Source organism: Brevundimonas sp. A19_0, from assembly GCF_017744255.1.
Lineage (GTDB): Bacteria > Pseudomonadota > Alphaproteobacteria > Caulobacterales > Caulobacteraceae > Brevundimonas.
This window is the reverse complement of record NZ_JAGHQP010000001.1, coordinates 110,657-166,426: the sequence shown is the minus strand read 5'-3', so window position 1 is coordinate 166,426 and position 55,770 is coordinate 110,657. Positions and strand designations below refer to the sequence as shown.

The following is a 55,770-nucleotide window of genomic DNA, read 5'->3' as shown; positions in this document are numbered from 1 at the left end:
TCGGCCAGACCCGCATGAAGGAGGCCGAGCGGATCGTCACCGTCGCCGATCCTGAACTGCCCACCTGGATCAGCGCCGCGATCGAATCCTGGGCGCCCGGCGTCGCCGACTACTATGCCCGTCGCCTCGGCTCCGGCCAGACCGACCGCCCGACCATCATGGCCAGCTGGGGCGGCCCGACGCCGGGCATTCAGAGCATGGGCGGCAGCGTCCTGCCCGGCCTGATCGTCATGAGCTTCGAGGGCATCGGCAATGTCGAGGCCTCGCCCCGGTCCCAGGCCCAGATCCGCTGGTTCATCGGCCATGAGAGCGCCCACTTCTGGCTCGGCCAGACCGTCCGCTACGAGCGCTCCCGCGACTCCTGGATCACCGAGGGCGGGGCCGATCTGATGGCCGTGCGTGCCACAAAGGCGCTCGACCCCTCCTACGACGCGCTGGGCATGCTGCAGCAAGAGGTCGACGACTGCGCCGTCCTCGCCGTCCGCCCGATCGAGGGCGCGGCTGCCCTGGGTGATCACCGCGCCTTCTACGCCTGCGGCGCTGTCTTCGCCCTCGTGGCTGAACGCGCCCAGCAGCGCGCCACCGGCGGTGACTGGTTCGACTATCTCCGGCCCCTGATCGACGCCAACCGCGAGGATGGCGTCCTGACGCGCGCCGAATGGCTGGACCACCTCGACGCCGTCTCGGGTGACCCGACGCTGCGTGCCCGTATCGAGACCTTCCTCGACACCGGCACCCCGGACCCCGTCACCGCCCTCGCCGACCTCTTCCACGCCGCCGGCATCCCGCATCGGGTGGAAGAGGGCAGGGTGGTTCTGACGGAGTGAGAGCGTGGAGGGTTGATCTGTCGTCGGGGCAGTGCAGGATCAGGCACGCTTAAGCTGGCAGGCTCGGATGTTACGTTGATTGGGGCCCGGCTATGAGCATTTCACCCAGCCACGAAAATGTAGCCGGGGCTTGGGCCAAGGTGAGGAGGCGGGAATGATGAGGGGGATCCACGCGGTTTTGGCCGCCGCGACCAGCAGGTGCCCTCTGAAGTATCTGATCTGCCTCCCGCTCCTCGCCGTAACGTCCTGTGGCTTGGCGGACGAGAATGCGGCGACGCGTCAAAGCAAGGGGCCAGACGTTTTCAGCGGGCACTTTCTCGAGGATCAGAGCGGGATCGTCGCGGAAGTTTCGTCCAGCAAACAGTACCGCGATGGACAGATATACTCAGAGTTCGCGCGACCCGCAGGTGCCGGGGGCTATGAACGCCATGGCGTCGTCTACGATGTCATTGGGTCGGTCGTCAGGGTCGATTGCCGTGCACAGCGGTGGGAAATCGTCGCCCATCGATATTACCGCTCCGACGACGGGCGCCGGATCGAAGTCCCTGGAATCGGTATCGTGAATTCGAGTGAGGACTTCGGCTGGGACAAGATCCGGTTTCTCTGCGAGCCAGCCACGGAAAAGGAAGATACCTTTTTCTCGGTCGAGGAGTTTGTTCTGGCTGCGGCCTCGCTGGAAAGAGACAGGTCGGCACCCTAGGGAACCGCGCATCAAGCTTTGCCGCGCATGCAAGACACGATCGTCAAAGCCACACCCCCGACCGATTCTGACGCACCCGCGTGCCAGCCTTCCTGCCATGACACAGGCTGCTCCCTCTCCCTCCGCCCCCGACGACGTCTGGAGCGTCGCCCGCGAGGCCTATCTGGCGGGGTCGACCGCCGCCATGGTCTGTCGCGAGCTGGCGCTGCCGCCCTCGACCTTCTGGCAGCGCGCTGCGCGGGAGGGCTGGCTGCGCCGCGATCATCCCCGCCGCGCCGACCCCCTGCCGCCGCCCGCGCCGGTCGATCTGGATCAGCCCGTCGACGATCTGTGGACCGCGCTCGACAAGGTCTGGCACCGTATCTGCGCCGCGCTGGATGCGGGCGATGCGGCGGGCGCCGCGCGCTGGACGCGGGTCCATGCCCAGTTGAAGGCCACGGCCGTCGCCGAGGGCCGGGCGGAGGCTGCCGACCGGAGGCGCGCGGCCCATGAGCAGAGCCTCGACGCCCTGTGCTCCAGTCAGGCGGTCATGCGCGCGGCCGAGGCCCAGCTGGCCGCCGTGCGCGCCGCCCGTGCCGCTCCGGATATGGAGAAAGTGGAGTCTGTTTTGCCGGACTCTGACTCCCGTCCGCTGAACCGCGCCGAACGCCGACGTTTGCGGAAACGGGGAGGCCCCTGACACTTGGCAACCTGACACTCAAACGCTGTCGGATCGCTTTTTGAAACCGGCTGCAGACACCCCCGTCAGCGCCAGCATGGCCAGCACCGGGGCGATCAGGGCATTGGCGCCGAACTGCGCAAAGCCGGCCGCCCCCAGCACCGATCCGGCCAGAAGGCCCAGCCAGAGCAACAGATAGGGCACCCACCCGAGGCGCTCGCCGCCCCACAGCGCCACGGTGATCCGCTTGCCCAGCTTCACCAGTGTCCCGGTCATATAGGTCAGTCCGACGCGCACCTCTCCGTCCTCGGCAAAGACGGTGTTCTGCGCGCCCATGGCCAGCGCCAGCGGGATCGCCGCGAGGATGCCCAGCCCCAGCCAATGCAGGACAAGCGCCAGCGTCAAAAGCGCCGTCACCAGAGCGAGGGTGGCCGGTTCCTTGTGCGCCCGGGCCAGCCGTCCGACGCTGGCGCCCACGATCACGCCCAGGACAAAGGTCAGGATCAGTCCCCCGGCGACCATGGCGGTCCGGCTTCCTTCCTCGAGCCCGACGCCCAGCCGGGTCGAGTTTCCGCTCATGAACGACACGAAGAACCCGCCGGTGATCAGAAAGCCGATCACATCGACGAACCCGGCCACGGCGGAAAAACAGCCGGCCATGATCCGTGTACGCGGGTCGAGCTGGATCATGGGTTCACCCCGCCTCGAACGGATAGGGGCTGACCGACTTGGCCCAGTCATCGACCGCCAGCGCCCGGTCCAGCGGGGGGGCCGCCCGTTCGGCACAGGGGTGGCGCAGGCACAGCCGGCAGGCCGGGCCGATCGGCGTGACCTCGGGCGCGGTCAGGTCCAGTCCCCGGGCATAGGTCAGCCGGTGCGCATGCTTCAGCTCGCACCCCAGACCGATGGCCAGGTCCTGTCCTTCGGTGAAGGCATCATGCCCCTGCCGGTCGACCGTGCGCGCCAGGGTGAACCAGCGCCCGCCCTCCGGCGTCTCGATGATCTGGGTGACGATCCGGCCCGGGGTGCGAAAGGCCGAATGCAGCCGCCAGCGGGGGCAGGCTCCACCGAACCGCGAGAACGGAAAGGCGCCGGAAGCATAGCGTTTCGAGATATTGCCCGCCTGGTCGACCCGCATCAGGAAGAAGGGCACCCCCCGCGCCGTGGGCCGCGACAGGGTGGTCAGCCGGTGCGCCGCCTGTTCGAACGACACGCCGAACCGCGCCGTCAGCCGCCCGAGGTCATAGCCGGTCTCCTCGGCCGTCGTCTGGAACGGGCCGTAGGGCATCAGGGTCGCGGCCGCGAGTGTATTGGTCAGCGACACCTTCAGCAGCCGCCGGGTGGCCTCGTCCGGGGGGCGGGCCGCCTCGGTCATCGCTTCCAGCTCGGCCCCGTGCTCACTCAGCGCCAGCTGATAGGCGACGGCAAAGGCGCGCGACGACGGCCCCAGCGTCTCCGACAGCAGCAGCCGCCGCCGGTGCGGATCGAACCGGCGGGTCCACTCCACCATCACCTCGGTCGGCATGACCCGGACGGTCAGGTGATGCCGGGCCGCCAGCCGGGCGCGCGCCGCCGCCTCAAAGCTGTCGCGCACCCCGCCCGCCGGGTCGAACAGGGCGGCATGAAGCGCCTCGCCCAGCGTATCCAGCTCGGCGAAATGGTTGTTGCGCGACTGCACATGGTCGCGCACCCAGTCGGACGGCGTGCCCGTCTCGATGCCGCCGTGCTCGGCCTCGATCCGCGCGCGACCGCGCTGCTCGGCCAGCGACCGGTAAAGGCGGATCAGCGCCTCGGCCGCCCCCGGCAGGTCCTCGCCCAGCTGCAACATCTCGTGGCGCGGCACACTGATGCCGGCGAACAGGGGGTCGGCGAACACCTCGGCCAGCTCGGCCTCACCCACGCCGCCTTGGTTCAGCGCCCGCAGATCGACGTCATAGGTCTCCGCCAGCCGCAGCAGCAGCTGCGCCGTCACGGGTCTCTGGTTGCGCTCTATGTGATTGAGATAGCTGGGCGAAACGCCCAGATCGGCGGCCATGGCCGTCTGCGTCAGGTCCAGCTCGCGCCGCAACCGCTTGAGGCGCCCCCCCAGAAACAGCTTGCGATCACAGGACTCGGCCATCCCTGTAGTCTGTCACAGTGTGACCGAAGAGCAAGTGTCATGATGTGACAAACTGTCTGGAATGCGACGGGCCAGCGTGTATCAATCGTGACCGTCGCGTGTTTCCTTCCTCGCAACCGGTGGCGACCGCCGCCTGCATCCGAGACGAGGGAATACCCATGACCACTTTCGCTGACCTGGTGCCGTCGCCCAAGGGCCGCTTCGACGGGATCGAGCGTCCCTATACGCCCGAGGATGTCCTGCGCCTGCGCGGCTCGGTGCCGATCACCCACACCCTGGCCGAGCGAGGCGCCAACCGCCTGTGGGAGCTGCTGCACACCGAGGCCTACATCAATGCGCTGGGCGCCGTGACCGGCAACCAGGCCATGCAGATGGTCCGCGCGGGCCTCAAGGCCATCTACCTGTCCGGCTGGCAGGTCGCCGCCGACGCCAACACCGCCGGCGCCATGTACCCGGACCAGTCGCTCTATCCCGCCAATGCTGCGCCGGAACTGTGCCGCCGCATCAATCGCACCCTGCAGCGCGCCGATCAGATCGAGCATGCCGAGGGTGGGGCCAAGCGCGACTGGTTCGCCCCGATCGTCGCCGACGCCGAGGCCGGCTTCGGCGGGCCGCTCAACAGCTTCGAGATCATGAAGGCCTTCATCGAGGCCGGCGCCGCCGGCGTCCACTTCGAGGACCAGCTGGCCAGTGAGAAGAAGTGCGGCCACCTGGGCGGCAAGGTGCTGATCCCGACCCAGGCGCACGAGCGCAATCTGGTCGCCGCCCGCCTGGCCGCCGATGTCATGGGCACGCCCACGATCACGGTCGCCCGCACCGACGCCGAGTCGGCCCAGCTGATCACCTCGGATGTGGACGAACGCGACCACCCCTTCATCAATCGCGAGGATCGCACGCCCGAGGGTTTCTTCCGCCTCAAGCCCGGCACCGGCCTCGACCACTGCATCGCGCGCGGCCTCAACTACGCGAAATACGCCGACCTCCTGTGGTGGGAGACCTCCCACCCCGACCTCGACGATGCGCGCAAGTTCGCCGAGGCCATCCAGAAGGCGCACCCCGGCAAGCTGATGGCCTACAACTGCTCGCCCTCCTTCAACTGGGAGGCCAAGCTGGACAAGGACACCATTGCCAAGTTCCAGCGCGAGCTGGGCGCCATGGGCTACAAGTTCCAGTTCGTCACCCTGGCCGGCTTCCACAGCCTCAACAACGGCATGTTCGAGCTGGCCTCGGGCTACCGCGACCGCGGCATGGCGGCCTATTCCGAGCTGCAGCAGCGCGAATTCGCCAACGAGGCCTCCGGCTACACCGCCACCCGTCACCAGCGCGAGGTCGGCACCGGCTATTTCGACCAGGTCGCCACCGTCATCTCGAACGGCCAGTCCTCGACCACGGCGCTCAAGGACTCGACCGAAACCGCCCAGTTCGTCGCCGCCGAATAAGGAAGGACCCCACCATGGAACCGATCAAATCCACCGACGGCATCATCGACTTCTGCCTCGCCCCGCTCAGCCTCGACACGGGCTCCGAGGCCGAACGCGAGGTCCGCCGCCGCATGACCCACGTCATCCGCACGCTTCAGGCAAAGCTGGCGGCCCCCGTGGCCGTCGACTTCTCCAACATGCCCTCGCAGGTCATCAACGAAGCCGCCCACGGCTACGAGTAAGGAAACCCTCCCCCGCGAAGGACGGGGGAGGATCTTTTTAGCTGAAGGCGAACAGCAGCCGCCCTTCGCCCATGCGCTCGCGCAGGGCCGGCAGGTCGGCGTGCGCCACCGAGAAGCAGCCATACGACCGGCCCAGCTTGCCCTCACGCTCCAGGAAGTCCGGGTCGGCATAGTCGGCGCCGTGCACGATGATCGCCCGCTCGCGCGCCTTGTCGTTCGAATATTCCAGGCCGTCCAGCAGGACATTCGGACCCTGCTGCGGGCCCGAGCTGGCGCCCGCGGTCACATAGGATCCGACCGACGACATATGGCTGTCCGGCGTATTGGAGAACGCGCGCGGCACACCGGTGTGCTCGGGGTCGGAACCACGGCCGTGGCTGGTGCGCATGGCGGTCACCGTGCCGGCCAGCAGATCGACCTCATAGAGGCGCGGCAGCGACGAATGCACCTTGAAGTCGACCAGATACATGCGGTCGCGCTGCGGGATCTTGCGGTGGTGGATGTCCAGCGCCGCCATGGCGCGGTCCATGACTTCCTTGCGCACCATGCCCGACGGGTCCAGCGGTGCGGGGTCCACTTGCACCAGGCTGGCGGTGTCGATCACCGGCGCGGGGGCCGGGGTCGGCATGACCAGCGGGGTGGCCAGGTCGGCGGTCTGGCTGACGGCGGAAGAACATCCGGCCATCAGGGCCGAGCCGCCCAGGATCAGTCCTCGTCTCGATATCCGCATATGACGCCCTGTTTGCGGTTCAACGATGATGTCCGGTTGTTTCAAATCCATACGGCCATAGCAACCTGAGCCTTGGCGAAACCTGACAGGAGCCTATGGTGCAAGTCGCATACCGGGGAGGGGACCATGCGCACATTCCTGATGGCTCTGGGGCTGTATCTGCTGTCGGCCCTGCCGGGCGCTGCCCAGCAAGCGACGACACCGGCTGATCTTTCGCCCGATGGGGGAACGACGTTCGTGCAGGTCGGCCGGGTGCTGGCCGATCCGGGAACCGGCAGAATTCTTACAGATAAAACTTTGGTGATTACGGACGGTCGCGTGGTCGAAATCCGCGACGGCTTCGTCGGTGAGGGCCAGCCGGGCCACATCATCGACCTCCGCGATGCCTTCGTCCTGCCCGGCCTGATCGACAGCCACGTCCACCTGACCAGCCAGCAGAGCCCGACCGGACGACTGGACGCCGTCACCCTGTCGACCTCCGACCGTGCCATGATCGGCGTCCGCCATGCCCGGCTGACGCTGATGGCCGGCTTCACCACGGTGGCGGATCTGGGCGGCCCGAACGAGGCGGTCTTTGCCCTGCGCGACGCCATCCGTCGCGGCGACGTGGCCGGGCCGCGCATTATCGCCGCCGGGTCGTCGGTCTCGGTCCACGGCGGCCACGGCGACGCCAATGGCTACCGCGACGACGTCCTGCACGTCCTGTCCTCGCCCAGCATCTGCTCAGGGCCAGACGATTGCATGCGGGCCGTCCGCGAACAGGTGCGCTCCGGTGCGGACATCATCAAGATCACGGCCACTGGCGGGGTCCTGTCCAACACCGCCGCCGGTCTGGGCCAGCAGTTCACGGATGAGGAGCTGGCCGCCATCGTCGAGGTCGCCCACCGCATGGGTCGTCAGGTCACCGCCCACGCCCACGGCGCCGACGGCATCAATGCCTTTCTCCGTGCCGGGGGCGACTCGATCGAGCACGGCACCTGGCTCGACGACGAGTCGATCCGCTTGATGCGCGACAGCGGCGCCTGGCTGGTGCCGACCCTGATGGCCGGGGACTATGTTGCCCGCATTGCCTCGGGGCCCGACAACTTCTTCACCCCGGCCCAGACGGAAAAGGCCCTGCAGGCCGGTCCGCTCATGCTTGACATGGCGGGTCGCGCCCATCGCGGCGGCGTCCGGATCGCGTTTGGCACCGACTCGGGTGTCTCGGCCCACGGCGACAATGCGCAGGAGTTCGCCCTGCTGGTCCGCGCCGGCCTGACCCCGCTGGAGGCCATCCAGACCGCCACCGTCAACGCCGCCGAACACCTCGGCATTGCCGATCAGGCCGGCCGCATCGCCCCCGGCATGCCCGCCGACCTGATCGCCGTGCGCGGCGACCCGCTGGCCGACGTCACTGTCCTCGAACACGTCACCTTCGTCATGAAGGGCGGGGTGGTGTACCGGTCGGAATAGGCCTCAGCCGCCGCAGGCCCGGGCCAGCAGGGCATCCAGCGCCGTCGCGTCCTCAAAGCGGGCGCGGACGGGCCAGGCGGTGACGCGGGCGCGCCAGTCGGGGGGCAGGCGTACCCAGTCCTTCTCTGTGGTCACCAGACCGGCGTCGAACACCGCCGCCCGCTCGGCCAGGGCCTGAAGCTCGCCTTCGGAATAGGCGGCGTGATCGGCGAAGGGGGCAAAGTCGACCAGGTCGCACCCGGCGGCCTTCAGCGACCGCTCGACCTTCCACGGCTTGGCAATCCCGGCAAAACCCATCTGCGGCCCGGCGGGGGGAGGCGCCGCGGGCTCAAGCCGCGCAAGCAGCACCGGCAGGTCGCCGAAGGTCGCCGCCAGCTCCGGATCGGGGACCTTAAGGTCGGCGGGCATCAGGATGACGACGGCATCGGCCCGCGCCAGCCCCGTCGCCAGCGGCTCGCGCATGGGGCCCGAGGGGAAGACTGCCCCGTCGCCGAAGGGCCATTCGTCGTCGCGGGTCTCGCCGTCGACGATGACCAGGCTGAGGGTCTTGGCCAGCGTCGGGTTCTGGTGGGCGTCGTCCAGCACCAGTGTCTCGGCCCCGCCCGCTACGGCCGCGTCGGCGCCGGCCGCCCGGTCGCGCGCGATCCAGGCGGGCGCGACCTGGGCCAGCATCAGAGGTTCGTCGCCGACATCCCCGGCTGTATGCAGGCCCGGGTCGACCTGAACGGGCCCTTCCAGCTTTCCGCCATAGCCGCGCGACAGGGCATGGGCCGCCACCCCCCGCGCCTTCAACCGCTCCAGAAGGGCCAGCGCCACCGGCGTCTTGCCCGAGCCGCCGACCGTCAGATTGCCGATCGAGATGACCGGCACCCCCGGGTCGTGCGGCACGGTGCGGGCCATCCGCCGCGCGGTCGCCGTGGCCCAGATCCACGAGACCGGCCTCAGCAACAGACGGGGCAGCACGCCGTATTTGCGGTCGCGGCGGTACCACCAGCGGGGCGTCGAGATATTCATCGGCGGCCTCCGGCAGGGGGCAGCAGCGGCGCCATCGCCTGCCACAGAACCTCCAGCCCGCCGTCGGCACTGGCCGCGGCCTGCTCGGCCTGCCGCCCGATCTGACGCGCCTGATCCGGGTCGGACAGCAGCGCCGCCACCCGCGGCGCCAGCTGCGACAGGTCCGTCAGCATCTCCAGTCCGCCGGCGTCGACCATCGAACCGGCGATGCTCCAATTGCTCATGTCCGGCCCGGTCAGGGTCGGTCGCGCCAGCCGCGCGGGCTCCAGCGGATTGTGCCCGCCCACCGGTCCCTGACCGATCAGCGGACCGAAGGCGCCGCCCAGCACCACCACCTCGGCCAGCCTCAGGAACAGCCCCATCTCGTTGAGGGTGTCGGCCAGATAGACCCGGGTGTCGGGGCCGGGCATCTCGCCCCGCGACCGCACCGCGACCGTCAGGGCCAGCGCCGCCATATCAGCCCGGATGGTGCCCGAGCGCTCGGGGTGGCGCGGCACGACGATCAGGAACGGCAGGGGATCGAGGGTCAGCAGCCTCTGCACGAGCGCGGCTTCCTCGCCGTCATGGGTGCTGGCCAGCACCACGACCGGCCGGTCGCCGATGGCCTGGCTGAGCCGGTCAAACGCCTTGCGGTCGAACGGCAGGGGCGCCCCCACCAGCTTCAGATTGACCCGCCCGTCGTCCCGGCCGCCCAGCACACGGATACGGCCGGCCGACGCCTCGTCCTGCGGCAGGATGCGGGCAAAGGCCTGGAACAGGGCGCGGGCCGCGGCGGGGCGCCGGGTCCAACCCTCGGCCGTATGGGCCGTGATCCGCGCGCTGGCCAGCATCAGGGGAACGCCCCGGTCCCGCGCCTCGAGGATCAGGTTCGGCCACAGCTCGCTCTCGACGAACAGGGCCAGCGAGGGCCGCCAGTAGTCCAGAAACCCGCTCACGGCCGCTGGCGTATCGACCGGCGCATACTGGTGGATCACGCCGTCGGGCAGGCGCTGGGCCATCATCCGGGCCGAGGTCAGGGTGCCGGTCGTCACCAGCACGCCCAGATCCGGGCGCCGTTCTCGCAACAGGGCGATGACCGGCAGCAGCGACAGGCTCTCGCCCACGCTGATCGCATGCATCCAGACCAGCGGCCCGTCGGGCCGTGCCACTCCGGCGTGCCCCAGCCGCTCGCCCAGCCGGGCCGGATCCTCCTTGCCCCTGCGCGCCCGCGCCTCCAGCACCCGGGGCGCCAGCGGCTGCAACAGCCGGGTCAGCAGGCGATAGGTGCCGAGCATCAGGCTCACGGTCAGACCCGCTCCAGCCCGGTGATCGCGTCGGCCCGGGCCTCGACGGCGGTCAGGCGCTCGGTCCAGTCGGCGGTGACCGCCTCCATGTCGCCGTCCTCGGGCCAGTGGGCCACGTCCCAGACGATCGCGCCCTTGCCGAAGGGCAAAGGCACCAGCGCCCGGTCCCAGGTTCCCAGCCGGATCGCCGGCTTGCACGACAGGCCGATGAACAGGGCCGGCGCCCCGGACAGCTTTGCCAGCAGCGGCAGGCCCTGCGCCATCTCCCGGGCCGGGCCGCGCGGTCCGTCGGGCGTGATGGCCAGCGCCCCGACCTTCAGCTGCTTCAGCCCGTCGCGCAGGGCCTGGGTCCCACCCTTGGCCTGCTTGGCCTTGTCCTTGTTCGACGACGAGCCGCGAATGGCCGGAAAGCCCAGTCGGGCGACGGCCCGGGCGATGAACTGCCCGTCGGCCGACAGCGAGATCAGCGCCTTGGCCGGCTGGGCCCGATCCAGCGGCCAGCAGGCGGGCGACAGGGCGATCCGCGAATGCCAGAACACCGCCAGCGCGCCGCCGCCCTTTGCCCAGACGGCTTCGGCCTTGTCCTGATCCTCATGGGTCCAGCGGATGGTGGCGAAACAGAAGGCCATCCACCGCGCCAGCAGCCAGGCCAGCAGGCCCTGAATCACCGGATTGCGCAGCGGCCTCACGCCGGGGTCTCCGCCGGCTGTCCGTCCAGCGCCTGACTGCGGGCGAGGCGGGCATAGAGCCCCTTCTGCGCCACCAGGTCGGCGTGACGACCCTGCTCGAGCACCCGGCCCGCCGAGATCACATAGATGCGGTCGGCGTTCTGCACGGTCGACAGCCGGTGGGCGATCATCAGGGTGGCCCGGCCTTCCATCAACCGCTCCAGCGCGGCCTGCACCAGTGCCTCGCTCTCGGTGTCGAGCGCGCTGGTCGCCTCATCCAGCAACAGGATCGGCGCGTCCTTCAGGAAGGCGCGGGCGATCGCCACCCGCTGCCGCTGACCGCCCGACAGGCGCAGGCCCGCTTCCCCGGCCCGCGTCTGATAGCCGTCGGGCAGGGCGGTGATGAACTCATGCGCGGCCGCCGCCCGGGCCGCGGCCTCGATCTCGTCCTGCGAGGCGCCGGGTCGGCCATAGGCGATGTTGGCCGCCAGCGTATCGTCGAACAGGAAGGGCTCCTGCGTGACCAGAGCGATCCGGTCGCGCAGATCGGCCAGCTTCAGCGCGCGGATGTCACACCCGTTCACGGTCACCTGACCCGCCGTCACATCATAGAAGCGCGGCAGCAGGCTCAGGATGGTGCTCTTGCCGCCGCCCGACGGCCCGACCAGCGCCACCGTCTCGCCCGGCCGCACGACCAGATCGACCCCGGACAGGGTCGGGGCGCCGCCCGCTTCCAGCGGCCCATAGGCGAACGACACCCCCTCCAGCGCGACCGTCACCGGCCCGTGGGGCAGGGGGGCCGGATTCGGCGCCTCGCGGATCTCGGGCTCGATATCCAGCGCCTCGAACAGGCGCGATGCCGCCGTCAGCCCCTCGGACATGACGGTCTGCAGATTGGTCACCTGACGCAGCGACTGACCCGCCGCCATCAACAGGCCGATGTAGGCGGCAAAGGCCCCGACGGTCATGCCGCCCTGACGCGCCTGCCAGCCGGCATAGGCCATGACGGTGGCGACGATGATCATGGCCACCAGGTTCGACAGCGGCCCGGCAAAGGCGCGCGAGTCCGCGCTCTTGATCACATGGCGCTGGCGCCGGGCGACCACTTCGCCCACCCGCGCCTGTTCGGCATCCTCACGGTTCTCCAGCTTGATCAGCCGGACCCCGTCCAGGTTCTCCATCAGGGCGGTCGACAGATTGCTGGTCTCGACCATGGCCCCCGTCGTGGCCTTCCGCATGCGCTTGCCGAAGCGCCGGATGACAAAGGCGATCAGCGGCGCGCCCAGCAGCACGATCAGCGTCAGCCGCCAGTCGGTCCACGCCATATAGGCGATCACGGCGATCAGGGTCAGGCCGTGCTGGGTATAGTTGACCATGCCGTTGGTGAAGGCTTCCCGCACCAGATTGGCGTCGAACAGCACGGACGAGACAAAGCCGCCCGAATGCTGCGACCGCAGCCGCGCCAGATCGGCCCGGATCATCGCCCCGAACAGCTTGACCTGGATGTCGCCGACGATGCCGTGGCCCAGCCGGTTGACCAGCGCCGCCTGTCCCAGGGCGGCGATCGTCCAGATCAGCCCGGCCCCGATGATGATGGCCGGAATGCCGAGCAGCGCCCGGTCGGGCGGCACGGTGACCACGCCCCAGATCGTGACGGGCTGGCCCAGGAACAGGCCGTCGATGGCCGGCTCCAGCAACTGCAGCACCGTGGCCGCCATGATCCCGACGATGGCCGCGCAGACCAGCGACAGGCCCAGCGCCCCCTTGTGCCGGGACAGATAGTCCCGCCACACCCGGCCCAGCAGCGGGCGGGCGGGTTTCAGGGTCTCGGAAGGGGCGGGTGCGACAGGCGCGGACATGCCCTCTCGGTCGTCTGATGCCCCGGGCAAGTCAAGCGTCTGGCGAAATTGCATTGGTGCCTTTCCCGGCGAAAGGCTATCTGCCCCGCATGTCGCGCCCTGATCTGTCCACGCGCTGGGGTCGGTTCAAGACCCACCTGTCCTACTGGCTGGAGGACCATGCCTTCCTGCGTGTGGCCTTTTCCAATGCCCACTGGCTGGGCCCCGACCTGGTCCGCACCAACCAGCCCTCACCCGCCCAGCTGGCCCGCTGGAAGGCGAAGGGCATCAAGACCGTCATCAATCTGCGCGGCGCCCGCGACGAGGCCTATTACTGGCTGGAGAAGGACGCCTGCGAGCGGCTTGGCCTGACCCTGATCGACGCCCCGCTGGATTCCCGCGACGTGCCGGGTCCCGATCGCGTCCACCGCGCAAAGGCCCTGTTCCAGACGATCGAATACCCCGTCCTGATCCACTGCAAGTCGGGCGCCGACCGGGCCGGCCTGATGGCGGTCTTCTACCGCCATTTCCATCTGGGCGAGCCGATCTCCGAGGCCATGGGCCAGCTGTCCAAGAAATATCTGCACAGCCGCGAGGGCCTGACCGGCGTGCTGGACTTCTACCTCGAGAAATACGTCCACGAGATCGAGCCGCAGGGCATCGGCTTCCTCGAATGGGTCGACAGCCCCGGCTATGACCCCAAGGCCATCCGCGCCGAGTTCAAGGCCGGCTGGTGGGGCACCCTGCTGACGGACCGCCTGCTCCGGCGCGAATAGTCACCCCGCCGTAAGGCTAGTCCGGAAGCGAGAGGCGCATAGCCCATCCCCACGCCACGCTCACGACGCGCAGCGGGTCGAGGCCGGAAAGCGCGACCGTGAGAGTCCATAGATCGCTGGAATGGATGTCGCCGCCCAGCACCAGGACCCGGCACTCATGGTCATTCGGACAGTCGTCCCGTGTGGCCCTGACGTGGGTGAGGTCGCCGAGCTCAAGCACCGCCAGACCCTCGCCCCGTGTCGGGCACCGGTCGGGGTTCCGGCAGTCCCAGGGCACGCGCTGTCCGGTCCGCGCGTCGACCGCCAGGGCCTCGATGATCTGTCCGGCCAGCCAGGCCGTGTCGGCATCCTCTGCGTCTATGTAAGCGGCGCGTCCTGCGCCCCACTGAGAGCAGGCGATGTCCTGGGCGATGTGCAGGGCCTCGGGGGTCCCGTCGCCGCGTTTCGGCTCGATGGCCATGAGGGCATAGGTCGTCCGGGACACAACTTGCGTGGCGCGCCGGATGCCGTCACCCCGGTCAGGCCCCACGGAAATCGAGAAGCGGTCTTGCTCGCAAACGCCGGGCGCGTTCTGCGACGCCCGCATCCGTGTTTCGCCACGAAGACCGATGCCGTCCCCCGTCAGGTACGAGGGCCCGGACCACATCTCCGTGTTGGCTTGAAAATCGCGCAAAACGTCGTCGATCGACGGCTCGTCCGTATGGTCCTGGGCGCCGGCGGGCGTCGCCAGCAGTGCGACGGAAAACAGTAGCACGCCCAGCTGCAGGGCACGCTCCGTCAGCGAGCGATGGATCAGGCTTGCCGTGTCGCCCATCGCCTCAGCCCCACGGACCGCCTGAGCCGCCGCCCTCGGCGCGTTGCTGGGCCTCACGTCTTGCCTTGCGGTCGGCTTCCCACTGCTTGAACCAGCGGCGATAGTCCCGTGCCCCGCGCAGCACGAACAGCCAGTAGATCAGGGTGGCCAGCAGCAGGGTCAGGCTCGCGACCTCCTGCACACCCAGGGTCTGTCCAAACAGGGTCATCGCACGTCTCCGCCGTGAGCCGTCAAAGGTCTCACGAACCCGGTCGCAACGCCAGTGCGGCTCAGTGCGCGTCGCCGCGCGGATCGATCATCCGGTGCGCATGCAGAATGAAATAGCGCATGTGGGCGTTGTCGACGGTCGCCTGGGCCTTGGCCTTCCACGCCTTCTTGGCTTCCTCATAGTTGGGGAAGGCGCCGACGAAGTCGATCTTCGACAGGTCGCGGAACACGGGGGCGTCCAGGTGACGCAGTTCGCCGCCGATCACCAGATGCAGCAGCTGATCGGGGGACTCGACGGTGGTCTTGTGCGTATCGGTCATGGGCGGCTGGCCTGCAGGCAGGCCTCCTGATGCAGGGGAGGGGTCAACTCGCCCGGGGGATAGCCCCGGTTCGCTCCAGGATCAACGGGTGCAGGCCCGGTGCCGCGCAGACCAGACTGGCCTGACGCGGATCGGGCCGGTTGAAGCGCCAGTCCTCGCCCAGATGGTCGGTCACGATCGCCCCGGCCTCGCGCGCGATCAGGGCGCCTGCCGCGACATCCCAGTCCCACTTGGGCGTCAGCGCCACTGTGGCGTCAAAGGCGCCTGCCGCGACCAGCGCCATCCGATAGGCCAGGGCGCTGCGCTTTTCGAACCGCATGGGTGGCCAGGGCGTCACCCACTGCGGCCCCTGGAGCATCTGGGCGCTGGCCAGCAGGGAGGCGTCCTCCAGGGCATCGGTGTCGCTGGCCCGGATGGTGGCATCGTTCATCCGCGCGCCGCCGCCCGCCGTGGCGACAAAGATCTCGCTGCGCTCCGGCACATGGATGACGGCCGCCACCGGCTGACCGTCCTCGATCACGGCGATCGGAATGCACCACCAGGGCCGGTTGGCGATAAAGGCCTGGGTGCCGTCGATCGGATCGACGACGAAAATGCGCCGGTGCTTCAGCCGCTCGGGGCTGTCCGGCGTCTCCTCCGACAGCCAGCCGTGATCGGGCCGTGCCGCCAGCAGCCGCTCCTTGAGAAAGGCATCGACCTTCAGGTCCGCATTGGTGACCGGCGATCCGCCCGACTTGCGCTCGATCTCCAGCCCCCGCGCGCGCTCGGCCAGCGCCAGGTCCGCACCCTCGCGGGCGGCCTCGACGATCAGGGCAAGGTCGGCCGCCAGATCGGTCATTTGCCGGCGACGGCCACCGCATCGAACAGCAGCGACGGGCTGTTGAACGACGACCGGAACTCCAGATCGCTGCCCGCCACCATCCGCATCCACAGCTGGCGCAGATTGCCGGCCACGGTCACTTCGCTGACCGGGTGGACGATCGCGCCTCCCTCGAACAGGAAGCCCGAGACCCCCGCCGACCAGTCGCCGGTGTTGGGGTTCAGCGACGGCCCGAACATGGAGGTGACCAGCAGGCCGGTGCCCGCCTGACCCATCAGCCCGGCCAGATCGGCCTCGCCCGGGGTCAGGTGCAGATTGTGGGTCGAGACGCCCGACGGCCCGGCCAGCCCGCGTGAGGCATGGCCCGTGCTCTCCAGTCCCAGCTGCGCCGCCGCCGCCGTATTCATCAGCCAGGTGGTGATCACGCCCCGGTCGACCAGCGCCCGCTCGACGACTTCGACGCCCTCATCATCGAACGGGGTCGAGCCCAGACCGCGGGAGCGGAACGGGTCGTCGATCAGCGACAGATGGGCGGGCAGCACGGCCTCGCCCAGGGCGTCCTTCAGGAACGAGGTCCCGCGCGCGATCGACGGGCCGGAAATGGCACCCAGCAGCGGCGACAGCACCTGGGTCGCGACCCGGTTCTCGAAGATGACCGGCAGGGTTTGCGAGGCGATCTTGCGGGCGCCGACCCGGGCCACGGCCCGCCGTCCGGCCTCGCGCCCGAGCGTTTCCGCCGCCGGCATGTCCGACAGGTGCCGCAGGGTGCGATGCTCGCCGCCCCGCTCCATCTGACCGTCCTTCTCGGCGATCACGCCCGCGCCCAGCGAAAAGGCCGTGCCGCGATACTGGCCGTCGAACCCGTGCGAGGTCACCAGCCGCCAGGCGCTGCGCGAGGCCGAGGCATGGCCGCCTTCAGACCGCGCCACGCCGTCGACGTCCAGCGCTGCCGCTTCACAATCGCGCGCTGCCGCCTCAAGCGCCGCCGGCTCGGGGAAGTTGGCGTCATACAGGTCCATGTTGCGGAACGGCGCCCGGGCCAGCCGCTCTTCCGGGGCCAGGGTGGCATAGGGATCTTCGGGGGCCAGCCGCGCCATGGCCACAGCCCGCTCGATCAGCCGGGCCCGCGTCGGGGCTGACAGGTCCGAGGTCGAGACCGTCGCCTGACGCCGGCCGATGAAGACCCGAAGGCCCAGGTCGTGCGCCTCCTCGCGCTCGACGTCCTCCAGCGCCCCGTCGCGCACGCCGACGGACAGCGAGGTCCGCTCCGAGGTCACCGCCTCGGCGGCATCGGCCCCGGCCCGGAGGGCGGCGCCGATCACATCATGGATCAGATCAGGGGAGGGAGCAGGGGAATCGGCCATGCCCCGATATGGCGGCCACGGCCCCCGGGGGCAACCGCCATGGCAACCGTCCTCCCCCGCCGGGTGTCAGCCCAGCGCCCGACCGATCAGCAGGCCGGCCGCGAACAGCAGCACCGCATAAGTCAGCACCATGCCGAGGATGCGGCCCAGCGACGGCCCCTTCTGGAACAGCAGGCCCGCCGCATGGATCATCCGTCCGACCAGCAGGGTCGCGCCCAGCGCATGGATCAGCAGCGGCGTGGCCCCCGTCAGGGCCAGCAGCAGCAGGGCGATCAGCCCGGCCGGGATGTATTCCGAGGCATTGCCGAATGCGCGGCCGGCCGCCGTCAGCGACACATGGCCACCGTCGCCGAAGGCAACCTTCAGGCGGCGCCTCTGGCCGACCACACCCCACGACAGCAGCACCAGCCACAGCACCAGCAGGCCGGCCCACAGCGACAGTGCCTTCAGCGCCTCCGGGTGGGCTGCGGCGCCCATGATGTCCGACAGGGTCATCAACGTGTCTCCCGCGCGATCGGATACAGGTTGAAGCGGTCGTCATAGAAGGGCGTCCGCTCATAGAACCACGCCAGCCGCGCATCCCCATTGGCGGCAAACCCGGGATCAGCGGCCAGCTTGGCCTCGAACTCGGCCTTCAGCGCCGGATCGGCGGCCATCATCGCCTCGGCCAGCGGGGCGATGGCATAGCCCTCAATGTACTCGACCCGGTTCAGCACCTCGAGGAACATGCCCCAGGCAAAGAAGCTCTCGGTCGACTGCGGCTCCAGCAACAGCACCACCACATCGCCCAGCGGCTGGTCGGTCGGCACCCGCACCGATCCGGCGGGGAAGGTCCATTCGCGGGCCTCGGGCGTGACCCCGCCCACGCGCACCGGCACATGGCCCTCATTGGTGCGCGGCGACAGGCGGACGTCCTCCAGCCGCAGCATCACGACCGGCACGGTGCGCGCCTCGGTCAGGGTCTCCATCTCGATGCCGTGCATCTTCAGGCGTTCGACGATGTCGGCCCGGTGCGCGGGCACCCAATAGGCCTCGGGCCGCGCCAGCTCCAGCGTCGGCACCGAGCCGTAGAAGGGCATCTGCCACAGCTCGGGATCGGCCACGCCCAGCCAGCGCACCTCCTCGCGCCCCGACGCCGGGCTGACATAGGTCTCATAGCGGATGCCCTTGAACGCCCGCGTGGTCGAGGGCTCCTTCTCGGGCTCGAAATTGGTCGGGATGGTCGCGGGCCGCAGCGCCCGGTCCGCCTCGACCGCCGCGCGCAGATCGTCCCCGTCCCCGGCCAGCACCTTCAGCGCCGTCTCCAGGAAGACATAGGTGCCCAGCACCCGTTGGTCATAGGGCTTCAGGCTGTGGTTCTCGATCAGGATGGTCGGCACATGGGCGGCGGACCCCCAGCCGTTCGAGAAGCGCTCGCCCAGCCCGCCGTCCGACAGGCCGGCACGGGGGTTCTGGTCGTCGATGCCGAACACCAGCTCGCCCGGGATGTGGCCCTGGGCCTCCAGCGCGTCATTCATGGCCGGCTTGAAGGCGGCGTCCAGCCAGCGGGCGGTCGAGGGGCTGCGCGACCACACCCCGTTCTCGCCGTTGTAGCCATAGGTCACGTCATATTGATAATCGAGACCGTCGGTGACGTGGATGTCGACATACAGGTCCGGCTGATACTTCAGCACCAGACCGCGCACCGCCTGCATCTCGGCCTGGTCCAGCTTCATATAGTCCCGGTTCAGGTTCTGGTTGGTCGCCGTATTGCGCCAGCCCTGCACCCGCGGTCCGCGCTGGTTCGGCCGTGAATAGGCGCTGGCCCGCTCGTGGCCGTCCACCGACAGGATCGGGATCAGGATCAGATTGGCCCCGTCCAGCAGGTCGTCGCGCCCGTAGAAGGCGATGTCGCGCAGCAGCATCATGCCCGCGTCCTTGCCGTCGATCTCGCCGGGGTGGATGCCGGCCTGCGCCAGGATCACGGGCTTGGACGGATCAAGCGTCGCCCCGTCCTTGGACGCGATCACCGCATAGATCGGCCGTCCCTCGGGCGAGGTGCCGAACTCCTCGATGCGGATCCAGTCCGACGCCGCATCGAGCCGGTCGAACCAGGCGCGCGTGTCCGCATAGTTCGGGCTGAAGTCCAGCTCCGGGTCGCGCTCGAAGTCGGTCGCCCACGGATCGGACGCCGGGCGCAGCAAGGACCGGCTCGCCCCATCCCACGCCGGCGCCGGCGGCAGGAACCGCTGCGGATCGTACAGGGCCTGGTTGGACGAAGACGGCATACTCTGGGACATCACGGGACTCGCAAACGGGATCACTGCCAGACTGACGGCAAGGGCATAGGCGATACGGGGCGTTTTCATGCCCCCGTCATGGCCCGGGCCGCCCTTTGATGGCAACCCTCTCATACCCCGGTTCGTCCATCCGCCGCCGGGTCCAGTCGCTCGACCAGTCGTGTCAGCAGGGCGATCTGCTCTGCCTGTCGGGCCAGCATGGCTTCCATCTCGACGGTCCGCATCCGGTCCATCTTTTCGTGCAGGGCCATGATCTCGATCTCGGCCTTCAGATTGACCTCATAGTCATGGGCCGCATCGGCCCGGTCCTTCGCCCCCTGCCGGTTCTGGCTCATCATGATGACCGGGGCCTGGATGGCGGCGACCATCGACAGCATCAGATTGAGGAAGATGAAGGGGTAGGGGTCGAACGCCGCCCGCGCCATCGCCAGGTTCAACCCGACCCAAGCGGCCAGCACCCCACAGAACAGGACGATAAAGGTCCACGACCCGCCGAAAGCCGCCACCCGGTCGGCCAGCCGCTCGCCGAACGTCGCCTCTGCCGCGAAGGCCGTGTTCACATTGTGCGAGATCGGGGCATGCGCCTCGGCCTTCATCAGGACCCGCCGTTCCCGCTCGCCGAGGTCCTCGGGGCTCTTGCCGAACCATTTCTGCGCGGCATGGGTCAGGGTCTGGACGGGGGTGGACATGGGCTCGCCTCGGCTGTGGATGAGACGAGCTTAGGCCGCTCTCCGGCCCCATGTCATCGGGCAGGCTCAGCCCTGCAGCAGCGACCACCCGCCCGCCTGGATCACCACATTCAGGGCCCGGGCCGTGGTGAACAGATGATAGGCGACCAGCACCAGCAGCGCCCCGATCACCAGCTTGTGGTTGCCGGCAAATGCCCCGATCGAGGTGCCGCAGATGAAGATTGCCATGCCGATCCAGAAGATCGGACCCAGCGCAATCTGACCGATCTCTCCACTCAATCCCGTAATGGCAAAGAAGGTCAGGGCGATCAGCAGGTTCGCGGCCAGCACACAGCCAAACACGATCCGCCGCTGGGCCCAGAAATGGTCGTCCAGATCGACGTCCCGCCCCTCCATCGCCACCCTCGGAAAGGTCACGCTGGCCGCCACATAGAAGGTCCCGGCCACCACCAGCCCCAGCACCAGCAGCGCGAAGTTGAACGGCGCCCCGCGAAAGATCACCCAGGCCTGGTTCCAGAAGGTGGCGATGTCGATGGCCACGAACACCGCCAGCAGCGGCGTGAGCCAGCCAAACCGGATCCGCTCGCGCTCATGCAGCACCCGCGAAAACCCGCTGACCAGCTCCGCCACCGACAGCCCCAGCAACAGGCCATAGAAGCTGAAAAAGAACTCGAACGCGCTCATGCGACCCCCCGGCGCCAGTAAGGTCTCAGCCTACTTCCAGATCGGTGTTCCGTCACCGGGCAGGCCCAGCCGGTCCCACATGTCGCTGACCCGCTCGACCACGGCGTCGTCCATGCTGATTTCCTCGCCCCATTCGCGTTTGGTCTCGGGCTCCCACTTGTCGGTGGCGTCGAGGCCGATCTTGGAGCCCAGACCGCTCTCGGGGCTGGCGAAGTCGAGGTAGTCGATCGGCGTGTTCTCGATCAGGGTGATGTCGCGGGCCGGGTCCATCTTGGTCGAGATGGCCCACATGACGTCCTTCCAGTCGCGGGCGTCGATGTCGTGGTCCACCACGATGATCCACTTGGTGTACATGAACTGCCGCAGATAGCTCCAGCAGCCCATCATCACCCGCTTGGCGTGACCGGGATAGGCCTTCTTCATGGCCACCACGGCGATGCGATAGCTGCACCCCTCGGGCGGCAGCCAGAAGTCGGTGATCTCGGGAAACTGCTGTTGCAGCAGGGGGATGAAGACCTCGTTCAGCGCCTCGCCCAGCACGCTCGGCTCGTCCGGCGGCCGCCCGGTGAAGGTGGTCAGATAGATGGGGTCGCGGCGCATGGTGATGGCCGACACCTGGAACACCGGGAAGGTCTCGACCGAGTTGTAATAGCCCGTGTGGTCACCGTACGGCCCCTCGGGCGCGTGCTCGTCAAGCAGGACATGGCCCTCCAGCACGATCTCGGCGGTGGCCGGCACCTGCAGGGGCACGGTCTTGCAGTCGACCAGCTCGGCCTTCTGGCCGCGCAGCAGGCCTGCGAACTGGTATTCCGACAGGGTGTCCGGCACGGGCGTCACGGCTGCCAGAATGGTGCCCGGATCGGCCCCCAGCACGACGGCGCAGGGCAGGGGCTCGCGCTTTCCGGCCTTGCGATGACGGGCATAGTGCTGGGCCCCGCCCCGGTGGGCCAGCCAGCGCATGATGGCCTTTTCTTTGCCAAGCACCTGCATGCGATAGATGCCGAGGTTGAAGTCGTCCTCACGGTCGTCGGACGGCCCTTTGGTCACCACCAGACCCCAGGTGATCAGCGGCGCGGGCTCGCCCGGCCAGCAGCCCTGGACCGGCAGGGCGGTCAGGTCGATCTGGTCGCCCTTCAGCACCACTTCCTGCACCGGGGCCTTTTTCACCACCTTCGGCCGCATGGCCATGACGGTCTTGGCCAGCGGCAGCATCTCCATGGCGTCGGCCAGACCCCGCGGCGGGGTCGGATTCCTCAGAAAGGCCAGCAGCTCGCCGACCTCGCGCAGCTCGGCGGCCGTGGTGCGGCTCTTGCCCTCCAGCGTCACGCCCATGGCCACCCGCTTCACCGTGCCGAACAGATTGGCCAGACAGGGGATGGGGCTGATCGAGCCGTCCGGCATCACCGGCTGTTCGAACAGCACCGCCGGGCCGCCATTGCGCAGCAACCGCGTCTGGATTTCGGTCATCTCGAGGTGCGTGGACACCGGCTCGGTCACCCGCACCAGTTCGCCCTCGGCTTCCAGCAGATCGATGAATTCGCGCAGGGACTTGTAGGCCATGGTTCGCTCCGGAAGACCGGGACGGCTTAAGCGCCCCGGAGCGTCATGTCACGATGAGCACGAGGCAAATCACAAGGCCGAGCCCGATACCGGCCGCGGCGCCGAACCGCACGGCCCCGCCATCGCGCGCGCCGTCACGCCATCCGGTGCCAAGGCCTCGCAGGAACATCTGTTTGCGTCCGCGCATCAGTAGGCTCGCGTATCCGACACCAGCGCCCAGACCGGCAGGTGCAGATGGCGGGTGGCGGCCGCGATCAGCATCGAGTCCATGCGGGCGTGGCCGGCTTCCAGTCTGCGGAGGGCTTCGGGCGTCAGCTTCAGGGCGCCGGCCAGACTGTCGACATCGACCCCGCGCTGGCCGCGCCAGTGCTTCAGGCGTCGGCCGATGGCGGCATCGGCCGGGTCCGTGCCCGGAAACGGCAGCACACTTCCCACGTCGAACCTCCCACGGTTCTTATCGTTGGGCGGTATCCTGATCCCATTCAAAGGCGTCGTCCAGCCAGTCGCCCAGCCGGCCGTCGGGACGCGCCAGCGCGTGGAGGCGCGCCATCTCGTCTTCGGTCAGGGTAAAATCGAAGATGTCGAGGTTCTCGGCCGCCCGGCTTTCCTTCGAGGTCTTGGGGATGGCGATCACACCCTGCTGTACGATCCAGCGCAGCGTCACCTGGCCCGCCGACTTGCCGTGGGCCTCGCCGATGGCGCGGATCGTCGCGTCCTCGACGATCTTGCCCTGGGCCAGCGGCGACCAGGCCGTGATCGACGATCCCAGTGCCTCGGCCGTGTCGATCAGCGTCTTCTGCGACAGATAGGGATGGTACTCGACCTGGTTGGTGATCAGCCGCGCCTCGGAAAGCTCCTGCGCCTTCTTCCATTCCGCCGACGGGAAGTTCGACAGGCCGATGGCCCGCGTCAGGCCGCGCGACTTCGCCTCATTCAGCGCCCCGATCGTCTCGGCCAGCGGCGGCGTCGCCTTGGGCCAGTGCAGCAGCAGCAGGTCGGGCGCGGTGCCAAGGCTCTCGGCCGACTCCTCCGCCTGCTTCAGCAGGGCGTCATGGCTGAAATGATCGACCCAGATCTTGGTCGTCAGCCAGAAGCTGTCGCGCGCCACATTCGCATCGCGAATGCCCTCGCCGACGCCCTTTTCGTTCCGGTAGATCCAGGCGGTGTCGACATGGCGATAGCCGTGGGTCAGGGCATGACCCACCATGTGCCGCGCCTCATCCGGTTCCAGCTGCCAGGTGCCGAGCCCCAGCAGGGGAATCTCGTGTCCGTCGACGGTCAGCGTATCGGCTTTGGGCATGGGGGCGTCCTGACTGGAAGGGGGCCTTAGCTAGGCCTCCGCCCGCCCGGATCAAGGGCAGGCCTCAGTCGGCGACCCCCAGCTCCGGATGCGCCTTCCCCAGCTTCGCCGGGGCCACCTTCCGCCACCGGCGTGCCAGCTCGGCTTTCAACCACTCCGGATCGACCCGCGCGATGCGGATCAGGACATAGCTGTAGGACCGATAGTGGTCGGTCAGGTGAAAGACCTCGGGGTCCACCTCCAGCAACAGGTCGCGCCGCTCCCGGTCCCCGACGTCCAGCGCCAGACTGTCATCCTCGGCCCGCAGGCGCGTCAGGAATTTGCCCGCAATCCGCCAGCAGGGCTCGCCATACGCCGTCCCATGTTCCGCCCCGGGCAGGGCCATGATCAGGGCGTCGATCTCATCGGCGGTCATGCCCGGCTCCGAATCAAAAAGGGCCGCCCCCGGTCAGGAGCGGCCCTTGAGGCATCAGGCGCAGAGCCCCGGTGCTATTCGATGTCTTCGTTGATCAGGCCGACCTTCAGGAAGCCGCTCTGCTGCAGGGTGTTCATGACGGTCATGAAGTCATTGTACATGACCTCGGCATCGGCACGCACGAACACGCGCTCTTCCTGGCAGGCGCCGCCGCCCAGAGCCGCACAGACGTCGACCGGCAGGCTGGCGATGCTGCTCTGGGTCAGCTGGTCGCCCCGGCCGACGAACAGATCGCCGTAGCGCTGGATGTTAATCACCACCGGCTCTTCAAACTCGGCGCCCGGAGGCGGCGGGCTGGCCGGCGGCAGGTCCAGGCGGATCGACACCGTGGCCAGCGGGGCAGCGACCATGAAGATGATCAACAGCACCAGCATGATGTCGACGAACGGGGTAACGTTGATGTCGGCGTTCTGAGCAATCGTCTTGCCGCCGCGCGGCCCGGACAGTTTGGCACCCATGGGGGTCGTCTCCGTATCATGCCGCCACTCGGGGCGCGCGCGTGGATCAGGTTCCCCCGTCTCTTGGCGTCCCTGAAGGCGGTTGTAAAGCGGTCAGAGGCCTCGAAGGGTTCCGTTTGTGCGGATTACCCCCCACAGGCGAACCGGCCCGGGCGTATCAGCCGCGCGCCAGCTTCAGGAATCGCTCCATCTGCGCCGGATCGCTCTTGAACACGCCGGTAAAGCGGGTGGTGATGGTCGACACATGGCGATGGTGCACGCCGCGGGTGGTCATGCACTGGTGCTCGGCGTCGATCAGCACGGCCACACCGGCCGGCTTCAGGTGCGATTCGATGGCCCCGGCGATCTGGTTGGTCAGCACTTCCTGGGTCTGCAGGCGCTTCGAGAAAATCTCGACCACCCGGGCGATCTTGGAGATGCCCACCACCTTCTCGGTCGGCACATAGGCGACATAGGCCTTGCCCAGGAACGGGGCCATGTGGTGCTCGCAGTGGCTCTCGACCTCGATGTCGCGCAGCAGCACCATGTCGTCATAGCCCTGCACGTCCTCGAAGGTGCGCGACAGTTCCTTGGCTGGATCGGCCTCATAGCCTTCGAACCATTCGGCATAGGCATCGACCACACGCTTTGGCGTATCGATCAGTCCCTCGCGGTCGGGATTGTCCCCCGCCCAGGCCAAGAGGGTGCGCACGGCCTTGAGGGCTTCCTCGCGGCTGGGGCGCACCAAGGGCGAATCGGAATCTGCGACCAGGGCCGGCTTTTGCACGATGGCATCCATATCGATGTACTGGCGACGAAGTTGCGCCGGAACGAGGGTCCCGGAAATGACGCGCGCCGCTCTCCCTTTTTTCTGCGGGAGCGAACTGTCTGGTTGGACGCGTCCCGTCCCGGCTATATGGGATGATCCCCTTTCCCCGCAAGCAAGCCGGACCGGCCCGACGCCATGCCCCTCGTGCTCCACGACACCCTGACCCGGTCGAAACGGGTCTTCGAGCCCCGTGATGAGAAGCGCGTGACTCTCTATGTCTGCGGACCGACGGTCTATGACTTTGCCCACATCGGCAACGCCCGTCCGCCGGTGGTTTTCGACGTGCTGGTGCGGCTCCTGCGCCGTCGTTACGGGGCCGGACACGTCGTCTATGCGCGGAACGTCACGGACGTGGACGACAAGATCAATGCCAAGGCCGCGAAGGAAGGCGTGCCCATCGGCGAGATCACCGCGCGCTACGAAGCGGCCTATCTTGAGGACATGACGCGGCTGAATGTCGCCCCGCCGGATATCGCCCCCCACGTTACCGATCACATGGACGCCATCGTGGCCCAGATCGGCGCCATTCTGGACCACGGCTGCGCCTATGCGGCCGAGGGTCATGTGCTGTTCGACGTCTCGGCCTATCAGGCCTACGGCGCCCTGTCGGGCCGCAACCTGGACGATATGATCGCCGGCGCCCGGGTCGAGGTCGCCCCCTACAAGAAGAATCCGCACGACTTTGTCCTGTGGAAGCCGTCAAAGCCGGGCGAGCCGGAATGGCCGTCGCCCTGGGGGCCGGGGCGTCCCGGCTGGCACATCGAATGCTCGGCCATGATCGAACAGGTCCTGGGCCTGCCGATCGACATCCATGGCGGCGGCATCGACCTGGCCTTTCCGCACCACGAGAACGAGATCGCCCAGGGCGTCTGCGCCCACGGCCATGCCCATGGCGAGCGCCCGCAGGACGAATACGCCCGCTACTGGATGCACAACGGCTTCCTGACGCTGGATGCGGAGAAGATGTCCAAGTCGCTGGGCAATGTGCTGCTGCTCCACGATCTGGTGCAGGCCATTCCGGGCGAGGTGGTGCGCTGGGCCCTGCTGTCGGCCCACTATCGTCAGCCGCTGGACTGGACGCAGAGCCTGCTGGAGCAATCCAAGAAGAACTTGGACAAACTTTACGGACTGCTGGATCGGACCCAACATATCCCTTCGCGCCGCCTCCATCCTGACGAGCACGAAGCAACCGATCCGACCCAGCCCTTGCTGGACGATCTGAATACGCCCGGCGCGATAGCTCGGATTTTCGCTTACGCCCGCGAGATCGAAACCCTTTTGGCCAAGCAGCCCCGAGAAGTTGCGGACGCTGCCATAGCCGATGCAAAGGCTCGCCTGCTCGAACTCGCCAATCTGCTGGGCGTCCTGCAGTCAGACCCGGCGGAATGGCTGAAAGGCGACGTGTCCGACGCCTTGGCCGCCGAGGTCGAGGCCCTCATCCAGCAGCGCGCTGCAGCGCGGGCCGAGAAGAATTGGGCCGAGGCCGACCGCATTCGCGACCGGCTGGCGGAGCTGAACGTCGAGGTGATGGACGGAGCCGAAGGCGCGCGCTGGCGCCTCCGGTCCTAGGGATCATCGGGTCCGGCTGGAAGGCAGGCCGTTGATCTGGCAGGCGTAATCAACCTCGGGCGAGGCGCTCTGGGCGCCCGTCGGGGTCAGGATGCCGCCCCGGGCGTCGCAATCGGCCCGCAGCTTGTCGAGCCGGTCGGTATAGGTGCCGTCGCCCGGGCCGGTGCTGGCGCAGGCGGCCAGGGACAGACCCAGGGCGCCGACCGCGAGGGCCGACAGCAGGGCGGGGCGGTGAGTTCGATGAGTCATGGGTGTCTCCCTTTCAGGATGCGGACCCGTCATGGGTCTCCCTGATTATGGCTAACCCGTGGCAGTCGCCGCCGTTCCATTAAGGATTGTGGCGGGGGTGGACCCGATTGCGGCAACGCTGCTACCCCATGACGCATGGAAATCGGAACCTACATCACCCTCGGCCTGTACTTCGCCCTGATGCTCGGCATCGGGCTCTACAGCTATCGCGAATCCACCTCTGACGTGTCGGGCTATATGCTGGGCGGGCGCAAGCTGGGACCGGCGGTGGCCTCCCTGTCGGCCGGCGCCTCGGACATGAGCGGCTGGATGCTGCTGGGCCTGCCCGGGGCCATGTTCCTGAGTGGCCTGTCCTCGGCCTGGATCGCCATCGGCCTCTTCATCGGGGCGTTGGCCAACTATCTGATCGTGGCGCCGCGGCTGCGGACCTATACGGTGATGGCCGACGACGCGATAACCATCCCCGACTATTTCGACAAGCGCTTCAAGGACAAGTCCCGCCTGCTGCGGGTGATCTCCTCGCTGGTCATCGTCATCTTCTTCACCCTCTACACCTCCTCGGGGCTGGTCGCGGGCGGCAAGCTGTTCGAGAGCGCATTCGGCCTCGACTACGCCTGGGGCCTCTGGATCACGGCGGGCGTGGTGCTGGCCTACACCATGGTCGGCGGCTTCATGGCCGTCAGCCTCACGGACTTCGTGCAGGGCTGCATCATGTTCGTGGCCCTGATCCTGGTGCCGATCGTCGCCCTGACCCAGATCGGCGGGGTGGACGGCATGACCGAGACCGTGCGCGGTATCGATCCCGGCCTGCTCAACCTGTTCCAGGGTGCCACCGTCATCAGCGTGATCTCGGCCATGGCCTGGGGCCTCGGCTATTTCGGCCAGCCGCACATCATCGTCCGCTTCATGGCCGTGCGCTCCCTCAAGGATGTGCCGACCATGCGCAATATCGGCATGAGCTGGATGCTGGTCACCCTGATCGGCGCGCTGTCGACCGGTCTCGTGGGCCTCGCCTACGCCACCCGCACGGGTCTGGAGGTCGCGGACGCCGAGACCATCTTCATCCTTCTGTCGGACGTGCTGTTCCATCCGCTGATCACCGGCTTCCTGCTGGCGGCCATCCTGGCGGCGATCATGAGCACCATCTCGTCGCAACTGCTGGTGTCCTCCAGCTCGCTGACCGAGGACTTCTACGGCATCTTCCTGCGCAGGAATGCGCCTCAGAAGGAACTGGTCATGATCGGCCGTCTGGCCGTGCTGGCGGTGTCGCTGGCGGCCATCTTCCTCGCCTGGGATCCGACGAACAATGTGCTGGGGCTGGTGTCCAACGCCTGGGCCGGCTTCGGCGCCGCCTTCGGGCCGCTGGTCATCCTGTCGCTGACGTGGAAGCGCATGACCCGCAACGGCGCGCTCGCCGGCATGATCGTCGGGGCGGCCACGGTGCTGGTCTGGATCTATGCCCCCGTGCTGGCCGACGGCCAGACCCTGTCGCAGGGCAGCGGCATCTACGAGATCGTGCCGGGCTTTGTGCTCAGCTGGCTGGCCATCTGGGCCGTCAGCCTGATGGGCAAGCCGCCGGCCGAGGACGTCCAGTCTACCTTCGAGGCCGTGCGTCAGGCCCTTCACCGCAAGGGTGAGCCTGAAACGACCCGTTAACAGATCGGGCGCACCCTCTGATGATACGCGTTCTCAGGGTGCGCCATGTCGACGATCCAGTCTTCCAGCTACCGCCGGGCCCGGGATCATTTCGAGCCCCAGGACATCGACCCGCACGAGCAGCGCCGCCTGCGCGGCCTGATGGAGCAGATCGACTACACCGCCTATGTCTCGAACCGCGAGGTGGTGGGACAGATGCTGGCTTCGATCGACCCGGCCCATTTCCAGCGCCTCGCCGTCACCGCGGCGACCGCCCGGGCCAAATGGGTGGCCGAGGCCCTGCGCCAGTCCGAGTCCGGCGCGCCGTCCACGCCGGACCAGGTCGCCCGCCTGACCGCCTATCGCACTGCCTATGAGGAATTGGCCGAGGCCTATGAAGGCCTCCGCCGCATGGTCGAGCGGGGCTATATCCCGATGAAGGCCCAGGCCTGAGGCCCGGTACTCAGGCCTTCAGCCGGTAGCCCGTCCGGAATATCCAGCCCACGACCGCCAGGCAGATGAAGAAGAAGGCCAGGGTCGCGGTCAGGCTCAGCCCCACACTCACATCGCCCACTCCGTAGAAGGCCCAGCGGAAGCCCGAGATCAGATAGACGACCGGGTTGAAGAGCGAGATCGTCCGCCAGATGCCCGGCAGCATGTCGATCGAATAGAAGGACCCGCCGAGGAAGGTCAGCGGCGTCACGATCAGCATCGGGATCATCTGCAACTGCTCGAATCCCTGGGCCCAGATGCCGATGATGAAGCCGAACAGCGAAAAGGTCGCGGCGATCAGCAGCAGGAAGGCGATCATGGCCAGCGGGTGCTCGATCCGCAGCGGCACGAACAGCGCCGCCGTCGCCAGGATGACCAGACCCAGCACGATCGACTTGGTCGCGGCCGCCCCGACATAGGCCAGCACGATCTCGAACGGCGAGATCGGCGCCGACAGGATTTCGTAGATGGTGCCGGTGAATTTCGGGAAGTAGATGCCGAAGCTGGCGTTGAACAGCGACTGGGTGAACAGGCTCAGCATGATCAGGCCGGGCACGATGAAGGCGCCATAGGCGACGCCGTCGATCTCGGTCATGCGGCTGCCGATGGCCGAGCCGAACACGACGAAATAGAGGGCGGTGGTGATCACCGGCGTCACGATCGACTGCCAGAAGGTGCGCAGCGCCCGCGCCATCTCGAAGCGATAGATGGCCCACACGCCATAAGCGTTGAACGTCATGCCGCGCCTCCCTTGCCGCTGGTCCCGTCGACCGGCTTGTCCCGGTGCACCAGGCTCACGAAGATGTCCTCCAGCGAGCTCTGGGCCGTGTTCAGATCCTTGAAGCCGATACCAAGGTCGCTGATCGCCCGCAGCAGCGAGGGCACGCCCGTCCGCTCCGCATTGGCATCGAACACATATTCCAGCTCATTGCCGTCGGCCTTCAGCGTCACCTGCCACTCGGCCAGCTCGGCGGGCACCGTGTCCATGGGGTCCTGAAGGTTCAGCGTCAGCGTCTTCTTGCCCAGCTTCTTCATCAGGCTGGTCTTCTCGTCGACCAGGATCAGCTCGCCGCCCAGGATCACGCCGACCCGGTCGGCCATCTCCTCGGCTTCCTCGATGTAGTGGGTGGTCAGGATGATGGTCACGCCCCGCTCGCGCAGGCCGCGCACCAGCGCCCACATGTCCCGTCGCAGCTCGACGTCCACGCCGGCCGTGGGCTCGTCGAGGAACAGGATGTCCGGCTCATGGCTGAGGGCCTTGGCGATCATCACCCGCCGCTTCATGCCGCCCGACAGCGTCATCAGCTTCGCGTCCTTCTTGTCCCACAGGCTCAGGTCGCGAAGGATCTGCTCGATGTAGGCCGGATTGGGCGACTTGCCGAACAGGCCCCGGCTGAAGGTCACCGTGGCCCAAACGGTTTCGAACGCATCGGTCGTCAGTTCCTGGGGTACCAGGCCGATCAGTTCGCGCGCGTGGCGATAGCCCGTCTGGATGTCGTGACCGTCCACCTGCACCGATCCGGTGCTGGGCGTGACGATTCCACAGATGGTGCTGATCAGTGTGGTCTTGCCCGCGCCGTTCGGCCCGAGCAGGGCAAAGATCTCACCCTTGTAGATGTCCAGATCGACCTTCTTCAGCGCCTTGTGGCCGCTGGCATAGGTCTTGGTCAGGCCGTCGATGTGAATGACCGGCTGCATTCCGTCCCCCTCCGTCAGGTCCGGCAGATAGGCGCTGCCTTGTCTTCTCACAAGGCGGAGCCTGTCGCCGTATCAGGAGTTCATGTGCCGATGGATACGAGCTGGGCTGAACACCACACCGACAAATTGATGTCCCGCGCCCGCCACCTGTGGCGGAAGCGCCCCGACACGCCGGTCATCCTCGAGGCGCTGGCCCGCTTCGGCTATGGCGCCCGCGGCTTCGTCTATGTGTCGATCGGCGTGATCCTGATGCTGACCGCCCACGACCTCACGCGTCAGACGGCCGGCTCGACCGGCGTGGTCGAAAGTCTGGCCCGCCAGCCTTTTGGCCGCGTCTGGCTGTTCACGCTCGGCGTGGGTCTCTGGAGCTTCGTGCTGTGGCGCGTGCTGCAGTCGGTCTTCGATGCCGACAATGAAGGCCGCGACCTCAAGGCCATCGCCAAGCGGGTGGGGCAGGGGATCAGCGGCGTGGTCTATGGCCTGCTCGCCTCGACTGTCTTCGAGGTGCTGGACGAGGTCTATGCCAACCCGACCGCCGGTGAGGCGGCCGAGAATCAGGAAAAGGCCCGCGCCCTGATGGAGCTGCCCTTCGGCCAGATCCTTCTGATCGGGGTGGGGCTGGTCATCCTGGGGGTCGGGATCGGCAATGTGGTGCGCGGCATCCGCAATGACTTCGGCAGGGACCTCCGCTGTTCGGAGACAATCTGCAAGCGCGTCGTGCCCCTGGCCCATGTCGGCTATGTCGCGCGCGGCCTGGCCTATTTTCCGCTGGCCGGTCTGGTGATGTGGGCGGGCTTCCGGGACCGGGCCAGCGAGATCACCACCTTCGGCGGCGCGCTGGAGTCGGTCGAGACCCTGCCCGCCGGGCCATGGTTGCTCAGTGCCGCGGCGCTCGGCCTGATGGCGTTCGGGGCCTATGCCTTCGTCGAGGGGCGGTTCCGGCGCATCCGCCCGCCCCGCGATATGGACGTCACCTGATGCGTCTTGCACGCGCGCCCGGTCGTATCTCGGAAACCCGTCGCTGATCGGAGCCTGCCATGTCGCCCGTCCGCCTTCTCGCCCTGTCCGCCCTGCTGCTCTCGACTGCGGCCTGCGTGACCGCTCCGCCGCCGTCGGAATGGCGCGCGCCCGAGCCCCGCAAGCCGGTCGACGCCGAACGCCTCTACTCGGGTCGCTGGCTCGAGATCGCCCGCCTGCCGATGAGCATCACCGACGGCTGTGTGGCGGGCGCGTCCAACTACACCCTCGTCACCGAAACCCGCGTGGATGTGCGCGACACCTGTCAGGTCGGCACGCCCGAGGGTCGTGAAAAGGCCATCGGCGGGCGGGGCGAAATCCTCGACCCCGGCACCAACACCCGTCTGCGGGTCCGCTATGTCGCGGGCTTCGTCACCTGGGACTACTGGATCCTCGACCACGCCGACGACTACAGCTGGTTCATCTCGGCCGACCCCACCTTCGAGAAACTGTTCATCTATACGCGCGAGATCCCGAACGACGCCGAGCGCGAGGCTCTGGTCCGGCGCGCGGCCGACCTCGGCTATGATGTCTCGAAGCTGGAATTCCCCCCGGCGGAGTAGGGCGCACCGCCTGCTTGACCTTGCGTCACCGGGGCAGGGGGGCCACGCCCGGCGCGAAAGTGCGTTAACGCGGGCTCCCGGATTCCCCTCACGGTTGACCTCCTGCCTCCGGCCCGTCATCACCGGAGGAAAGAGACGCTCAAGGGAGATGGCGCGATCATGGGCTTGCTGGCCAACATCCGTCGGGATCTGAAGTTCGCCGCCGGACTGCGTCGCCTGCTTGACCGGATCAAGCCGATCACCCTCGACAGTCCGACGCTGGTCTGTGACGACCTCGAGGAGGCTGTCGACCGCTTCCCCGACCGCATCGCCATCGAGGACGAGCACCGCAGCCTGACCTATCGCGAGTTCGATAGCATGGCGAACCGGTTCGCCCACTGGGCCCGGGGCCGGAACCTGAAGCGCAGCGACACCGTCGCCCTCGTGATGATGAACCGGGCCGAATACCTCGCCGCCTGGTTCGGCCTGTCCAAGGTCGGCGTCGCCACCGCCCTCATCAACACCAATCTGACCGGTCCGGCGCTCGGCCACTGCATCGAGATTTCGGGCGCCTCCCAGATCATCACCGATCAGGACTGCTGGCGCGCGCTCGAGGACGCCCGCCCCCACACCGACCGCAATCTGATGCTGTGGGTGTTGGGTCTCGCCGACGAGGACGAGGTCAGCGACCGCCGTGACCTCGACACCCCGCTGCGCAGCGCCTCCTCGGTGCGCCCGGCCGCCAGCGCGCGCGAAGGCCTGACCAATCGATCGACCGCCCTCTACATCTACACCTCGGGCACCACCGGCCTGCCCAAGGCCGCCCGCGTGCCCCACTCGCGGGCCCGCACCTATATGCGCGCCTTCGCCGGCTGCACGGCGGCGACCGAAAAGGACGTCACCTACAACGTCCTGCCCCTCTATCACTCGACCGGCGGTCTGGTCGGTATAGGCCCCGCCCTGCTGAACGGCGGCAAGCTGGTGCTGCGCAAGCGCTTCTCGGCCACGGCCTTCTGGCCCGATGTGAAGAAGTCCGGCGCCACCATCTTCGTTTATATCGGCGAGCTGTGCCGCTATCTGGTCAATTGTCCCGAGCACGAGGACGAGCGCGCCCACAAGCTGCGCCTCGCCTATGGCAACGGTCTGCGCCCCGATGTCTGGAGCGATTTCAAGTCCCGCTTCGCCATCCCCGAAATCCTCGAATTCTACGGCTCGACCGAGGGCAATGTCTCGGTCTTCAATTTCGACGGTCGCCCCGGTGCCATCGGCCGCGTGCCGTGGTTCGTGAAGGGCAAGGTCAACATCCGCCTCGTCAAGTTCGACTTCGACACCGAAACCCCGGTGCGCGGCTCGGACGGGCGCTGCCGTCTGGCAGAGGTGGGCGAGGTCGGCGAAGCGATCGGCATGATCGGCGACGACACCCGCCACGACTTCTCGGGCTATGCCGACAAGTCCGCCTCCCAGAAGAAGATCCTGACCGACGTCTTCAAGCCGGGCGACCGCTGGTTCCGCACCGGCGACCTGATGCGTCAGGATTCCGAGGGCTATTTCTATTTCATCGACCGGATCGGCGACACCTTCCGCTGGAAGGGCGAGAACGTCTCGACCGCCGAGGTCGAACAGCGGCTGGCCGAGGCGCCGGGCGTCAGGGAAGTCATCGCTTACGGCGTCCCCGTCCCGGGTCAGGAGGGCAAGGCCGGCATGGTTGCCCTTGTGGTCGAGGGCCGGTTCGGCGCGACCGCCTTCGCCGAATATGTCGAGGCCAATCTGCCGTCCTACGCCCAGCCCCAGTTCGTCCGCATCATGAAGGCCGTCGACACCACCGGCACCTTCAAATACCGCAAGGTCGATCTGGTCAGCGACGGCTTTGACCCGGACAAGGTCGACGGCCCGCTGTTCGTGCGCGGCGGCAAGGCCGGCTACACCAGGCTGACCCCCGCCGCCCGCAAGGCCATCCTCGACGGCGAAACGCGGCTCTAGCTGCTCATGGCAACGCAGCCTTAAGCATTAACGGGCAGGGTTGGCGCCTCTCGTTCGCCACAGGTGTGCCTCCCCTCCATGTTCCAGATCATCGGCATCGTCCTGCTGTTCGCCATGGTGTTCGGCAGCTACATCCTGGCCGGCGGCAAGATGGCGGTCATCCTGCACTCGCTGCCCTATGAGCTGATGGCCATTCTGGGCGCGGGCGTCGCGGCCTTCCTGATCGGCAACAGCGTCTCGACGATCAAAGCCACCCTGGGCGGCTTCGGCAAGGTGTTCGCCGGCAACAAGTGGAAGAAGAAGGACTATGTCGACCTTCTCAGCCTGCTGTTCCAGCTGACCAAGACGATGAAGTCCAAGGGCGTCATCGCCCTTGAGAGCCATATCGAGAAGCCCGCCGAGTCCACGATCTTCCAGAAATATCCGAAGATCATGAAGGACCACTTCGCCACCGACTTCATCTGCGACACCCTGCGCATGATGACCATGAACCTCGAGGATCCGCACCAGATCGAGGACGCCATGGAAAAGCAGCTGGAGAAGCACCACCACGAGGGTCTGGCCGGCGCCCACGCCCTGCAGACCATGGCCGACGGCCTGCCGGCGCTCGGCATCGTTGCGGCCGTGCTGGGTGTCATCAAGACCATGGGCTCGATCACCGAGCCGCCGGAAGTGCTCGGCGGCATGATCGGCGGCGCCCTGGTGGGCACCTTCCTTGGTGTGTTCCTCGCCTATGGCCTGGTCGGCCCGATGGCGGCCCGTCTGAAGGAGATCGTCGACGGCGACGGGGCCTTCTACAAGATCATCCAGTCGGTGCTGGTCGCCCACCTGCACGGCAATGCCGCCCAGATTTCGGTCGAGATCGGCCGCGGCGACATCCCTTCGGGGGCCCAGCCCTCGTTCAGCGAGATGGAAGAGAACCTGGCCAACGCGCCCGCTGACGCGGGCTGAGGCTGAAGGGGGCGGCGTTATCCACACGCGCCGCTCACGGATGATCACGAACCCGTGAGAATTCGCTTGCGGTTCGACTCACATTTCCGTTATCACACCTCTGCGGGGATTCATGACCCCGTTGAACCTTCTGAAGGATGAAACACATGCGTATCGTCGCTCTGATCGCCGCCTCGGCTGCCGCTCTGGCCATCACCGCCTGCACCCCGGCCGCTGAAGAAGAAACCGCCGCCACCGAAGCCGAAGCTGCCGCCGAGGTCGCCACCGACGCCGCCGCCACCGCCGACGCCGCTGCTGACGAAGCCGCTGCCGCCGCTGGTGAAGCCACCGAAGCCGCTGGCGACGCCATGGCCACCGAAGCCGCTCCGGCTCCGGCTGCCGAAGAAGCTGCTCACTAAGCACTTCGATCTTCGGTCCCTCGGGACCGGATCGGGAAAGGGTCGCCCTCGCGGGCGGCCCTTTTCTTTTGCGCGACAGGCTCGGGGGGGCCGCATCGAACCCCCCGCCCGCTCAGGTGTTCTGACTCCGCGAAAAGGGAGTCGTTCATGGCCGCGCGCGCCTATTGGCAGGGCAATATCCGCCTCGCCCTGGTATCCATTCCGGTCGAGATCTATGCGGCGGTAAAGTCCGGCGCGTCGATCAGCTTCCGCCAGATCCACGAGCCGTCGGGCAAGCCGATCTCGTACGAAAAGGTCGTGTCCGGCCTCGGCCCCGTCGATCGGGACGAGATCGTGAAGGGCTATGAGGTCTCGAAGGGCAATTACGTCCTGCTCGACGACGACGAGATCGAGGCCGTCCGCATCGAGAGCAAGAAGACGCTCGACCTCGTTCAGTTCGTCGAGGCCCACGAGATCGACCCCCTCTATTTCGAAAAGCCCTATTACGTCGTGCCCGCCGACGACCTGGCCGAAGAGGCCTTCATCGTGCTGCGCGAGGCCCTGCGTTCGGCGAAAAAGATCGCGCTGGGCCAGCTGTCGGTGCGCGGCCACGAAAAGCTCGTGGCGCTCAAGCCCTGCGGCAAGGGCATCCTGCTGGAGACCCTGCGCTATGGCGATGAGGTCCGGCAGGGCCAGTCCTTCTTCAAGGGCATCGGCACGGACAAGCCCGAAAAAGACCTGATCGATCTGGCCAGTTCGCTGATCGAGCAGAAGACGGCGCCCTTCGACGCCTCCGAGTTCCACGACCGCTATGTCGATGCCCTCAAGAAGCTGGTCGAGAAGAAGGCCAAAGCGAAGGGCAAGAAGGTGCTGGAGGACGTCGAGGAGCCCGCGGCCGCGAGCGGCGGTAATGTCATCGACCTGATGGCGGCGCTGAAGAAGTCGGTGGGAGACAGCAAGGCCAAGGCGTCCTCACGCAAGACCTCGACCCGCAAGACGCCGGCGAAGAAGCGGGCCTGATCCATGGCGACCAGGGCACGCTCAAAGGCGAAGACCCGGACCGACGACCTGCTCGCGGAATACAATCGCAAGCGCGACTTCGACCGCACCGCCGAGCCGCGTGGCGAAGTCGGGACCGGCACGGGCGACCACTTTCTGGTCCAGAAGCACGACGCCACCCGCCTGCACTGGGACCTGCGCCTGGAAGTGGATGGCGTGCTGAAAAGCTGGGCGGTGACCAAGGGGCCCTCGACCGACCCGGATATCAAACGCCTCGCAGTGCGCACCGAGGACCACCCCCTGTCCTATGGCCGCTTCGAGGGCATTATCCCCAAGGGCGAATACGGCGGCGGCACCGTCATGCTGTGGGACGAGGGCCGCTGGGAGCCGATCAAGGGCAAATCTGCCGACGACCTCGAGGACGGCCACCTGCATTTCATCGTCCACGGCCAGCGGATGAAGGGCGAATGGCTGCTGATCCGGCTGAAAGCGCGAAAGGGCGAAAAACGCGAGAACTGGCTGCTGCGCAAGATCAGCGACGCCCATGCCGCGCCCGGCGACGGTCTGGTCGAGACCGCCCTGACCAGTGTGCTGACCGGCCGGACCATGGCCGAGATCGCCGCCGACACCGAGGGCAAGCATCCCCTGGCCGGCAAGGGCGACGACGCCTTCGCCCGCGAAATGGCCCGCGCCGCCGACCACACGAAAAAGGCGCGAAAGCCGCAGAAGCGTAGCACGGCGAAAGCGCCCGCCTTCCGATCCCCCCAACTCGCGACCCTTGTCGATGCGGTGCCCACCGGCAACGACTGGATGCACGAGATCAAGTTCGACGGCTATCGCGCCCTGGTCTCAGCCAAGGGCACCGACGTCTCGATCTTCACGCGGAACGGCAAGGACTGGACCGACAAGTTCGGCCCGCTGGTCGCGGTCGTTCAGAACCTCGACCTGCCGCCCTGCCTGATCGACGGCGAGATCGTCGCCTACGACTCCAAGGGCAACCCGGATTTCTCCGCGTTGCAGGCGGTGCTCAAGCGCGGGAAAGGCAGCCAGACCGCCGACGACGCCCTGGCCTTCCACGCCTTCGACCTCCTCTCGCTGGACGGTGAGGACCTGACGCCGCTCCCGAATGTCGAACGCAAGGAACGACTGGAGGCCCTGCTGCGCGCGGCCGAGCCCCCGATCCATGTCGCCGACCACCTGATCGGGGCGGGCGAGACCCTCTACGCCTCGCTGTGCAAGGCAGGGCAGGAGGGCATCATCTCCAAGCGCATCGACGCGCCCTATCGGTCCCGGCGCACCCGCGACTGGGTGAAGGTCAAATGCACCCTCAGGCAGGAGTTCGTCATCATCGGCTGGAAGGCCTCCTCGGCCCGCGGTCGCCCGTTCGCCTCCCTGCTGCTGGCCCAGAAGGAGGGCGACGACTGGATCTACAAGGGCAATGTCGGCAGCGGCTTCACCCAGGAGACCATGGAGGATCTGGCTGGCCGGATGCAGCGGCTGGAACGCAAGACCCCGCCCGCCGAGGTTGATCGGGCCAGCGCGCGGGGCGTCACCTGGCTGACGCCGCGACTGGTGGCCGAGGTGGCCTTTGCCGAGTTCACCGCCGACGGGAATGTCCGCCATGGCAGCTTCCTGGGCCTGCGCGAGGACAAGCCCGCCGCTGACGTGAAGCCCGAGCGCGCCCGCGCCGCGCGGCCTGCCGTCGCCCGTCCGGTCAAGGTCAGCAGCGCCGACCGCGTCATCTTTCCCGGCAGCGGCCAGACGAAGGGGGAACTGGCCGACTACTACGCCGCCATAGCCCCCCTCATGCTGCCGTTCGCTGCCCGTCGTCCGATCAGCCTGGTCCGCTGTCCGCAGGGGCGGGCCCGGAACTGCTTTTTTCAGAAGCACGACAGCGGCAGCTTCGGCCCCCATGTCCATGCCGTGCCGATCCGCGAGAAGGATGGCGGCACCGAGGACTATCTCTACATCGAGGATGCGGCAGGCCTGGTCGCCTGCGTCCAGATGGGCACCATCGAGTTTCACGGCTGGGCCTGCCGGACCGATGACATCGAGGCACCGGACCGGATGATCTTCGACCTCGACCCCGACGAGGGGCTCGACTTCGGCGATGTGGTCAGCGCCGCCCGCGACATCCGCCGCCGCCTGTCCGATCTGGGTCTGGTCAGCTTCGCCCTGCTGTCGGGCGGCAAGGGGGTGCACGTCGTCGTCCCGCTGACCCCCGGCCATGACTGGGAGGCGCACAAGGACTTCGCCCGCCGCTTCGCCGGCGCCCTCGCCCTGGCCGAGCCGGACCGCTTCGTCGCCACCATGAGCAAGGCCAAACGCAAGGGCCGCATCTTCATCGACTGGCTGCGCAACCAGCGGGGCAGCACGGCGGTCCTGCCCTTTTCGGCCCGGGCGCGCCCCGGCGCCCCTGTCGCCGTGCCGGTCAGCTGGGACGAGCTGCGCAACATGACCGACGCCCACCCCTTCTCCATCGCCGATGTCGAGACCCTCATCGAGCGGTCGGAGGACAAGGCCCTCGCCGGCTGGGGCTTTGCCAGCCAGACCCTGCCCGACCTCTGAGCTCAGGACGTCGCGACGATGTCCAGCGGCGGCCCGCTGCGGTGGAGCGGTCGGACGGTGGTGCGCCCGTCGACATGACTGAACACCAGATCCAGTCGGCTGGCCCCGATCTCGAGCCCCGTGACGGTCAGCCGGTCGATTCCGCCGGGCAGGCGCGGACGGTCGACGCGCACCCGGCGCCCGGGCGCGTCGATGTCGATCCCCAGACTGGCCTGCAGCAACAGGAAGACCGAGCCCGCGGCCCAGGCCTGGGGCATGCAGGCAACCGGATAGGGCACCGGAGGCTCGCCCGTCTCACGGCTGAAGCCACAGAACAGCTCGGGCAGCCGCATGTCGAAATTGACCGCCGCCGAATACAGCTCGTCCAGCACCCGCGCGACGGCGTCCCGCTCGCCATAGCGGGCCATGCCCGCCACGCACAGGGCCGTGTCGTGCGGCCAGACCGAGCCGTTGTGATAGGACATCGGATTGTAGCGGGGCTGGCGCGTCGCCAGTGTCCTCAGGCCCCAGCCCGTCCGGAACCGCGCTGACAACAGGGTACGGGTCACATCCGCGGCCCGCTCCGGCTCGGCCAGTCCCGAGAACAGCAGGTGCCCGGCGTTCGAGCCCAGCACCCGACAGGGGGCGCCGTCGCCGTCCAGCGCGATGGCATAGAAGCCCTGATCCTCCATCCAGTAGCGCTGCTCGACCACGGCCTTCAGGCGTCCGGCCCTGTCGGTCCACTCGGCTGCGTCCTGACCCAGCGTCTCGGCCATGGCGGCCATGGCCTGCCACGCCTGATAGGCATAGCCCTGTACTTCCAGCAGGGCGATCGGCCCCTTGGGGAAACGACCGTCCGCGTGGAAGATCGAATCCTCGCTGTCTTTCCAGCCCTGGTTCGACAGACCCGTGTCGCGGGCGCGCTGATAGTCGATCAGACCCAGACCGTTGGCCTCGCCCCGGGCCTCCATCCAGCCGGCCGCCGCCAGCAGGTTCGGCCACAGCGCCTCGATCAGCGCCCGGTCGCCGGTGCGCCGCGCATAGGCTCCCGCCAGCGCCACGAACAGGCAGGTGGTATCGACCCCGCCGTAATAGGTCCCGAACGGCACCTCGCCGAGTGCCGACATCTCGCCGCCCCGCGTCTCATGCATGATCTTGCCCGGCTCGACGTCCTGGAAGGCGTCGGTGGTCGTGCCCTGACGGGCGGCCAGATAGGTCAGCACGCCCCGCGCCAGACTGGGATCCAGCCACAGCATCTGCCAGGCCGTGATGATCGCGTCCCGGCCGAACGGCGTCGAAAACCACGGCACCCCTGCATAGGGATAGGGCCCGGTCGGCAGGTCCGTGGTCAGCAGGGCCACATCCGCCCGCGACTGGTCCAGCCACTGGTTGAAGCGCGGGCTGCGGTGGCCGCGCACGCCGCCACCCCGCCGCCGCCGGGCCCGCATGGCCAGCCGGGCCTGGATGGAGGCCAGCCGCCAGCGCTCCCGGTCAGGCGCCTCACAGGTGTCCGCGCCCGCCTCGATATACAGATCAAAGCGTCGCCCGCGCGGCAGGGTCAGCTGAAAGGCGGCCCGCGTCGCGCTCATGGAGGCCGGCGGCTCGGAGAAGGACAGGCAGGTCCGGCGCGTCACCTCGTCCAGGCCTTTGTAGGTAAAGCGCACGCGGCGCCCGTCGCGGACCGGCGGTTCACTCAGTCCGCGGGCGGGACGGCTTGAGCCCCGCACCTCGAAGATGTCGCGAAAGTCCGCGCCGTATTCGACGGCCAGCGGCAGGATGACCTCGTCCACCCCGTGGTTGGTCAGGCGGATGCGCTCGTACATCCGCTCCTGCCAGAGGAACCGGCGCCGCTCCAGGTGGATGATGCCGGCGGGGGCCGAGCGGCCGCCCATCGGGGGCAGGGGCCGGTTGGTCCCCTGGCAGACGAAGAAGACATTGTCGTCCGACAGCGCCGAGCTCAGCCGCGAGGGCGCCGCATTGCCGATCAGCAGCCGCAGTCGCGACAGGATTCGCGTGTCCCTGAGGAAGAAGCCGTCCGCTCCGCCGCTCATGTCGCCCAGCGGATCGGCCACGAGGAAGGCGTCGCCTTCCTTCAGCGGCATCAACCGGCCCAGCACGGCGACCTCGGGTTCGGGGGTGTCCGTCGACCCGGTCTGGGCGTCAGTCATAGAGCGGGTCTCCTGCGTGAGACCGTCTAACGCACAAGATCGAAATCAGGCTACGGCGGCCGAAGGCATCTTCAACGTCGCGCCCGGTAAGGGCATCTCGATGCCCGGCGGCGCATAGGGCGTGCGGGCCAGAAGCTCGCGATAGATGTCCAGATAGCGCTGCGCCATGGCGGTCGCCGAAAAGCGCAGTTCGAACCGCGCCCGGATGGCGGTGCGGTCCAGGGTGATGGCCCGGCGCACGGCGTCCACCGCCTCGTCGATGCTGCTGACCAGATAGCCGGTGGCACCGTCCTCGATCACCTCGGGCGCCGCGCCATTGGGCCAGGCGATGACGGGCGTGCCGCAGGCCATGGCTTCAATCATCACCAGGCCGAAGGGCTCCGGCCAGTCGATGGGGAACAGCAGGGCGTCGGCCCCGCCCAGGAAATCGGACTTGTCGCCGTCGCCGATCTCGCCGACGAACTCGATCAGCGGATTGTCCAGCAGGGGCCGGATACGGCTCTCGAAATAGACCGAGTCCGCCGCGTCCACCTTGGCCGCGATCTTCAGGCGCATGCCCAGTCGCGTGGCGATCTCGATGGCCCGGTCGGGGCGCTTTTCCGGAGAGATGCGGCCGAGGAAGGCCAGATAGCCCGACGACCGGTCGCTGGGACGGTACAGCTCGGCGTCCATGCCATGCTGGACCGTCCCCGCCCAGTTGGCCCAAGGCAGGGGGCGGCGCTGGTCGTCCGAGATCGACACCAGCGGGAACTGCGGCCAGGCGTCGTAGGCGGCGGGCAGGTCCTTGAGGTCCAGACGACCGTGCAGGGTCGTCACCGTCCGCCCGGCCCGATTTTCGAAGAACGGGAAATGGATGATGTCGGTGTGGAAGTGGATGACGTCGAACTGGTCCGCCATGCTCCGCACCTTGGCCAGCATGGCCATGTGTGCCGCCATGTCGGACTTGAGCGGCGCGGGGTCCAGCCGGATCGCCTGATCGCGGACGGGCACCAGACGCGCGCGGGTCTGCGCCTCGGCGGACGAGAACAGGGTGACCTCATGGCCCAGATCGACCAGCGCGTCCGTCAGGTGCGCGACCACCCGCTCCGTCCCGCCGTAGAGCGTAGGGGGAACCGCTTCATACAGAGGGGAAACCTGGGCGATTTTCATGGGGTGGGTCCGGGTGGTTGTGACCCTTGCTCAAAGCGCGCCGGACGCGAGCGGTTCCAATGTCGGAAAGCGTACACGGGAACGGCCCGGGCTGCCCGGGATTAACCCCCCTCAACCCCCTCACCAGACACGGAGCAGCCCATGTCCGCCCTTTCCGGAAAAACCATCGCCGTCCTCGCCACCGACGGCTTCGAACAGGTCGAGCTGGACAAGCCCGTCGACGCCATGCGCAAGGCCGGCGCCACAGTCCACATCGTGGCGCCCGAGGCCGGCGACATCCAGGGCTTCGAACACCATGACAAGGGCCGCAAGGTCGGCGTCGACAAGACGCTCGGCGACGTCAGCGCGGATGACTACGACGGCCTCGTCCTGCCCGGCGGCGTGATCAACCCCGACGCCCTGCGGCTCGAGGAAAAGGCCATCAGCTTCATCGGTGCCTTCGCCGAGTCCGACAAACCGATCGCCGCCATTTGCCACGGTCCCTGGACGCTGATCGACGCGGGCATCGCCAAGGGTCACAAGCTGACCTCCTGGCCCTCGCTCAAAACCGATCTGACGAACGCCGGCGCCGAGTGGGTAGACGAGACGGTGGTCATCGACGGCAAGCTCGTCACCTCGCGCAACCCCGACGACCTGCCCGCCTTCTGCGACGGCATCATCAAGGTGTTCGGCGCCGCCTGAGCGGCGCCCGGGGGCAGGCGAGATGGAAACCCTTCACGCCGTCATCGGCTATGAGGACGGCACGATCACCTGGTGGCAGATGTCCATCCGGGGCGTGCTCGTCTTCGCCGTCGGCATCCTCGCCGTGCGGCTCGCCTCGTCGCGTGCCTTCGGCAAGTGGACGCCGCTCGACATCATCTTCGCCGTGATCGTCGGCTCCAATCTCGGCCGGGCCATGACCGGCAGCGCGCCCTTCCTGCCGACCGTCATCGCCAGCCTGCTGCTGGTTGCCCTCCATGCCCTCCTGGCCCGCGCGTCGGCCCGCTGGTCATGGCTCAGCTTCCTGCTCAAGGGCGGGCGGATCCAGCTGGTCCGCGACGGCCAGATCGACGAGGCCGCGATGCGCCGCGCCGGCCTCGGCCAGGGCGATCTGGACATGGCGCTCCGCGCCCAGGGTCATTCCGACCTCAGCCGCGTGGACTGTGCCTATCTCGAGCGGAACGGCGACATGTCGGTGCTGGCCCGTCGCGAGGACCCGCCGGAGCCCTGACGCACGACCGCCCGCGACAGCGGCGCCCCGACGCGCTACGGAGCCCGCATGAATTCCGGCTCCGACACCTCCGCCGATCTGGTCTGGGACGACGACGGCACCCCGCGTTCCGGTCGGTTCGGCGACATCTATTTCTCGCCTGAGGACGGTTTGGCCGAGACCCGGGCAGTGTTCCTCGACGGTTGCGGCCTGCCCGGCGCCTTTGCCGGGCGCGAACATTTCTGCGTCGCCGAGCTGGGGTTCGGCACCGGCCTCAACATGGCGGCCCTGCTCATGCTGTGGCGCGACCACTCCCCACTCGGCGCGCGGCTCAGCCTGTTCTCGGTCGAGGGCTTCCCTCTGTCGCGGGACGAGGCCGCCCGGGCGCTCGCCGCCTGGCCGGACCTGGCGCCCGCAGCCGAGGCCCTTCTGTCCGTCTGGCCGGCTGCCACGCCGGGCCTGCACCGGATGGACCTGCCGGCGTTTAGGGCCACCCTTGATCTGGCGATCGGGCCGGTGGAGCAGGGGCTGTCGGCCTGGTCGGGCCAGGCCGACGCCTGGTTCCTCGACGGCTTCTCGCCGGCCACCAATCCCGATATGTGGTCGCCCGGCGTCATGGCCCGGATCGCGGCGCTCAGCCGGCCCGGCGCGCGTCTGGCCACCTTCACCGTCGCCGGCGCCGTCCGGCGGGGACTGGCCGAGGTCGGCTTCACTGTCGAGAAACGCCCCGGCCATGGCCGCAAGCGCGAGCGGCTGGAGGCCACTCTCGCTAGTGAGACGGCAGGCCCAACGCCTCCCGACGACATCGTCATCCTCGGTGCCGGCATCGCCGGCGCCACCCTCGCCCGTGCCTTTGCCGCCCAGGGCCGGACGGTCGAGGTCATCGATGCCGAGGGGCCGGGCGCCGGCGCCTCGGGCTTTGATGCCGCCCTCGTCACCCCCCGCCTAGACGTCGGCGATCCCGACCTCGCCTCGGGCTTCGCCCAGGCGCTGGAGCGCGCCGGTCATCTCTATGGACAGATCGGCGGCGCCGTGGTGGCCGAAGGTGTCCTGCAACTTCCCGGCCGGGATCGCGACGTGGAGCGCCACCGGCGCGTCGCTGAACAGACGATCTGGTCTCCCGGACATATGCAGGTCCTGACCCCGTCCGAAGTCTCCAACCGTCTGGGCGAACCGACAGACTCCCCCGCCCTGCGAATGGCCGACGCCCGGGTCATCCGCCCCGCCCGGGTGCTCGCGGCCTGGCTGCCCCACGGCGTGACCCGCGCCTCCGTCGCTCGCATCGACCGGGACGGGGAGGGATGGGCCCTGTTCGACGCGAACGGCGCTCTTGTACGCCGGGCCGCCTGCGTGATCGTGGCGACCGGCGCCGGCACCCGCAGCCTCCTGTCCCTGCCACTCCAGCCCGTGCGGGGTCAGGTCGAGGTGGCCGAAGGGGTCACGGCCCCCGCGCCCCTGGCCTGGGGTGGCTATGCCATACCGACGGGCGAGGGCCTGCTGTTCGGGGCCACCCATGATCGCGACGACGACGGTGTCGAGGTCCGCCCCGAAGACACCCGGCGCAATCTGGCGACCCTCGCCGGCTGTCTGCCGCAGCGGGCGGAGCAGGCCGGTCAGGCGCCCTTGCGGTCCCGTGCCGCGGTCCGGGCGACCACGCCGGACCGTCTGCCCGTCGCCGGTCGGGTCGAGGAGGGCCTGTATGTCCTCGGGGGGCTTGGCTCGCGCGGATTCTGTCTCGCGCCCCTGCTGGCCGAACATGTCGCGGCACAGGTGCTGGAGCGCCCGTCCCCCCTGTCGGGGGCCATGGCGCACCGCTTTTCGCCCTCGCGTTTACGGGGAACCCAATCGTGATTTGCGAAACCCCGCGGCGAGGCGGACGTTGTCGGGCCATGACCCAGCTGATACGCATGCCGCTCCCGCTCGCCTTTACCGGCGCTGTGCTGGCGCTCGCCGCCTGCGCGCCCACCACCCCGTCCGGTGACTCCCCGGCCTTCAACGACCAGACCTGTTTCTCGCCGTCCCAGGTTCGGGGCTTCACCGATGGCCCCGGCCAGACCGTCTATCTGAACGTCGGTCGCGACGCCTATCCGCTGGAGGTCTATGGCGCCTGCAACGGGCTGAACAGCGCGCTCGGCTTCGCGCTCGAGCCCGGCGCCGTCGGCGTCACCCGCCTGTGTCCGGGCGACGCCACCCGTATCGCGGTGCGTGGCGACGTCCGTCCCGTGGAATATTGCAGCGCCCGCGTCGGCCCGCGCATCAGTGGCGGCCCCCCGCAGGACTGACCCCCAGCCGGACAGAGCCCAAGCCTGGAGAAACCCATGACCCGCGCCTTCGTCGCCGCCCTCTCGATCCCCGCCCTGTTGCTGGCCGCCGCCTGCGCGCCGGGGCCGGACACCGCCATGACCCCGCGGTCTGCGGACACCTGTTTCCTGACGGACCGTGTGATCAACTTCCGGGCGGGCCAATCGCCCTCGCTCTATGTGAAGGCGCGCGACGGCAGTGTGTTCGAGCTCCAGACCACCAGCTTCTGCCCCGGCGCCGAGAGCACCAACACCCTCGTCCTCACGCCGCTCATGGGAGGGGGCTCGCGCAGCTGCGTCTCGGACTCCCTGTCGATTGACGTCGCCGGCATGGGCACGGCGAACCGCTGCACCGCCCGCGTGGTGCGCAAGCTGAGCGAGGAGGAGGTTGCCGCCCTGCCGTCACGCTACCGGCCCTAGGGCCGGGGCTCAGCCCTTCGGCCTCTGGGCATAGCCCAGACGCTGGTTCAGCTTGTCGATCAGATCGATGGCCGTGTCGGCGATCACCGACCCGGGCGGATAGACGGCAGCGACGCCGGCATCCAGCAGGGGCTGCACGTCTGCGGGCGGAATGACTCCGCCGACCACCACCATGATGTCCTCGCGCCCCAGCTTCTTCAGCTCGGCGATCAGCTGCGGTGCCAGCGTCAGGTGCCCGGCGGCCAGCGAGCTGGCGCCCACCGCGTGAACCCCCTTCTCGACGGCTTCTTTCGCGGCTTCGGCGGGCGTCTGGAACAGGGACCCGGCCGTGGCCTCCAGCCCCAGGTCGCCATAGGCCGTGGCCACCACCTTCTGGCCGCGGTCGTGCCCGTCCTGACCCAGCTTGGCGATCAGGATGCGGGGCGGACCGCCGTCGTTCTCGACGAACGCCGCCACCATGTCACGGGCGCGGCTGACCTTGGCGTCCTTGCCGGCTTCCTTGCCATAGACGCCGCTGACGGTCTTCACCGAGGCCACGTGGCGGCCGAAGGCGGCCTCCAGCGCATCTGAAATCTCGCCCACCGTGGCCTTGGCCCGGGCCGCATTGATCGACAGGGCCAGCAGATTGCCGTCGCCCTTCGCCCCGGCCGTCAGGGCCTCCAGCGCCGCTTCGGTCGCCGCCTCGTCCCGCTCGGCGCGCAGCCGCTTCAGCTTCTCGATCTGGGCCGCCAGCACGGCCGCATTGTCGACCTTCAGCACCGGGATGTCGTCGACCTGATCCGACAGATAGCGGTTCACGCCCACGACCGTCTGCTGGCCCGTATCGATCCGCGCCTGGATGCGGGCCGCTGACTCCTCGATGCGCAGCTTGGGAATGCCCGCCTCAATGGCCCTGGCCATGCCGCCCAGGCCCTCGATCTCGGCCATGTGCGCACGGGCCCGTTCGGCCAGTTCGTGGGTCAGCCGCTCGACGTAATAGCTGCCGCCCCACGGGTCGATCACGCGGGTCAGGCCGGTCTCCTGCTGCAACAGGATCTGGGTATTGCGCGCGATCCGGGCCGAGAAGTCGGTCGGCAGGGCCAGCGCCTCGTCCAGCGCATTGGTGTGCAGGCTCTGGGTCTGGCCACCCGCCGCCGCCATGGCCTCGACCATGGTCCGGCTGACGTTGTTGAACACATCCTGGGCCGCCAGCGACCAGCCCGAGGTCTGGCAGTGGGCGCGCAGGCTCAGCGACTTGGGATTCGTCGCGCCGAATTTCGACACAGCCTCGGCCCACAGCAGGCGCCCGGCCCGCATCTTGGCCACTTCCATGAAGTAGTTCATGCCGACGGCCCAGAAGAAGCTGAGCCGCGGGGCGAACCGGTCGACGTCCAGCCCGGAGTCCACGCCCGCCTGCAGATATTCGATCCCGTCCGCGAGCGTATAGGCCAGCTCCAGGTCGGCCGAGGCTCCGGCCTCCTGCATGTGATAGCCGCTGATGCTGATCGAGTTGAACTTCGGCGCATGTTCGGCCGTCCAGGCGAAGATGTCCGAGATGATCCGCATCGAGGGCGCGGGCGGATAGATGTAGGTGTTGCGGACCATGAACTCCTTGAGGATGTCGTTCTGGATGGTCCCGGTCAGCTGGGCGGGGGCGACCCCCTGTTCTTCGGCGGCGACGACATAGAGGGCCAGGATCGGCAGCACCGCCCCGTTCATCGTCATCGACACGCTCATCTTGTCCAGCGGGATGCCGTCGAACAGGGTCCGCATGTCGAGGATGGAGTCGATCGCAACGCCCGCCATGCCGACATCGCCGGCCACGCGCGGATGGTCTGAGTCATAGCCCCGGTGCGTCGCCAGATCGAAGGCGACCGACAGCCCCTTCTGCCCGGCGGCCAGATTGCGCCGGTAGAAGGCGTTCGATTCCTCGGCCGTCGAGAACCCCGCGTACTGCCGGATGGTCCACGGGTTCTGGGCATACATCGTCGGATAGGGGCCGCGATGATAGGGCGCGATCCCGGGCAGGCCGTGGATGAAGTCGAGGCCTTCCAGTCCTCCGGCCTCATGACGCGACGCGATCGAGATCCCTTCCGGCGTCTCCCACGGCGCGCGGTCGGCGGCTGCGCCGGGTGCATGGTCGTCCAGCGCGATGCGGGTGAAGTCAGGGCGGGTCATCGGGCGGCCTCCCCGGTCTCAAGTCGCACGGCCAGCGGCAAGGGCGCCATGGCGGCACACGCATGCTCGGACGTCCCGGTGTCCGGTTCGGGCAGGGGGGACACCTCGACCGGGCGCGGGTCCTCGTCGACGTATCGGGTCACGCCGATCAACTGGGCGTCGCCCCGGGCATAACGTGTCATCAGGGCCTCGGCCGCCTCGGCGACCCGGCTCTGGATGCCGCCGCCCTCGATCGAGGCCACCAGCCCGCCTTCGCGCTCGATCTGCTGGAAGGCCGCCCAGCCGGCCTCGGCCAGATCGCGGGTGCGAGTGTCCAGGAACCACGACCCGGCCGCCGGATCGTCGACCCGCCCCAGATGCGCTTCCTCCATCAGGATCAGCTGGGTATTGCGTGCCTGACGCAGGGCGAAGGCATCGGGCAGGCCCGCCGCCCGGCTGAAGGCGTCCAGCACGATCACATCGGCGCCACCTACCGCTCCGGCAAAGCCCGCCGCCGTCAGTCGCAACAGGTTCGGCCAGGCGTCGCGCGCCGCCAGCATCCGCCGCGAAGACCGCGCCTCGATCACCGCCTCGGCTTCCGTGCCCCAGGCCCGGGTAAAGGTCCGCCACATCAGGCGCAGCGCCCGCACCTTGGCCAGGCCGTCGAAATAGGTCTGGTCCAGCGAAACCCCCAGCACCATGCGCCGGAAGGTCTGCTCGGGCGACAGGCCCGCGCGACCCGCGGCCTCCGTCAGGGCCACGGCACTGGCCAGCAGAAAGCCCAGCTCCTGCGCGGCCGTGCCCCCGGCTTCATGCACCACCCGGCCCGAGGCCAGGAAGGCACGCGCATCGGGATAAGCTTCGGCGTGGCGCGCCGCCGTATTGCCCGCCAGCTCCAGATAGTCGGCCAGTGGCCGCGCCCCGCCGCCATGGGCGACAAAGGCCGAGGCCGGGTCCATGTGGAAGGCCAGTTTCGCGCGCGGCGAGCCCTTGGCCGCCACCGCCAGGGCATCGGCGGCCGTGGCGCCGTCCAGGCCGGCATCCAGCGCCACCTCGGCCAGCTCCAGCTGAACTCCGGCCAGCGCCTGTGCGAGGGTGTCGGAGTCTTCCGTCACCGCGCCCTTGAGGATCAGCGAGGCCGCGCCGCCCTCCAGCTGGGCCAGCGCCCGGGCGTTCAGGGCGACGGCCTCATCGCCTTCCAGCAGCACGCGCAGGTCCCACGCCCGCCCGTCGGCGTCGGTGGCTCTGGCTGCGCGAACCGCCTCGCGCCCATTCGCGGCGGCATACAGCGGGCGGATATCCAGCCCGTCGGCATCCAGATGCACCAGGGTCTCCAGCCCCCGGTCCTTCAGCGCGGCCTCGGCCAGGGTGCGCCAGTCTGCGGGGGTGGGGGTCGTAAAGGACGAATGCGACATGGGGTCTCTATGGCCGAGGCGAGGGCGCGTCGCAATTGTCTCTGCGGTCGGGGTTCCCTATGAGAAGGGTTCCTCCCGCCGGATTCCTTGATGCTTCAGGTTCGACTCAAACCCCCGACGTGCACCAGCCGCCCGCTCGCGCGCGACTGCAGCACCTGTGGTGCGCGGGCCTTCAGCCTCTGCGCCAGTCTGGAGGGGGAGGATCTCGCGCGTTTGTCGGCCCTGGCCGAACAGGTCCAGTTCGCGCCGGGACAGGCCCTGGTCAACCAGGGCGATCGCGCGGAGCATATGTTCAACATCACCGCCGGCTCGGCGCGGGTCCAGACGTTGATGGCCGACGGGCGGCGCCAGATCACGGGTTTCCTGTTTGCGGGCGACTTCGTCGGTCTGGCCGCGGGCGCCACCCACACCGGCTCGGTCGAGGCGATCGAGCCGGTCACCGCCTGCCGCTTCGCCATGGCCGACTATCGCGCCCTCGTGCGCCAGAGCCCGGCGCTGGAGGCTGCCCTGCTGGAGCGCGCCAGCCACGAACTGGCCGAGGCCCGCTCCCAGATCCTGCTGCTGGGACGCAAGACGGCCGAGGAAAAGCTGGCCTCCTTCCTGCTGGCCCTGTCGGACCGCGATCCCATGCGGCCCCACGCCGAGGGGCGTCTGCGCCTGCCCATGAGCCGCACCGAGATCGCCGACTATCTGGGCCTGACCATCGAGACGGTCAGCCGGGTGCTGGGCCGCTTCAAGGCGTCCGGCCTGATCCGGCTGGAGTCAGTGTCCGACCTCAGCATCCTGCGGCCCGACCGGCTGGCCCTGCTCGCCGACGGCGAGGGCTGAGCCCCCCGCTTCCGTCACGCCGTCGACCTCGATCACGGCCTCGCACAGGGCCACCCCTGCGGGCCGGTGGCTGATCATCACCAGCCCCTGCGCCGTGCGGTCCAGCCGCGCCTTCAGCCGGTGCAGGACCTGCTGCTCGGTACGCGCATCCAGCCCCTCGGTAGGTTCATCCAGCACCAGCCAGGGCGACCCCCTCAGATAGGCGCGCGCCAGACTGAGCCGCCGCCGCTCGCCGCCGGACAGGAAGGCGCCGCCCGGCCCGATCGGTGTATCCAGACCCTTCGACGCGCCGGCGATGCGCTCGGCCAGTGCGGCATCCTCCAGCGCCTCCCACAACAGGGCCTCGGGCGCCTTCGGGTCGGCCAGTCGCAGGTTCTGCGCCACCGTCCCGTTCAGCAGGGACACATCCTGCGCCGCATAGGCGAACAGGCGCCGCACATCGACGTCGGGCAGGGCGGGGTCCAGCCCTCCGGCCGACATCTGTCCCGGCTCGACCGGGCGCAGCCCCATCATCTGCTCGATCAGGGTGGTCTTGCCCGCGCCCGAGGGCCCGGCGATCCGCACCCTTGAGCCTCCGACGAACGTCGGCCCGGCAGGCGAGAACTGCAGCGAATCGCCTTCCGGCCTCTGCACCGCCCGATCCGGGTCTGCCCCCATCAGGGGCTCCAGCCGTGCGGCGGCGGCGCGCGCCGCGCCTGCGTCGCGGAGCGCCGTCACCAGCCCCAGCGCCGCTTCCATGCCGGCGGCCGTCGCCAGCGCCGCCAGCGCGATCAGTGGCGCGGGCGGTGTGGCGGGCGCCAGCCACAGCGGCAGGCCCGTGGCGGCGGCCAGGCTCAGCCCGGTGACGGCGCCTGCCCAGCTCATCAGATGACCCGACCGCTCGGCCAGTACCCGCCCGGCGGCGTCCGCCTGATCGGCGACCTTTGCCACCTCCTCCGTCGCCCAGCCTTCGAGGGACCAGGCGCGGACTTCCGGCACGGCGGCTTCCAGATCGGTCAGGCGCGCCTTCAGCTGCCCCTGGGCCTCCTGTCGCAGGGCGGCGGCGGGCCGCACCCACCGCTCCGCGATCCAGCGACTGCCCAGCACCAGTGCCCCGGCCCCGACCAGCAGGGCGACGGCCGACGTCCAGTGGGCCAAGGCCGCCATGCCGGCCGAAACCGCCAGCCCAGCGCCCAGCGCCCAGGGCGCCGCCACGCGGATGAAGCGGGTCTGGATGGCATCGACATCCTCGATCAGCCGCGACGAGGCTTCGCCCACCGCCAGCGCCCGCGTGGCGTGCCCGCCCTCGGCCAGTCGCGCATAAAGGCGGGGCCGCAGCCGCCCCAGGCCCTGCAAGGCCGCCTCATGTCCCGCGACCCGCTCGACGTAGCGCGAGCCCGTCCGCACAATGGCCAGCAGCCGGATGAAGGCACTGGGCAGCATATAGTTGAAGGCATGCGCCACCGCCGGTCCGGCCAGACCCGCCAGCGCCGAGGCCGTGATGAACCAGCCGGACAGCCCCAGCAGCAGGGCTGAACCGCACGTCACCCCGATGGCCGCCACCGTGGCGATCACCAGACGCGGCCGTTGGTGTCGCAGCTCGGCCCGGATCAGGGCTTCCAGAGGGGGCACGGCGGGCCTCACAGCGCCACCACGCGGTCGGCCAGCGCCATGACCGCCCGCGAATGGGTGGCGATCAGGCAGGTCCGCCCGCGCGTCGCCGCGGCCAGCGCCGGGATCAGGGCTTCCTCGGCCGCCGCGTCCAGATGGGCGGTCGGCTCGTCCAGCAGCAACAGCGGCGCCTGCTTCAACATGGCCCGCGCCAGCGCCAGCCGCCGTCGCTCGCCGCCCGACAGACCGCCGCCGCGCCCGTCGATGGGCCGGTCGAGGTCCAGCGACAGGCCTGCCTGTTCAGCCATGGCCGCGATCAGCTCGCGCGGGGCCTCGGGCTGCGACAGGGCGATGTTCTCCGCGAGCGTACCCGGCACCACGACCGTCGCCTGACCCATCCAGCCGACCTGTCCGCACCAGTCGCCCGTGTGCGACAGGCGGTGGCCGTCGACCTCGACCTCGCCCCCGGTCAGCGGCGACAGGCCGAGGAACAGATGCAGCAGGCTGCTCTTGCCGGTCCCGCTGGCCCCGGTCAGGGCGATCACCTGTCCGGGCCGCACCTCAAGGTCAAAGTCCGGGATCACCGGCGGCGCCCCGTCATAGGCGATGCTGACCTTGTGGAACTTCAGGGCGGGGCTGCGGGCCAGCCGCGGCGTGGGCAGGGCCGGCGGCACAGGCGTTCGCTCCAGTGTCGGCACCACGGCCTCGGCGGCCTGCCGGTCGTGATAGGCGGCGGCCATCCGGCGCAGCGGCGCATAGACTTCGGGTGCCAGCACCAGGGCGAAGACCGCCCGCCCCAGATCCAGCGGCTCGGGGATCGGCACCGGCATCAGGCCCAGCAGCTGAAACCCGCAATAGACGGCGACCAGGGCCACCGACAGGGCCGAGAAGAACTCCAGAATTCCCGACGACAGAAAGGCGATGCGCAGCACCTTGCCGGTCCGCGCTGCCAGCCCGTCCGAGGCGCGCTGGACGTCACCGACCACCGTCCCCGTGGCCTCGAAGGCCGCCACCGCCGGCAGGGCCCGGATGCGATCGAGGAACAGGCCGGACAGGCGCTCCAGCGCCGCGAACTGGGTGCGGCTCTCCGCCGCCGCCGCGGTTCCGGCCAGCCACATGCCGAATGCGAACGGGATCAGGGTCGCGGTCAGGATCAGGGCCGAGACCGGACTGGCCAGCGCAATGGCCGCCAGCACCACGATCGGCCCCATGACCGCTGCCATGCGGGCGGGCTCAAACCGCGCATAATGGCCGTCCAGCCGCTCCACCCCCTCGACAGCGGCGATCAATCCGGTTTCCGACGACCGGCGCCCGGAGAACAGGTCCGTGACCACGCCGCGCCGCACGGCGCCCTTGATCCGGGCGGCGGCGCCCGCGGCCGTTGTCAGGGCCCGTTGCGACAACAGCCCCCGCACCGCCAGCGCCGCCAGCATGATGACGATCCCCATGAGGATCGAGCTTGTCCGGTCGGGCCAGGCCGTCAGCGTCAGGGCCAGTCCTGCTGCAAAGCCGACCGCCGGCAGCACATCCGCCGTTGTCATCAGCGCGGCCATCCCCAGTGCCCGTCTTTCCGGCCGCGCGGTGTCGCGCAGCCAGTGTCGCAGGTGGGTGGGGGAGGGGGCCGAGGAGGTCACGCGCGCTCTATACAGAATTCCGGCCCGTCCGGCCCTTGATCCAGATCAAGGCGCGACTCGGGTCACTGTCCTACGGCCATCCCGCACCCGGCCATTCCGGCCATGACAGCTATAGGGAGTGCTTGGTTCCATGATCGATCTGGCGGTCGTTGATCTATCCCGCCTTCAGTTCGCACTGACGGCGCTTTACCACTTCCTGTTTGTGCCCCTGACGCTGGGGCTCAGCTTCATGCTGGTCATCATGGAGTCGATCTATGTGATGACCCGCCGGCCCATCTGGCGGACCATCACCCGCTTCTGGGGCACCCTGTTCGGCATCAACTTCGTGCTCGGCGTCGCCACCGGCCTGACCATGGAATTCCAGTTCGGCATGAACTGGAGCTATTACAGCCACTACGTCGGCGACATCTTCGGGGCGCCCCTGGCGATCGAGGGCCTGATGGCCTTCTTCCTCGAGGCCACCTTCGTCGGGCTGATGTTCTTTGGCTGGGACAAGCTCAAGCCGCACGCCCACCTGTTCGTGACCTTCCTCGTGGCGCTCGGCACCAATCTGTCGGCCCTGTGGATCCTGATCGCCAACGGCTGGATGCAGAACCCGGTCGGTGCCGACTTCAATCCCGACACCATGCGGATGGAAGTCACCGACTTCATGGCCGTGCTGTTCAACCCGGTGGCCCAGGCCAAGTTCGTGCACACCGTCTCCGCCGGCTATGTGATCGCCTCAGTCTTCGTGCTGGGCGTCTCGGCCTGGTATCTGCTGAAGGGCCGTCACATCGGCTTCGCCAAGCGCTCCATGACGGTCGCCGCCGCCTTCGGTCTGGCGTCCTCCCTGTCTGTCGTCGTGCTGGGTGACGAGAGCGGTTACGCCCTGACCGACAACCAGAAAATGAAGCTCGCCGCCATTGAGGCCATGTGGGAGACCGAACCGGCCCCCGCCGGCCTGACTGCCGTCGGCCTGCCCAATATGACCGACCACAAGACCCACTATGAGATCAAGATTCCCTACGTCCTGGGCCTGATCTCGACCCGCAGCCTGACCGGTCAGGTCGAGGGCATCCTGCCGCTGGTCGCCGTCGCCGAGACCCGCATCGAATCCGGGGTCCAGGCCTATGACGCGCTCGAACGCATCAAGGCCAATCCCGAGGACCCCGCAGCCCGCGGCGCCTTCGAGGCCCATCGCAACGACCTCGGCTATGGCCTGATGCTGCGCCGCTTCGTCGAGGATCCGCGTGACGCCACGCCCGAGCAGATCCGCGACGCCGCCTGGGCGACCGTGCCCAACGTCCCGGTCATGTTCTGGACCTTCCGCTTCATGGCGGGGATCGGCTTCCTGATGATCGGCCTGTTCGCGACGGCCTTCATCCTGTGCACCCTGCGCA

General features: G+C 68.4%; 56 protein-coding genes (2 of these 56 only partly in view). 24 read left to right on the top strand and 32 right to left on the bottom strand.

The genetic code is table 11. From position 1 onward, the window contains the following. The 3 genes from J7346_RS00845 to J7346_RS00835 all read left to right on the top strand — a co-directional run. Positions 1–827, top strand: partial view of a hypothetical protein gene (locus tag J7346_RS00845; RefSeq protein ID WP_209116809.1) — the 3' portion only. The gene continues 610 nt to the left of window position 1, outside the view; only the last 827 of its 1,437 coding nucleotides appear in the window; its start codon lies beyond the left edge, outside the window; the stop codon is at positions 825–827. Between the two features lie 154 nt (positions 828–981). Then, on the top strand, positions 982–1,527 hold the full coding sequence (locus tag J7346_RS00840) for a hypothetical protein (protein WP_209116808.1): 546 nt from the start codon (positions 982–984) through the stop codon (positions 1,525–1,527). Positions 1,528–1,624: 97 nt separating this feature from the next. Next, on the top strand, positions 1,625–2,206 hold the full coding sequence (locus J7346_RS00835) for a hypothetical protein (protein WP_209116806.1): 582 nt from the start codon (positions 1,625–1,627) through the stop codon (positions 2,204–2,206). Between the two features lie 18 nt (positions 2,207–2,224). Here the strand turns inward: J7346_RS00835 and J7346_RS00830 are convergent, their stop codons facing one another. Both J7346_RS00830 and J7346_RS00825 read right to left on the bottom strand, forming a co-directional pair. After that, a complete protein-coding gene (locus tag J7346_RS00830; protein WP_209116804.1) occupies positions 2,225–2,875 on the bottom strand; it encodes a YoaK family protein in 651 nt (216 codons plus the stop codon). Between the two features lie 4 nt (positions 2,876–2,879). Further along, positions 2,880–4,304 (bottom strand): helix-turn-helix transcriptional regulator, encoded by a 1,425-nt coding sequence (locus J7346_RS00825; RefSeq protein WP_209116802.1) that lies wholly within the window; start codon positions 4,302–4,304, stop codon positions 2,880–2,882. Positions 4,305–4,462: 158 nt separating this feature from the next. Between J7346_RS00825 and aceA the strand changes: the two genes are divergently transcribed. Both aceA and J7346_RS00815 read left to right on the top strand, forming a co-directional pair. Continuing rightward, the gene (gene aceA, locus J7346_RS00820; RefSeq protein ID WP_209116800.1) at positions 4,463–5,743 is read left to right on the top strand and encodes an isocitrate lyase; all 1,281 of its coding nucleotides are present in this window, start codon (positions 4,463–4,465) and stop codon (positions 5,741–5,743) included. A gap of 14 nt (positions 5,744–5,757) precedes the next feature. Beyond that, positions 5,758–5,967, top strand: coding sequence for a hypothetical protein (locus J7346_RS00815; RefSeq protein WP_209116798.1), 210 nt, complete (start codon positions 5,758–5,760; stop codon positions 5,965–5,967). Between the two features lie 37 nt (positions 5,968–6,004). On the opposite strand, the gene J7346_RS00810 is transcribed toward J7346_RS00815, so the two are convergent. Further along, positions 6,005–6,697, bottom strand: a complete 693-nt coding sequence (locus tag J7346_RS00810; RefSeq protein WP_209116796.1) for a murein L,D-transpeptidase catalytic domain-containing protein — start codon at positions 6,695–6,697, stop codon at positions 6,005–6,007. Between the two features lie 126 nt (positions 6,698–6,823). On the opposite strand from J7346_RS00810, the gene J7346_RS00805 reads away from it, so the two are divergent. After that, entirely contained in the window at positions 6,824–8,149 is a 1,326-nt protein-coding gene (locus tag J7346_RS00805; RefSeq protein ID WP_209116793.1) for an amidohydrolase family protein, read from the top strand. 3 nt (positions 8,150–8,152) lie between these two features. Here the strand turns inward: J7346_RS00805 and lpxK are convergent, their stop codons facing one another. From lpxK to J7346_RS00785, 4 genes are read right to left on the bottom strand one after another with little or no spacing between them, the layout of a single operon-like run. Next, on the bottom strand, positions 8,153–9,163 hold the full coding sequence (lpxK, locus tag J7346_RS00800; RefSeq protein WP_209116792.1) for a tetraacyldisaccharide 4'-kinase: 1,011 nt from the start codon (positions 9,161–9,163) through the stop codon (positions 8,153–8,155). Then, on the bottom strand, positions 9,160–10,437 hold the full coding sequence (locus J7346_RS00795) for a 3-deoxy-D-manno-octulosonic acid transferase (protein ID WP_209117317.1): 1,278 nt from the start codon (positions 10,435–10,437) through the stop codon (positions 9,160–9,162). Before J7346_RS00795 ends, lpxK begins: the two co-directional genes overlap by 4 nt. Before the next feature lie 11 nt (positions 10,438–10,448). Beyond that, positions 10,449–11,135: a lysophospholipid acyltransferase family protein gene (locus tag J7346_RS00790; protein WP_209116790.1), complete on the bottom strand. Its 687-nt coding sequence runs from the start codon at positions 11,133–11,135 to the stop codon at positions 10,449–10,451. Continuing rightward, complete coding sequence (locus J7346_RS00785) at positions 11,132–12,973, bottom strand: ABC transporter ATP-binding protein (RefSeq protein WP_209116788.1); 1,842 nt, start codon at positions 12,971–12,973, stop codon at positions 11,132–11,134. Before J7346_RS00785 ends, J7346_RS00790 begins: the two co-directional genes overlap by 4 nt. An 89-nt stretch (positions 12,974–13,062) precedes the next feature. On the opposite strand from J7346_RS00785, the gene J7346_RS00780 reads away from it, so the two are divergent. Beyond that, complete coding sequence (locus J7346_RS00780) at positions 13,063–13,728, top strand: sulfur transferase domain-containing protein (RefSeq protein ID WP_209116787.1); 666 nt, start codon at positions 13,063–13,065, stop codon at positions 13,726–13,728. A 16-nt stretch (positions 13,729–13,744) separates the two neighbouring features. Here the strand turns inward: J7346_RS00780 and J7346_RS00775 are convergent, their stop codons facing one another. The 16 genes from J7346_RS00775 to folE all read right to left on the bottom strand — a co-directional run bounded on the left by J7346_RS00775 (position 13,745) and on the right by folE (position 25,476). Further along, a complete protein-coding gene (locus tag J7346_RS00775; RefSeq protein ID WP_209116785.1) occupies positions 13,745–14,542 on the bottom strand; it encodes a hypothetical protein in 798 nt (265 codons plus the stop codon). A gap of 4 nt (positions 14,543–14,546) precedes the next feature. After that, entirely contained in the window at positions 14,547–14,750 is a 204-nt protein-coding gene (locus J7346_RS00770; protein ID WP_209116783.1) for a hypothetical protein, read from the bottom strand. A 61-nt stretch (positions 14,751–14,811) separates the two neighbouring features. Then, positions 14,812–15,069 (bottom strand): DUF4170 domain-containing protein, encoded by a 258-nt coding sequence (locus tag J7346_RS00765; protein ID WP_209116781.1) that lies wholly within the window; start codon positions 15,067–15,069, stop codon positions 14,812–14,814. A gap of 43 nt (positions 15,070–15,112) precedes the next feature. After that, positions 15,113–15,907, bottom strand: a complete 795-nt coding sequence (locus tag J7346_RS00760; protein WP_209116779.1) for a 3'(2'),5'-bisphosphate nucleotidase CysQ — start codon at positions 15,905–15,907, stop codon at positions 15,113–15,115. Further along, the gene (locus J7346_RS00755) at positions 15,904–17,253 is read right to left on the bottom strand and encodes a TldD/PmbA family protein (protein WP_209116777.1); all 1,350 of its coding nucleotides are present in this window, start codon (positions 17,251–17,253) and stop codon (positions 15,904–15,906) included. The genes J7346_RS00760 and J7346_RS00755 overlap by 4 nt, the downstream gene beginning before the upstream one ends. 66 nt (positions 17,254–17,319) lie before the next feature. Then, complete coding sequence (locus J7346_RS00750; RefSeq protein WP_245157532.1) at positions 17,320–17,748, bottom strand: MAPEG family protein; 429 nt, start codon at positions 17,746–17,748, stop codon at positions 17,320–17,322. Next, entirely contained in the window at positions 17,748–19,532 is a 1,785-nt protein-coding gene (locus J7346_RS00745) for a M14 family metallopeptidase (RefSeq protein WP_209117311.1), read from the bottom strand. Before J7346_RS00745 ends, J7346_RS00750 begins: the two co-directional genes overlap by 1 nt. A gap of 110 nt (positions 19,533–19,642) precedes the next feature. Next, the gene (locus tag J7346_RS00740) at positions 19,643–20,221 is read right to left on the bottom strand and encodes a DUF1003 domain-containing protein (protein ID WP_209116775.1); all 579 of its coding nucleotides are present in this window, start codon (positions 20,219–20,221) and stop codon (positions 19,643–19,645) included. Positions 20,222–20,287: 66 nt separating this feature from the next. Then, complete coding sequence (locus J7346_RS00735; protein WP_209116773.1) at positions 20,288–20,905, bottom strand: hypothetical protein; 618 nt, start codon at positions 20,903–20,905, stop codon at positions 20,288–20,290. Between the two features lie 30 nt (positions 20,906–20,935). Continuing rightward, the gene (locus J7346_RS00730) at positions 20,936–22,465 is read right to left on the bottom strand and encodes a UbiD family decarboxylase (RefSeq protein WP_209116771.1); all 1,530 of its coding nucleotides are present in this window, start codon (positions 22,463–22,465) and stop codon (positions 20,936–20,938) included. A gap of 43 nt (positions 22,466–22,508) precedes the next feature. Then, positions 22,509–22,652, bottom strand: a complete 144-nt coding sequence (locus J7346_RS00725) for a hypothetical protein (RefSeq protein WP_209116769.1) — start codon at positions 22,650–22,652, stop codon at positions 22,509–22,511. Next, a complete protein-coding gene (locus J7346_RS00720; RefSeq protein ID WP_209116767.1) occupies positions 22,652–22,900 on the bottom strand; it encodes a helix-turn-helix domain-containing protein in 249 nt (82 codons plus the stop codon). Before J7346_RS00720 ends, J7346_RS00725 begins: the two co-directional genes overlap by 1 nt. Positions 22,901–22,919: 19 nt before the next feature. Further along, positions 22,920–23,765, bottom strand: a complete 846-nt coding sequence (locus J7346_RS00715; RefSeq protein WP_209116765.1) for an aldo/keto reductase — start codon at positions 23,763–23,765, stop codon at positions 22,920–22,922. A gap of 64 nt (positions 23,766–23,829) precedes the next feature. Continuing rightward, positions 23,830–24,180, bottom strand: coding sequence for an MmcQ/YjbR family DNA-binding protein (locus tag J7346_RS00710; RefSeq protein ID WP_209116763.1), 351 nt, complete (start codon positions 24,178–24,180; stop codon positions 23,830–23,832). A 74-nt stretch (positions 24,181–24,254) separates the two neighbouring features. Continuing rightward, entirely contained in the window at positions 24,255–24,698 is a 444-nt protein-coding gene (locus tag J7346_RS00705; RefSeq protein ID WP_209116761.1) for a biopolymer transporter ExbD, read from the bottom strand. 157 nt (positions 24,699–24,855) lie between these two features. Further along, positions 24,856–25,476: a GTP cyclohydrolase I FolE gene (gene folE / locus J7346_RS00700; RefSeq protein WP_209116760.1), complete on the bottom strand. Its 621-nt coding sequence runs from the start codon at positions 25,474–25,476 to the stop codon at positions 24,856–24,858. A gap of 165 nt (positions 25,477–25,641) precedes the next feature. Here folE and cysS point away from each other — a divergent pair, with 165 nt between their 5' ends. Then, positions 25,642–27,075 carry a cysteine--tRNA ligase gene (gene cysS, locus J7346_RS00695; protein WP_209116758.1) on the top strand — a complete coding sequence of 478 codons (1,434 nt, stop codon included), beginning with the start codon at positions 25,642–25,644 and terminating at the stop codon, positions 27,073–27,075. A gap of 3 nt (positions 27,076–27,078) precedes the next feature. On the opposite strand, the gene J7346_RS00690 is transcribed toward cysS, so the two are convergent. Continuing rightward, positions 27,079–27,324 (bottom strand): hypothetical protein, encoded by a 246-nt coding sequence (locus tag J7346_RS00690; RefSeq protein ID WP_209116756.1) that lies wholly within the window; start codon positions 27,322–27,324, stop codon positions 27,079–27,081. A 135-nt stretch (positions 27,325–27,459) separates the two neighbouring features. Between J7346_RS00690 and putP the strand changes: the two genes are divergently transcribed. Beyond that, a complete protein-coding gene (gene putP, locus J7346_RS00685; RefSeq protein WP_209116754.1) occupies positions 27,460–28,980 on the top strand; it encodes a sodium/proline symporter PutP in 1,521 nt (506 codons plus the stop codon). Positions 28,981–29,025: 45 nt separating this feature from the next. After that, entirely contained in the window at positions 29,026–29,412 is a 387-nt protein-coding gene (locus J7346_RS00680; RefSeq protein ID WP_209116752.1) for a hypothetical protein, read from the top strand. A 10-nt stretch (positions 29,413–29,422) separates the two neighbouring features. Here the strand turns inward: J7346_RS00680 and J7346_RS00675 are convergent, their stop codons facing one another. Together J7346_RS00675 and J7346_RS00670 are read right to left on the bottom strand one after the other, a co-directional pair. After that, positions 29,423–30,190: an ABC transporter permease gene (locus J7346_RS00675; RefSeq protein ID WP_209116750.1), complete on the bottom strand. Its 768-nt coding sequence runs from the start codon at positions 30,188–30,190 to the stop codon at positions 29,423–29,425. Then, on the bottom strand, positions 30,187–31,149 hold the full coding sequence (locus J7346_RS00670; RefSeq protein ID WP_209116748.1) for an ABC transporter ATP-binding protein: 963 nt from the start codon (positions 31,147–31,149) through the stop codon (positions 30,187–30,189). Before J7346_RS00670 ends, J7346_RS00675 begins: the two co-directional genes overlap by 4 nt. 90 nt (positions 31,150–31,239) lie before the next feature. Here J7346_RS00670 and J7346_RS00665 point away from each other — a divergent pair, with 90 nt between their 5' ends. The 7 genes from J7346_RS00665 to ligD all read left to right on the top strand — a co-directional run bounded on the left by J7346_RS00665 (position 31,240) and on the right by ligD (position 39,583). Then, positions 31,240–32,127 carry a DUF1206 domain-containing protein gene (locus J7346_RS00665; RefSeq protein ID WP_245157563.1) on the top strand — a complete coding sequence of 296 codons (888 nt, stop codon included), beginning with the start codon at positions 31,240–31,242 and terminating at the stop codon, positions 32,125–32,127. A 59-nt stretch (positions 32,128–32,186) separates the two neighbouring features. Then, positions 32,187–32,729: a lipocalin family protein gene (locus tag J7346_RS00660; RefSeq protein ID WP_209116744.1), complete on the top strand. Its 543-nt coding sequence runs from the start codon at positions 32,187–32,189 to the stop codon at positions 32,727–32,729. Positions 32,730–32,888: 159 nt separating this feature from the next. Continuing rightward, a complete protein-coding gene (locus J7346_RS00655; RefSeq protein WP_209116741.1) occupies positions 32,889–34,688 on the top strand; it encodes a long-chain-acyl-CoA synthetase in 1,800 nt (599 codons plus the stop codon). Positions 34,689–34,766: 78 nt separating this feature from the next. After that, on the top strand, positions 34,767–35,639 hold the full coding sequence (motA, locus tag J7346_RS00650; protein WP_209116739.1) for a flagellar motor stator protein MotA: 873 nt from the start codon (positions 34,767–34,769) through the stop codon (positions 35,637–35,639). Positions 35,640–35,785: 146 nt separating this feature from the next. After that, the gene (locus tag J7346_RS00645; protein ID WP_209116738.1) at positions 35,786–36,037 is read left to right on the top strand and encodes a hypothetical protein; all 252 of its coding nucleotides are present in this window, start codon (positions 35,786–35,788) and stop codon (positions 36,035–36,037) included. A gap of 147 nt (positions 36,038–36,184) precedes the next feature. Continuing rightward, positions 36,185–37,036: a Ku protein gene (locus tag J7346_RS00640; RefSeq protein ID WP_209116736.1), complete on the top strand. Its 852-nt coding sequence runs from the start codon at positions 36,185–36,187 to the stop codon at positions 37,034–37,036. 3 nt (positions 37,037–37,039) lie between these two features. Beyond that, positions 37,040–39,583 carry a DNA ligase D gene (ligD, locus tag J7346_RS00635; protein WP_209116734.1) on the top strand — a complete coding sequence of 848 codons (2,544 nt, stop codon included), beginning with the start codon at positions 37,040–37,042 and terminating at the stop codon, positions 39,581–39,583. Positions 39,584–39,585: 2 nt separating this feature from the next. On the opposite strand, the gene J7346_RS00630 is transcribed toward ligD, so the two are convergent. Further along, on the bottom strand, positions 39,586–41,730 hold the full coding sequence (locus tag J7346_RS00630; RefSeq protein WP_209116732.1) for an amylo-alpha-1,6-glucosidase: 2,145 nt from the start codon (positions 41,728–41,730) through the stop codon (positions 39,586–39,588). Between the two features lie 45 nt (positions 41,731–41,775). Then, the gene (locus J7346_RS00625; protein ID WP_209116730.1) at positions 41,776–42,879 is read right to left on the bottom strand and encodes a glycosyltransferase family 4 protein; all 1,104 of its coding nucleotides are present in this window, start codon (positions 42,877–42,879) and stop codon (positions 41,776–41,778) included. Positions 42,880–43,020: 141 nt separating this feature from the next. On the opposite strand from J7346_RS00625, the gene J7346_RS00620 reads away from it, so the two are divergent. From J7346_RS00620 to J7346_RS00600, 5 genes are read left to right on the top strand one after another with little or no spacing between them, the layout of a single operon-like run. Then, positions 43,021–43,560 carry a type 1 glutamine amidotransferase domain-containing protein gene (locus J7346_RS00620; RefSeq protein ID WP_209116728.1) on the top strand — a complete coding sequence of 180 codons (540 nt, stop codon included), beginning with the start codon at positions 43,021–43,023 and terminating at the stop codon, positions 43,558–43,560. A gap of 22 nt (positions 43,561–43,582) precedes the next feature. Continuing rightward, positions 43,583–44,089 (top strand): YetF domain-containing protein, encoded by a 507-nt coding sequence (locus tag J7346_RS00615; protein WP_209116726.1) that lies wholly within the window; start codon positions 43,583–43,585, stop codon positions 44,087–44,089. A gap of 48 nt (positions 44,090–44,137) precedes the next feature. Further along, the gene (gene mnmC, locus J7346_RS00610) at positions 44,138–45,919 is read left to right on the top strand and encodes an FAD-dependent 5-carboxymethylaminomethyl-2-thiouridine(34) oxidoreductase MnmC (RefSeq protein WP_209116724.1); all 1,782 of its coding nucleotides are present in this window, start codon (positions 44,138–44,140) and stop codon (positions 45,917–45,919) included. Positions 45,920–45,957: 38 nt separating this feature from the next. After that, positions 45,958–46,350: a hypothetical protein gene (locus J7346_RS00605; RefSeq protein WP_209116722.1), complete on the top strand. Its 393-nt coding sequence runs from the start codon at positions 45,958–45,960 to the stop codon at positions 46,348–46,350. A 36-nt stretch (positions 46,351–46,386) separates the two neighbouring features. Continuing rightward, complete coding sequence (locus J7346_RS00600; RefSeq protein WP_209116720.1) at positions 46,387–46,788, top strand: hypothetical protein; 402 nt, start codon at positions 46,387–46,389, stop codon at positions 46,786–46,788. Between the two features lie 9 nt (positions 46,789–46,797). Here J7346_RS00600 and scpA read toward each other — a convergent pair whose 3' ends face one another. Beyond that, on the bottom strand, positions 46,798–48,945 hold the full coding sequence (scpA, locus tag J7346_RS00595) for a methylmalonyl-CoA mutase (protein WP_209116718.1): 2,148 nt from the start codon (positions 48,943–48,945) through the stop codon (positions 46,798–46,800). Continuing rightward, entirely contained in the window at positions 48,942–50,339 is a 1,398-nt protein-coding gene (locus tag J7346_RS00590; protein ID WP_209116716.1) for a methylmalonyl-CoA mutase family protein, read from the bottom strand. Before J7346_RS00590 ends, scpA begins: the two co-directional genes overlap by 4 nt. Before the next feature lie 90 nt (positions 50,340–50,429). Between J7346_RS00590 and J7346_RS00585 the strand changes: the two genes are divergently transcribed. Then, positions 50,430–51,167: a Crp/Fnr family transcriptional regulator gene (locus tag J7346_RS00585; protein WP_209116714.1), complete on the top strand. Its 738-nt coding sequence runs from the start codon at positions 50,430–50,432 to the stop codon at positions 51,165–51,167. On the opposite strand, the gene J7346_RS15095 is transcribed toward J7346_RS00585, so the two are convergent. Together J7346_RS15095 and cydD are read right to left on the bottom strand one after the other, a co-directional pair. Continuing rightward, on the bottom strand, positions 51,102–52,778 hold the full coding sequence (locus tag J7346_RS15095) for an ATP-binding cassette domain-containing protein (protein WP_348521429.1): 1,677 nt from the start codon (positions 52,776–52,778) through the stop codon (positions 51,102–51,104). The two genes, J7346_RS00585 and J7346_RS15095, sit on opposite strands and share 66 nt — an antisense overlap. 8 nt (positions 52,779–52,786) lie before the next feature. Then, complete coding sequence (cydD, locus tag J7346_RS00575) at positions 52,787–54,391, bottom strand: thiol reductant ABC exporter subunit CydD (RefSeq protein ID WP_348521428.1); 1,605 nt, start codon at positions 54,389–54,391, stop codon at positions 52,787–52,789. A gap of 133 nt (positions 54,392–54,524) precedes the next feature. On the opposite strand from cydD, the gene J7346_RS00570 reads away from it, so the two are divergent. Next, a protein-coding gene (locus tag J7346_RS00570; RefSeq protein WP_209117309.1) for a cytochrome ubiquinol oxidase subunit I crosses the window boundary here: on the top strand, positions 54,525–55,770 show its 5' portion. It continues 326 nt past the right edge of the window; the window shows 1,246 of its 1,572 coding nt (coding positions 1–1,246); it begins with the start codon at positions 54,525–54,527; its stop codon lies off the right edge, out of view.

Coding starts and splice junctions, on each gene's coding strand:
- J7346_RS00725 (WP_209116769.1), bottom strand. CDS start 22,652: ATGCGCGGACGCAAACAGATGTTCCTGCGAGGCCTTGGCACCGGATGG.
- motA (WP_209116739.1), top strand. CDS start 34,767: ATGTTCCAGATCATCGGCATCGTCCTGCTGTTCGCCATGGTGTTCGGC.
- J7346_RS00715 (WP_209116765.1), bottom strand. CDS start 23,765: ATGCCCAAAGCCGATACGCTGACCGTCGACGGACACGAGATTCCCCTG.
- J7346_RS00690 (WP_209116756.1), bottom strand. CDS start 27,324: ATGACTCATCGAACTCACCGCCCCGCCCTGCTGTCGGCCCTCGCGGTC.
- J7346_RS00770 (WP_209116783.1), bottom strand. CDS start 14,750: ATGACCCTGTTTGGACAGACCCTGGGTGTGCAGGAGGTCGCGAGCCTG.
- J7346_RS00810 (WP_209116796.1), bottom strand. CDS start 6,697: ATGCGGATATCGAGACGAGGACTGATCCTGGGCGGCTCGGCCCTGATG.
- scpA (WP_209116718.1), bottom strand. CDS start 48,945: ATGACCCGCCCTGACTTCACCCGCATCGCGCTGGACGACCATGCACCC.
- J7346_RS00620 (WP_209116728.1), top strand. CDS start 43,021: ATGTCCGCCCTTTCCGGAAAAACCATCGCCGTCCTCGCCACCGACGGC.
- J7346_RS00750 (WP_245157532.1), bottom strand. CDS start 17,748: ATGACCCTGTCGGACATCATGGGCGCCGCAGCCCACCCGGAGGCGCTG.
- J7346_RS00705 (WP_209116761.1), bottom strand. CDS start 24,698: ATGGGTGCCAAACTGTCCGGGCCGCGCGGCGGCAAGACGATTGCTCAG.
- J7346_RS00670 (WP_209116748.1), bottom strand. CDS start 31,149: ATGCAGCCGGTCATTCACATCGACGGCCTGACCAAGACCTATGCCAGC.
- J7346_RS00605 (WP_209116722.1), top strand. CDS start 45,958: ATGACCCAGCTGATACGCATGCCGCTCCCGCTCGCCTTTACCGGCGCT.
- J7346_RS00585 (WP_209116714.1), top strand. CDS start 50,430: ATGCTTCAGGTTCGACTCAAACCCCCGACGTGCACCAGCCGCCCGCTC.
- J7346_RS00785 (WP_209116788.1), bottom strand. CDS start 12,973: ATGTCCGCGCCTGTCGCACCCGCCCCTTCCGAGACCCTGAAACCCGCC.
- J7346_RS00660 (WP_209116744.1), top strand. CDS start 32,187: ATGTCGCCCGTCCGCCTTCTCGCCCTGTCCGCCCTGCTGCTCTCGACT.
- mnmC (WP_209116724.1), top strand. CDS start 44,138: ATGAATTCCGGCTCCGACACCTCCGCCGATCTGGTCTGGGACGACGAC.
- J7346_RS00815 (WP_209116798.1), top strand. CDS start 5,758: ATGGAACCGATCAAATCCACCGACGGCATCATCGACTTCTGCCTCGCC.
- J7346_RS00830 (WP_209116804.1), bottom strand. CDS start 2,875: ATGATCCAGCTCGACCCGCGTACACGGATCATGGCCGGCTGTTTTTCC.
- aceA (WP_209116800.1), top strand. CDS start 4,463: ATGACCACTTTCGCTGACCTGGTGCCGTCGCCCAAGGGCCGCTTCGAC.
- J7346_RS00645 (WP_209116738.1), top strand. CDS start 35,786: ATGCGTATCGTCGCTCTGATCGCCGCCTCGGCTGCCGCTCTGGCCATC.
- J7346_RS00600 (WP_209116720.1), top strand. CDS start 46,387: ATGACCCGCGCCTTCGTCGCCGCCCTCTCGATCCCCGCCCTGTTGCTG.
- folE (WP_209116760.1), bottom strand. CDS start 25,476: ATGGATGCCATCGTGCAAAAGCCGGCCCTGGTCGCAGATTCCGATTCG.
- J7346_RS00730 (WP_209116771.1), bottom strand. CDS start 22,465: ATGGCCTACAAGTCCCTGCGCGAATTCATCGATCTGCTGGAAGCCGAG.
- J7346_RS00625 (WP_209116730.1), bottom strand. CDS start 42,879: ATGAAAATCGCCCAGGTTTCCCCTCTGTATGAAGCGGTTCCCCCTACG.
- J7346_RS00735 (WP_209116773.1), bottom strand. CDS start 20,905: ATGAGCGCGTTCGAGTTCTTTTTCAGCTTCTATGGCCTGTTGCTGGGG.
- J7346_RS00825 (WP_209116802.1), bottom strand. CDS start 4,304: ATGGCCGAGTCCTGTGATCGCAAGCTGTTTCTGGGGGGGCGCCTCAAG.
- J7346_RS00755 (WP_209116777.1), bottom strand. CDS start 17,253: ATGGCCGATTCCCCTGCTCCCTCCCCTGATCTGATCCATGATGTGATC.
- cysS (WP_209116758.1), top strand. CDS start 25,642: ATGCCCCTCGTGCTCCACGACACCCTGACCCGGTCGAAACGGGTCTTC.
- J7346_RS00710 (WP_209116763.1), bottom strand. CDS start 24,180: ATGACCGCCGATGAGATCGACGCCCTGATCATGGCCCTGCCCGGGGCG.
- J7346_RS00675 (WP_209116750.1), bottom strand. CDS start 30,190: ATGACGTTCAACGCTTATGGCGTGTGGGCCATCTATCGCTTCGAGATG.
- J7346_RS00840 (WP_209116808.1), top strand. CDS start 982: ATGATGAGGGGGATCCACGCGGTTTTGGCCGCCGCGACCAGCAGGTGC.
- putP (WP_209116754.1), top strand. CDS start 27,460: ATGGAAATCGGAACCTACATCACCCTCGGCCTGTACTTCGCCCTGATG.
- J7346_RS00680 (WP_209116752.1), top strand. CDS start 29,026: ATGTCGACGATCCAGTCTTCCAGCTACCGCCGGGCCCGGGATCATTTC.
- J7346_RS00630 (WP_209116732.1), bottom strand. CDS start 41,730: ATGACTGACGCCCAGACCGGGTCGACGGACACCCCCGAACCCGAGGTC.
- J7346_RS00835 (WP_209116806.1), top strand. CDS start 1,625: ATGACACAGGCTGCTCCCTCTCCCTCCGCCCCCGACGACGTCTGGAGC.
- J7346_RS00775 (WP_209116785.1), bottom strand. CDS start 14,542: ATGGGCGACACGGCAAGCCTGATCCATCGCTCGCTGACGGAGCGTGCC.
- J7346_RS00640 (WP_209116736.1), top strand. CDS start 36,185: ATGGCCGCGCGCGCCTATTGGCAGGGCAATATCCGCCTCGCCCTGGTA.
- J7346_RS00740 (WP_209116775.1), bottom strand. CDS start 20,221: ATGTCCACCCCCGTCCAGACCCTGACCCATGCCGCGCAGAAATGGTTC.
- J7346_RS00765 (WP_209116781.1), bottom strand. CDS start 15,069: ATGACCGATACGCACAAGACCACCGTCGAGTCCCCCGATCAGCTGCTG.
- J7346_RS00760 (WP_209116779.1), bottom strand. CDS start 15,907: ATGACCGATCTGGCGGCCGACCTTGCCCTGATCGTCGAGGCCGCCCGC.
- J7346_RS00780 (WP_209116787.1), top strand. CDS start 13,063: ATGTCGCGCCCTGATCTGTCCACGCGCTGGGGTCGGTTCAAGACCCAC.
- J7346_RS00665 (WP_245157563.1), top strand. CDS start 31,240: ATGGATACGAGCTGGGCTGAACACCACACCGACAAATTGATGTCCCGC.
- lpxK (WP_209116792.1), bottom strand. CDS start 9,163: ATGAATATCTCGACGCCCCGCTGGTGGTACCGCCGCGACCGCAAATAC.
- J7346_RS00805 (WP_209116793.1), top strand. CDS start 6,824: ATGCGCACATTCCTGATGGCTCTGGGGCTGTATCTGCTGTCGGCCCTG.
- J7346_RS00655 (WP_209116741.1), top strand. CDS start 32,889: ATGGGCTTGCTGGCCAACATCCGTCGGGATCTGAAGTTCGCCGCCGGA.
- J7346_RS00745 (WP_209117311.1), bottom strand. CDS start 19,532: ATGTCCCAGAGTATGCCGTCTTCGTCCAACCAGGCCCTGTACGATCCG.
- J7346_RS00590 (WP_209116716.1), bottom strand. CDS start 50,339: ATGTCGCATTCGTCCTTTACGACCCCCACCCCCGCAGACTGGCGCACC.
- J7346_RS00795 (WP_209117317.1), bottom strand. CDS start 10,437: ATGCTCGGCACCTATCGCCTGCTGACCCGGCTGTTGCAGCCGCTGGCG.
- ligD (WP_209116734.1), top strand. CDS start 37,040: ATGGCGACCAGGGCACGCTCAAAGGCGAAGACCCGGACCGACGACCTG.
- J7346_RS00615 (WP_209116726.1), top strand. CDS start 43,583: ATGGAAACCCTTCACGCCGTCATCGGCTATGAGGACGGCACGATCACC.